The following is a 57,671-nucleotide window of genomic DNA, read 5'->3' as shown; positions in this document are numbered from 1 at the left end:
TTGCCATGGCCGAAATGATCAAATCCGGCACAACGGCATTTGCCGATATGTATGTGCATATGAACGAAATTGCTGCTGCTGCCTTGGAAACAGGGATGCGCGCCTCCTTAACACGGGGACTTGTATTTTTGCAAAATGACGGCGGCAAACGGTTAACTGAAGCGCTTGACCTCATTGACCGCTGGCATGGCCAGGCGGATGGACGAATTACAACGATGTTCGGCCCCCATGCCCCCTATACATGCCCGCCAGAACCACTTGCAGAAATCATAAAGCTCGCCGCCGAAAAAGATCTGCCTATCCATATCCATCTAGCGGAAACGGTAGAGGAAGTCACCAAGATCAAAGCCAAATACAACTGCTCGCCAGCCGCTTATTTACACAATCTCGGGCTATTTGCCGAGGCCCATACTTTACTGGCCCATGGCGTGCATCTAACACATGACGACATTCAGCTGCTTAGTGGAATGGAAGGTGGCGTTTCCCACAATCCGGTCAGCAATTTAAAGCTCGGCTGCGGCATTGCCCCAGTGGCAGCACTTATCGATGCTGGCATTACGGTTGGACTCGGTACGGACGGATCAGGAAGTGCTTCCACAGTCGACATGTTTGAAGGGATTAAAGCAGCGGCCTGGATGCAAAAAATAGCAGCCGGCGACCCGTCCGTTTTCCCAGCCCATCAGGTGCTGGAGATGGCAACAGTTGAAAGCGCCAAGCTGCTGCGCATCGATTATGATACAGGAACGCTCGAGGCTGGCAAAAAAGCCGATCTCATTTTAGTCGATATGAATAAGCCCCACCTGCAGCCTGTCCATCAAGTAGAGTCGCTGCTCGCTTACGCCGTGAATGGCAGCGATGTCGATACGACCATCGTCAACGGCAAGCTCCTGATGCAAGGCCGCGAGCTGCTGACGATAGACGAGGAGGTACTGCTTTACGAGGCGGGCATTCGAGCACGGAGAATCGTAGACGGTATATAGAACGGCAAGCATGCGGCAGCGCGGCTGCTTTTTTCGCAGTCCGGCGCTTGCCTGTTGTCACGGAATGGCCGATTTATTTTTCAACTATGGCTTTGTTTGGCTTGGCTTGTTTTAAGTTGTTTTGGGTTACAGCGTTTTCTTCGCCTTTTGTCCCTTATCCCCTTAGCTCAGAAAAGCCGCTTGAACGGCACAATCCGGCAACATGCCTGATCACACCGCCCAAACAGCTCTCCAAGCTCTCCCAGTTCTCCAAGCACAAAAGGCTTTCCATCCCATTGCTGTTGCAGTTGCGATTCGAATGCTGTGACTACAGCAAGTTCTCATTTATGCAAAAATCGTATAATGGTCATTTCCATAATCGAATACCTTTGAGTGATCAAAATTTACCAACTGACTATAAGCTGAATCTTCGATTTACCGATGTTATTCCCCATTCACCCAATCAAACTTCGGAAGCTTTCAAAAATAGCACAGCTTCAGCTTCCATGTCGATTAAGTTGCTCTCGTGCACCGTTCCTTTTCTTTTGCTGGCGGTGCCTCAATCCAGTTTTCCTTCCAACGGCTTTGCTTCTTCCCTAGCTTTTTTTGTTTTTTTGCTTAATTGCTTTGTTACTTCAGTACTTCTGTACTTCTGTACTTCTGTACTTCTGTAGTTTTTCACTTCTCTTTACACTACTATTTTATAAAATGTCTTGGACTGACTCCGATCTCAATGTTTCTGAGCTAAGGGGATAATACCTCAAGCTTTAAAAAATAGGAACAGTCTGCCCAAGCCTGATACTTATAGCTACACGAAGAGATGCTAGATTTACTAGAAAAACTGAAGTCCGGTTAAATAGATGCGCCTGTTCCTCTTTTTGCGTTTCTGAGCTGAGGGGATAATAACCCTAGCTCTACGAAATAGGAGCGGCTTGTCCATGGACTGCGCTTAGCGCTGCGCCTGAAGCCACTTGAGCTGCTGCATTTGGATTAAACAGGCCGGTTGGCACACGGTTGTCTGGCTGTTGTTCAGGAACGGGGGTCGTTACCGGCTCTGTCTGAGGTTCTGTTTCAGGCTCTGTTTCCGATCCTGTTTCCGATCCTGTTTCCGGCTCCGTTTGCGGAGCTAGCTCCTGTTCAGGGGCAGTCACTGCTTCTTCCAAAGCAGCCTCCTCAGCGAGCAAGGCATTGGCCGTGCCTACTTCCGTAAACGAGGCCTGTGGCAGAGTCGTGTACATGCTTGGTGCAGGAGGCGTGCTCATGCCATTTCCAAGGAAATAGCTCGTATGCGGCGGCTGGTTGTAGGCTACATTTTGCCACGCAACACCTAAACGGTATACGGCATCATGCATCAGCGTGTAGAGACGATATGTCGTAACATCTGTGGTTGTATATAAGCGCAGCTTAGTGCTGTCCTCCGTACGCCACAACACTTCCTCGCGCCAATCGCCAATCAGATCTGCCTGCAAGCTAGGATTCCCTTTTGTCGTATTGTTGGAGTAAGTTCCCGTTGCCGTTAGCAGGCGGCTGACTGCACCGGTATTGTAATTCCATTTTTCAATTTTGCCGACGCCAACTCCAGCGCTTCCCGACCATACATGGTCAAGCAGCTCGCGCAGCAGGTCGCCATCCCACCAGATGCCGAAATTTTGCGAGGATGGAGGCGTGCTGGAAATGAGCTGCCCCGTAATCGTCCTCAGCCCTACACCACTGCCAGCCCAAACCTCAGCTCCAGGATAACGAGGATCGATGTCGGCCGCCATGCCTCGTCCCGTATCCGCGCCCGTATGGACACCCCACAAAATTTGACCAGTAGCCGCATCATGGACTTGGGCTCCATAAGGCTTGCTCGTATCCTCGTTTACCTTAAATACCTCAAGACCAGCACGGTTCGGGTTCAAATCGCTGACATGCATCGCATCGCCATGCCCCATATTTGTGTTATATAGCTTCTGGCCATTATCATCAACGGTCATTGCGCCAAATACAATTTCATCCTTGCCGTCATTATCAACATCCGCCACGCTCAAACTATGATTACCCTGTCCCGCATAAGCAGAATTGCCAGAACTGTTCGTATCAAACGTCCAGCGGCTCGTCAGCGAGCCATTCCGGAAGTCAAAAGCAGCAATGACGGTTCTCGTGTAATAGCCGCGCGACATGACAATGCTTGGCCTAACACCATCCAAATAAGCAACGCCAGCTAGAAAGCGATCGACACGGTTGCCATAACTATCACCCCAGCTCGATACGGTGCCTCTGGCCGGCACATAGTTCGTTGTCGCAAGCGCAGCCCCCGTCTGGCCTGAAAAAACAGTCAAATATTCCGGACCTGACAGCACATAGCCCGAAGAATTGCGGTAATCGGCAGTAGAGCTGCCTATTACCTGTCCTGTTCCATCCACGGTGCCGTCCGCTGTTTTGATGACCACCTCGCCTTTGCCGTCGCCGTTAAAGTCATAGACGAGAAATTGCGAATAATGGGCACCTGCGCGAATATTTTTGCCCATATTAATGCGCCACAGCTTTTGTCCGTTCATTTTGTAAGCATCAAAAATAACATTGCCGGTATACCCCGATTGGGAGTTATCCTTGGCGTTGGACGGGTCCCACTTGAGGACGATCTCGTATTCGCCATCTCCGTCAAGGTCGGCTACGCTTGCATCATTTGCACTATAGGTGTAGCTTTCGCCGCTCGGTGTTGTCCCGCCAGCAGGCTTGTCCAGCGGAATATCTTTATAGTTGTTCGCCCATACGGTTGCCGTATTGGAGGCTGGTCGTTCAACGCCATTAATTACGGCGCGGACATAATAGGTAGAAGAGTTGCTGCCGCCAGCATCCAGAAGATTCGTGCTTGTCGTAATGACACTGCTGTTTACCTTCGTCCCGTTGCGATAAACGTTGAAGCCTGTATTAGCCGCCTCGCCGCCGAGCAGCCGCCAGCTGACAAATACGCCTCCACTTACTTTTACAGCGACGACTCCCCTCGTTAAAGCTTCCATCTGCCTTGGGGCGGCAGCACTGACCTTTGGTTCCACAACAAAAGCGGGAATCACCAGCAAAGAAGCAACCATGAGCATTACGGTTTTGCGAATGACATTTTTAACGTTCATCTCTTCTTATTCAGCTCCTTAATAAATCATACGTTTTTATGAATCAAAACCATAATTTGGAATCGCTTTCATTGTCGATGATAGACTGTGTTCCGACATTTTACTACTTAAAAAACAGAGTTCTTTGTTAAAAAAACCGAGATTCATGCGATTAATTAGCTAGATTCAGATCGCTTTTGACTCACATATCCGCCCCAGACGTGAATATATTGAATAACAAGGTGAAACGGCTATCGCCGTCCTTTGGCGGCAAGGCGCGTTTCACTCCGAGAAATATAAGCCAAATGATAAGTGTGAAACTTATAAATTCTTATATTTCAACGAAAAATTAGATCCCCTGGCCCTGATCCAGATCTTATTGATGAAAGATGGGAGTGTGACGCTCGTGACAGAACCGTTATTTATCGTGTCACAGGAGGATTGGACCCTGCATCGCAAAGGTTACGAAGATCAAGCCCGGCACCAGGAAAAAGTAAGAGAAGCTGTTCGGCAAAATCTTCCCGATATTGTGACCGATGAAAGCATTGTATTATCCGATGGCAAGCAGACGGTGAAAATACCGATTAAAAGCATTGATGAATCCCATTTCGTCTACAACTACAACAAGAAGCAGCATGTTGGACAAGGCGATGGCGATTCACAGGTAGGGGATGTGCTCGGCGTTGATCCTGGGGCCGCCAAAGGTCCGGGCAAAGGACAGGGTGCGGGCGATCAGCCGGGCGAGGACTATGTGGAGGCAGAAATCAGCATTGACCAGTTGGAGGATATGCTCTTCGAGGAGCTGGAGCTTCCTAATCTGGAGCAAAAGCAGAAGGATGTAATGGAAACTACCGAGGTCGTCTTTCACGATATTCGCAAAAAAGGCATTATGTCCAACATCGACAAAAAACGGACGCTCATTCAAAATTTGAAGCGCAATGCCAATGAAGGACGCTCAGGCATTGGCGGCATCTCGCCGGATGATTTGCGTTTTAAAACGTGGAATGAAATCGTAAAGCCCCAATCCAATGCCGTCGTATTGGCGCTCATGGACACTTCAGGCTCCATGGGCTCTTTTGAAAAATATTGTGCCAGAAGCTTCTTCTTCTGGATGACTCGCTTTCTGCGCCGGAAATATCAGCATGTTGAGATGGTATTCGTGGCGCATCATACCGAAGCGAAGGAAGTAACCGAAGAGGAATTTTTCACTCGCGGCGAGAGCGGCGGCACCATCTGCTCCTCTGCCTATCAGAAGGCGCTTGATATTATCGACAGCCGTTATCCGTCGGCCAATTGGAACATTTATCCCTTTCATTTTTCCGATGGCGATAATTTGACCTCCGATAACGAAAAATGCGTGAAGCTCATCGACAAGCTGCTGGAACGGGCCAATCTGTTCGGCTACGGCGAGGTAAATCAATATAATCGCAGCAGTACCTTAATGTCGGCATATAAAAACATAAGCAATAAAAAATTTATGTATTCGATTATTAAGGATAAAGGCGAAGTATATAAGGCGCTTAAAGCCTTCTTCTCCAAGCCCGCAAGCGGCGCCTAAAAGCATGCATTAGACTTCGTCCAGCAGTCAGCTGGCACAAGCGAAGTCGCTGCTCAAGCACATTACATCAAACGTAAAAAGCTTCCTCTTCGGGCGTTCCCGAAGAAGAAGCTTTTTTTGCATGAGTTTCCAGAGCGTATCACAAGAGCATAGGCTGCCCGGTTGTTTTGCTAATCCCGCTCGGTTAAAATACCGCGCTGCTGCAAGCAGCGGATAACGGCCTCAGCCGCAGTATCCGCGTTTCCTTTGCCCGAAAACAGCTCCAGGTCTGGAGCGAGCGGCGCCTCGTAAAGAGCAGATATGCCCGTGAACAGCGGAATTTCTCCCCGCCGCGCCTTGCTGTAAAGCCCCTTCGGATCACGCTGCTCGCATATCGCAAGCGGACAATTTACATACACCTCCACATAGGGCAGTGGAGCTGCAATCGCTCGCGCCAGTGCTCGATCCGCCTCTAGCGGCGAGACGAGCGCCGCTATGGCAATGCTTCCATTGCTAGCAAACAGCCCCGCCACCTCCGCGGTGCGGCGCACATTTTCGCGGCGATCCTCTGCGCTAAAGCCAAGATCGCGGTTTAGCCCATGCCGCAAATTATCGCCATCCAGTACCGCCGTTCGCACGCCGTTAGCTTGAAGCTGTCTATGAAGCGAAGCAGCGATAGATGACTTTCCTGATGCAGGTAGCCCTGTTAACCATACAATGCTGCCGGAATAGGACACTTGGCCAGACTGCTGCAATCCGCCAAGCTCATATGATTGCCACTGCACATTCGGGGATTTTTGATCCATCTGGCACTCCCCCTACTTTAGGCGCTCATTTAGAAAAAGCACCGTCAGCCGAAGCGCTTCCTCCAAATTCGCCGTTGTGAAGGCAAAGGGATGCTTTGCCCCAAAGGTGTGGTCCGCTCCTGTTAGTGTAACGAACGTATGCTGCGGGGCAGCCTCACGCATTTGTTCATAGCCTGATACCAGTCGCTCCGAATCTTGATCCCCCTGTATCAGCAGTGCTGGAACTGCTAGGGTGCCCAGCACTTGTTTAATATTAAACGCCGCTGCATGGCGCTCCAGGTCTTCAAAAAATACAGGCGATATCGGCATTTGCTGCTTTGTGCGCATGTTGGGCACATAACCGACGCCGCGGCTCAGCACCTCCTGCCGAAACGCCTCTGTAAAAAGATTCACATCAGCTATGCCATTCCATGTTACAACTGCCTGAAGCTGCGGATGTCTCGCAGCGGCCAAAATACTATTTCCGCCCCCACGGCTATGTCCAAGCAGGGCAATCCGGTTCGTATCCAGCTCCTCAGCAAAAGGAAGCTTCGCTTCCAGCAGCTGCGTGATGATTGTATCAAGATCCAGCTGTTCACGGGAATATGTGTTAACCGCAAATTTTTCCAGCTCGTCAAAGTCTGTTTCCCCTACGCCATTGCAGCTGAAATTAAAGGAAATGACAGCGAAACCTTGACTTGCAAGCTGCTCGCAGGCATAGGGTATAAATCCCCAATCTTTAAACCCTTTGAAGCCATGGGCAACGATAACAACCGGCTTCTTCCCCGGTTCGCCTGACACTCGAACGTCCCCTCGCAGCGTCAGGTTTGATTCCAAATCAATGGTAAAAGGCTTGCTATTTACGGCTTCCACCTACAAACTCCCCCGTTTCTCCAAATAGATTCGTCCTGCTTTCTATTATAAGTGAAATAACGGGGGAATGAATAGCTGGGCTGCCTAGAAGCTAGCTTGCTAGTTCAAGAAACCTTCCAATGCAATCGTCGGCTGGCCGTTTGCCTGCCAAGCGCCTTTGTTATAGCCGCCATTGTAGCCTGGAGGCGCCTCCGGCTCCCAATAAAAGACTCCTAACCCCTTGCCGCCAGAAATATTGCGTACCTTCGTTTTAATCGCAGCAACGAAGCTCTTCGTAGCAGCTGGCTGGTTATATTCAAGCCCAATTTCAGAAATGATAACCGGCTTGCCATACCGGGCAATCATATTATTGGCATTGCTGATCGTTTGATCGACCTTGGCCGACCAATCCGAAGCCGATGGATACAGCGACATCCCGATAATATCAAAGGTAGCGCCATTGCTGATCAGCCCCCCGATATTCCAAACGAATAAAGCATTATCATTGCCGCCTGCCAGATGAACGATCGTCTTCGTACCGGAAGAGATTGATTTTACCGCATTGTTCCCGGTATTGACCAGCCATGCGTAGTTCTTCATACTGACAGTCGCTTTGCCATCATTCCACAGCATGCCGTTATTCGTTTCATTGCCGATCTGCACCCAATCCGGCGTCACGCCCTTCGCCTGCATCGCCGTCATAACCGCCCTCGTATGGTTCCAGACCGCATCCATCAGCTGCTGGAACGTGTAATTATTCCAAGCAGCAGGCTTTGTCTGTTGCCCTGGATCGGCCCATGAGTCGCTGTAATGCAGCGTCAGCATAATGCTCATGCCTGCATTTTTCGCCCGCTGTGCCAGAGCTGCGGCCCGGTTCATATCCAAGTAACCGTTCGCATAATTGCTCGAAGGATTTACGAATACGCGAATTCGGACCGAATTAATTTGATAGTCATTTTTCAAAATTTGAATGATATCCTTGGTCGTGCCGTTTTTGTCCTTCCAGGTATAGCCTTGCGCCTCAAGACCGGGAACCCAGCTGATGTCCGTTCCTTTCGCAAAGGCAGGAGCCGCCTCGGCCTGCTGAAGCGGCATCTGTACCGTAATAAGGGCGACAATCATCATAGCGAAAACGAGCAGCTTAAGTCTTTTTTTCATTTTCAACATTCCCTCTTCCCTAAATAGTTTGCCGGATTTGTCCCCGACTGGCGTACACCCAAGATTGTATCCGCTTACATGAATGTGTTTCAACAACCGTTCCCTAGCAGGATAGGCTTTCAAGCCTATGATGAAGAAGCATCAGCAGCGTTGGCAAAGGGGGACTGCCGATTCCTTCACCATATCTTTTCTGTCGTTAACTATGGGATACGCTTCTGATTATAAATTCACCGCAAGCAGAAAAACAGGATACAATGTGAATATAATGGATGATTTTACAACATTTCCTCCTTTCTTCAATCATGTTCACCCTGCGCAAGCCTGATGCGTTTCACTACCAAAATGTATTATAATAGAGCCATTCATGCCAAACTGGCGAGCAGGAGGAAACGAATTGACAAGTAGCGAGCTTAAACATATGCACTCCCTGCTGCCCAAATGGGTAGAAACATCCCGCCAGCAGGCTCTTCATGGCAAAGTGGCCTCCTACATACCTGAGCTAGCAAAATCCCCCAAGGACGCCTTGGGCATTCATATTATCAATGCAGAAGGTCAAGTAGCATCTGCAGGAGATTGCGGCATATCCTTTACTATGCAAAGCATTTCCAAAGTTTTCACGCTCATCCTGGCGTTAATGGATAATGGCGAGGAGGCGGTTTTCGCCAAGGTTGGCATGGAGCCAACCGGGGACAGCTTCAACTCCATGCTCAAGCTGGAGCTTGTGCAGCCCGGCATTCCCTTTAATCCGCTGATCAATGCTGGAGCGATTGCCATTTCGTCGCTGATTGCCGGAAGCAGCCGGGAGGAGAAATCGGCTCGTGTACTCGATTTTTTCCGCAATCTCTCAGGTAATATTACGCTGGATTATGATAACGAGGTATATCTGTCAGAAGCCAAAACGGCAAATCTGAATCGCTCGATGGCTTATTTTCTGAAGGATAAGCAGGTGCTGCAGGGCGAAGTCGAGGAAGTGCTCGACGTGTATTTCCGGCACTGCTCAATCAGCGTCACCTGCGCGGATTTGGCTCGCATGGCGCTCGTTATGGCGCATAACGGAACCGACCCCGTCACTGGAACCGAGCTGATACCACGGCGTTACGTGCAAATCGCCAAAACGTTTATGATTACTTGCGGCATGTACAATGCCTCGGGCGAATTCGCAATTCAAGTGGGATTGCCGGCCAAAAGCGGCGTATCCGGCGGCATTCTCGCGATCGTTCCAGGTCGCTACGGCATCGGCGTCGTCGGGCCATCCCTGCACCGCAAGGGCAACAGCATTGCAGGCGTTCATTTGCTCGAAACGTTGTCGCGAACATTTGACCTAAGCTTATTTTAACGAAGAAGGTGCCTATTATGAATCCATCTGTTGAGCTTGGCATTTCCTTTCATTCCTCCGGGCAGGAGATTGAGATGCTCAAGGTAACGCCGATTGACGATCAGCGCTACCGCATTGAAGAAAATCCATTATTTACGGAAATGGTATCATTCGGTGATATTGTCAAGCTGGAGCAGCAAGGCAACATTTATTTTTATAAAGAGACGGTTCGCAAATCCCGCTTAAGAAGATATTCGTGGCTGCTCAGCCAGGACGTCGCTTCTTCCGAGGAGCTTGCCGCTTTCAAAAACCGGGTCGCCGACAGCGGCGGCAACTGGGAAACGATTTTTGGGGGCATGCTCATTATCAATGTGCCGAGCCATATTGACTTTGATCCCGATGTGGAAATAAACAATATTACGATAAGTAAGGACAGATAAGGGGTATGCGCGAATGAATATTATCGATTTGCATTGCGATGCTTTGATGAAGCTGGCGGATAAGAAAGGCAGCCTTTCCTTCAACGATGCGCCTGAGCTGGATACAAACAAGCAGCGCCTGCTCGCAGGAGGAGTCAAAGTACAGGGCTTCGCCATTTTTGTCATGCCGAACTTGACTGATCAAGAAAAGTTTCAATCGGCGCTCGACCAGGTGCATTATTTTTATGAGGAAGTATTAGGGAAAAATCCGGACATCAAGCACATAAAGGAATGGAAGGATATCGGCAAGCTGGCGGAGCACGAAATTGGCGCTTTTCTCACGCTTGAAGGTGTCGATCCGGTCGGCAATGATTTGCATAAGCTGAATATATTTCACCGCCTTGGCGTGTTGTCGGTCGGCCTGACCTGGAATTTCGCCAATCTTGCTGCTGATGGGGTGCTGGAGCCTCGCGGGGCGGGACTTTCCTCCCTCGGCCGCAAAATGGTACAGTTCCACAATGAGCACCAGATTTTAACCGATGTCAGCCATTTGAATGAGCAGAGCTTCTGGGACGTCGTGGAAACGGCTGATTATTTGATTGCCAGCCACTCGAATGCAAAGTCGGTGTTCGATCATCCAAGAGGATTGTCTGATGAGCAGGCGAAAGCGCTGTTTGCCAAAAATGCGACCGTCCATGTTGTTTACTATCCCGAGTTTATTAAGCCCGAGTCGGGAGTGATTGCGACGATCCCCGATTTAATTAAGCATATTGACCATTTCTGCGCCATTGGCGGTGTAAATCAGGTTGGCCTTGGCTCCGATTTTGACGGCATCAACGCTTACGTACACGATCTCGAAAACGCCGCAAAAAGCCAAAACCTGATCAACGAGCTGCTTAAACATTACTCTGAGGAGCAGGTGCGGGGCTTTGCGCATAATAATTTCCTGCGCCGGGTTTCCTCCCTTTAATGCAAAAGACGCCGCAGCGCTGCTGTCCTTCCCTTGCGGGCAGGAGATACAAGCGCTGTGGCGTTTTCTTTTTACTTTTTTCTTTATCCCTCTAAACCTTCTACTCGCTAGTTCAGCGATTATTTACGTTTCCAGACAGAGCCGTCGGAGAAGGCTACTTTATCGATCTGAATGTTTTTCAGCTTTGACGTATTGTAATAGGAGGACAAGTCCCAAGAAAAGGTGTATTGTTCCCCACTTTCCACTCGTACATCATTGCCCCTGCCATAAAAACGGTTAGTATAAGGATATCCGCCTTTTACAGGATCGTCATAAACATCATACGTGCTGAAAGAAAGCTCGAAGGAAACAATGGCTTTATCCGTTAAATTAACCATTTTTATATTGGCTTCAGGATAATTGTAGGAATCTTTCGTAATACTATGGCCCACAATTTTAAACGGAACGTTATTATTTTGCTTAAGCTCCTCTTTCAGCTTCTTCTTGTACTCCTCTTCCTTCTGTTTGTAGAGGGCTCTCATCTGCTTTTCAATCGTGCCGCCATTGCCATAAAGCTGTTTAGCCAGCTTGTAGCTTTTGCTTACCGTTTCTTCTTCTCCCACCACTATGCTATAAACGGTTCTGCCGAAAAAGGTATAATTCGTGCCATTCGAATCAAAATTTTCGCTAGGCTTTACAGTCGCATTGTTAAAAGCGGCTTTGCCGCGCGCATTCAGCGATGCTGTAAAATCATAGGCCTGCACAGCGCCACCGGCATAATAATATTCCACATAATTAACAATGATTTTTTCCGTGCCTAAATTTTTCATAGCGGAATTCGTAATTTGCAGCGGCAGGCCCGTATAATATTTGCTTTTGCTAGGGTCTACCGTTTTAATGCTGATTTGCTGACCTTTCGTTTCCATAGAAGCGCCTAGACCATCTGTCAACAGGCGAAGTGGAACCATCGTGCGGCCATTTCTCTCTACAGCAGGCGTGCCTAAAAATACAGAAATGCCATTGACCGTAGCAATAGGCTCATTCAATATAATCGAAATCGTCATTTCGCCGCTTGAGGCGATGATTCGCTTATTGCCCTTGTCCCAGCTGAAGGCAAGGCCTAGTGCTTCAATCGTTTCTTTTGCCGATACAAGCGTTGTGCCGTTCTCACTTAAGGGTGCCTGCGCGTATGCAACTTTCTTGCCGTTCACAAAAACAGTCTGGCTCTCCGCCTTAGCGGCCGAAAGCCCCGTTGGGATTGCCAGCAGCATGACCATAGCCAGCAAAATTGTAATTACTCTCTGTTTCATATCTAATTCTCCCTCTATTTAATTTCGTGAAAAGACTATTCACTGCGCAACGAATAGACGTATTCCTTGCCTTCAATGGTAACGATAATATCAATCGGTTTCTTGTCTTTGGCCGCTTCCTTAGGAAGCTCGGCGATAAAATGGAGAACTCCCGTTTTTAGTGGCTCAATGCTCGTTATATTCGTATAGGTAAAGTTGCCTCCACCCGACTCTTCAATGGTTGAAAAGCTTTTATACTCATATTTGCTATCATATTTCACTTGTACGGAGGCAAAATCATCTGCACTTTTGGAGGAGCTGAGCAAGCTTTTGAATTTAAGGACGACATCCAAATAAATATTTTCGGCATCCTTCACCTCGTAATACGTGTAGAAACTGTCCGGCTTCGGAGGAACGACTTTGGACGTGAATTCTGTCTTCGTGAGCGTCACCTCTGCGAAGTCAGCAATAACGAGCGCTTTTTTCAATTCTAGTACATTGCCAGTGTCGGCGGACGGCTCCGGTTGTGGCGCTGAAGAAGCCTCGCTTGTGGCAGCGGTCTCCGGAGCTTCGGCAAGCTGTGCTTTTAACTTCTCATTTTCAGCACTCAACTGGCTCACTTGCTCCTTTAATTGACTGACCTCTGTGGAAAAATCCTGGGTTTGACTGGCGCAGCCAGCCATGACGAGCATTGCGGCAGCTGCAAAAATAGCTTTTTTCATAATGGTAAATCCCCCCTATCATCTTTAGCTATTAAAATTTCTACATAAAGTGCTAAAATCCTCTATAATCATTCCATTTCACTGAAAATTCATCAATTATTTTTTCGATTTCTGTCATAATTTATCGAACTTCAATCATTAACTGCTCCAATTATGATTTCAAACCGCCATAACAAATTTACCAAAATAACGGACAGAGGCATTTTCAAACAAATAAAAAACGTTGCTTCCGCAAAGGGAAACAACGTTAAAGCATTACGTCATCATTCAATATGCTTAGCGATTTACAAAATCAAATCAGCGAACAGGCCAAACAGCAATAAGTACGCACAAACCGAAAGAGCAATATAAGACCACAGCTTTTCCTTGGTCACCTGGCTGGCCACCGACGCGCCGACCAAGGAAATGCCAAGTGTAGACAGCAGAGCCGCCGCCATTACAAAGAAACCCAGCTTGAAGCTAATGAGCGAAACGACGCCCGCGATTAAAAATCCAGCGCCAGAAGCGAGCTGCATCGCTCCAATCGACGTAATAAAAGCTCTGATTGTTAGACGCTGCGTCGCTCTCCACAAGCTTATTCCCCACAATGAACCGAGGAAGGCAATCGTCGAAATTAGCGACAGCAGCAAGATTTTGCCGAATAGCGCTGCACTCATGCTGCTTCCCTCACGCAATAGATCGGACACCCCATAGCCGAAAAATAATGGGATGGCGCTGCCCGTAAGCAGCCCAAACAATAAGAAGCCTATGATCGCACTAACGATGCCGATTATACCGTAGTTTAAATCTTTAGCCGGGTTTAAATTCAGCCCCTCCAACGGGTTTTTCAGCAGCTTCAGCAAAATTTGCATATCAATTTGCTTAAATGAGCCGGACACATTTTGCAGCAGCTTGTTTGCAACCTCTGCCGCGCCACTTTTCGCTCCTGCACTCGCGCCAGTCCCGGCACCAGCGCCTGCACCAGCTGCGCCTGCCATCCCGGCCGCTTCATTCCTTGATGACGCCGCCGCACCCGCTGTCTCTGCATCAGCTGCTGCATCGTATTCGCTATTGTCATTGCCGTATTCGCCATATTCCCCATACTCGCCGTATCGGTCCCGTTGTTCCGGCTCTTCACCCAAAATAGCGTGCTCCTGCAAAGCCGATTGCTCCCGCGTCGCCTCAAGCAAGCGCGCATCTCCCCCCTGGCGCGCTAGATCCTCCAGCCGTGCCGCTTCCGCACGCCGCAAAATCTCTTCCTGCCTCGCCGCCTCTGAACGCCTCGCTGCCTCGGCCTGCCTTGCCGCTTCCGCTTGGCGGGCTGCCTCGGCCCGCTGCGCCGCTTCCTCCCGCGCAGCTTGGGCTGCTGCTTGCGCTGCCGCCTGTGACTGCTGCGAATCCCGCGGCTGGCGGAACACATGCACCGGCTGACTGGCTTGCTCACTCTTTTCTAAATCGAACGGCCGTCCATTTTCCGAATGCTGCCCTTGCTGCTTTTTATCATCCTGATCTTCCATTTCTGCATCCTCCTCCTGATGTCAAAAACCGCCCTAAGCACTGGCAGCCTTATTGTGCTAGTCCATATCCCGATAATTCGCCTCATCAGCAATGCTCTGGATATCATCCGAGCTGATGCTGATGTAGCGATAACCGTCGGCCTGCTGCCGGCGAAGCGCACGCTCCTTAAAGTAGCGCGGACTGCCTTCCCCCGCATCCTCATCATACACGAGCAAAATGCCATCGGTTTTGCGAAACAGCAGCTCATCCCTCGCTTGCAGCTGCCAAATGCCATCATAGGGTTTGTCACTGACCGACGCATAATAATCGACGCCCTTCAGCACCTGCTCGTAATATTCCTTCTTGTCATCCTTCCACTTCTCTTCCGGATTGCTGTACGCCGTAATAATAGAAAGCCTGAGCTGCGGATACTGCGGCTTAAGCGCAATGACTGCTTCGCAAGCCCACAGATCAACACCATATTGGCCGGGCGTAATGACCCACTGCAAGCCATCATCAATGAGCGGCAGCAGCTTATTCGTAATCGCCTGCTTAATATAGGCAATACCCTCATGCTTTTGATTAAAAATGTTCAACTCATGCGCGCGGTAGCCCGACACTAGCAAATTGTTCATGCCTTCGGCACATTTCTAAAGGTTCGTTCATAATCCTCGAACCTGATTTTACGTATTATTTTACGATCAGCGGTACGCGCAATGATTCCTTCTGATTTTCCGGCTGCATCCATTCCTACACGCGTGGCCGCAAAATCACTGAGAAAACGGCTCGTCTCCTCCAGACCGACTGGAAATACCGCTCCATCCAGCTCAGCCAGCAGCGGCGCAGCATCGAGATTCCAGCGCTCGATAAACGCCGCCTTTTCCGCCTCTTGATAAAATGACTGGCCGCCATGATCACGCCATTTGGCAATTTGGTCAATGGGCAGTGCCAGCAGATGCTGAAGCTCTTCATGCGACAGCGAAAACAGATCAAACACCTGGTAGCCTTGGCTCGCGCTGGACGTATAATTTTTAGCCGCCTTTGTTTTCCCACCGTAGCTTTCCTGATAAATAACCGTCAGGCCGAGCTTTCCATCCGCCAAGCTGGCCTGCATCCGCTCCGCAATCGGAGTTAGCAAGGTCGCCATATTGCCATAAGGATTACCGATTCGGTCACCCTTGGCAAAAAGCAGCTCCTCCCGTGAGCCAATGAAATAGTCCGTTCCGGCTTCACTATGCAGCAAAATAATACGCGTATTTTCTCCGTCTACTTTTTCAAAAACATAAACGGGCTTATCCGAATGGAAGGCCTCGCCTTCAGTTAATATGTCGTTTAAACGGCCGCGCTCCCCAAGCTGGTGATAGGTGAGGATACTTGGATATTTCGTTAAGGAATTCAGTTTCGCAAAATCCATTATTCATCTCCTGCATCATAATAAGTCTGTTATCCCATCATAATACCATCGTTTCCCGCTCTTGGTTAGTCCGAAGGCAAGACTTTCCAACCGAAATGCCGCCTGACCACTTTTAAAATAGAACGAAGCAAAGGAGCGTTTGCCAACCTGCACTGCAGCGGCGAACGCTCCGTTGCTTGGTGGGCCTGCTCTCCTCCGGCTTAAGCTTGATCGTTATGCGCCGCAAGAAGCCAGCCTCCACGCTTTGTGAAGGCTGGCTTCTTTATGAACGATGCGGCTTTATGCGGCTATAGTCAAACTTATTTCCCTCTCGTGATGGGATGCTCTAAGTCGGCATGTCCCATTAAGCTTTCCAACTGCTTGCCATCGACCAGCAGATCAATCGTTTCAACCTCAATGAATTGAAATAACGTCCATGTTAATGCATCCAAAGCGAGTATTTCACTGCCAGATCCCTGGCGCGCCGTGTCAGGCATATGAATGTCGAGCGTGAGTGCTCCGTTTTTAAAATGGACGGATTTCAGCTCGATCTCTTTCGACCAGAGCGGTGTCAGCTCGGCATTGTCGCTTTGCTGCAAAGCTTTAAAGGCTGCCGTATATTTCTGAGCAGGTGTGGAAAAAGAAATCTGCACACCCGCTTTATTCAGCTTTTCCCCCTGCGGGTCTGAGAAAAAAACTTCAATGGTCCGCGTCTTCACTTCCGCAGTCGGTACCGGAGCCTCGGCCGTTTGCTGCGGCTCCTCGACTGTGGCAGCTGTGACCGTCTTGGATTGTATAGCTTCTAAAGAAACCTCTTGCGCCGGATGGGCTGATGACTTGTCCGCGCAGCCTGCAGTCGTCATAACGATTAACAGGAGCGCTGCAATAGCAATCTTTGTGTTCATTCAAACTCCACCTCCCTCGGGAATTGAAAGAAACAAGCTGTACTATTTAATACCCAAATATTCTTTAATTCCCTCAACGATGCCGATTGCCATACGCATTTCCACCGTTTCATTCGTTATAACCGCCAAATCCGACGCGTTGCTCATAAAGCCTGTCTCGAGCAAAACCGCTGGCATGGTTGTCTCTCGTATGACGTGATAGTTGCCGTATTTCACTCCGCGATCTTTCAGACCAGTCGCTTCCACCAAATAGCGATGAATCGTCTTAGCTAATGGTATGCTCGAATCCCGCGCATAATACGTCTCTGTGCCTGAAGCTGTAGATGTCGTGTAGCCGTTGGCATGCAGGGAGACGAATAAATCGGCATTCAGTGCATTTGCCAACTTCGCACGATTCGAAAGGCTGAGTGTCGTATCATCGTTTCGTGTCATCACTACATTAATGGCAGACACCTGCTTCAGCAGCTGCTCGACTTTCAAGGAAAGCGTCAGATTGATTATTTTTTCCTGCAGTCCTGTCAGCGCCACCTTGCCCGGCTCCACTCCGCCGTGGCCCGGATCAATAACCACGATTTTTTTGCCGTCCGAGCTGATGGGCGGCACAATCGGCGCACCGCCTACGTCGCCGTCCACATTAAGATCAACGACATATAGGCCAGAATCATCGCTGACAAGCTGATAGGAGGTCGCCTGTCTCAAATCCAAAACGATGCGAATAGCCGATGGCTCGCGGGTAAACAAAGAATAACGCACCTTAGTAACATCTGAGCTGTCCGTAATCACAAGCTCGCCCATCTGGCTGCCATTCAAAGCTTGTCCATCGCCAAACGACGGCGCAAAAGCCGAATTTGGCAAATCGATGACAAGGCGATCCGGCGCCTTCATCGCGAAAATTTTCGGCCCTACTTTGCCGCTTGTCGTGACGATCAGGCGGTTGTCATTAAAGCTGATAGCGCTAACGGTTGACACGCCACTCGGGCTAGCTCCATCAATAATGGTGCCTCCCGTTTCGGAAGGTGGCGGAGTAACTGGGGCCGTTCCCCCCTCATCGATGACCACCTCTGGAATCGGGCTCGTTAAAGTGACCGTCTTCGCCTTGTTGTTCCAGCCTACCTTGAGGTTCATCTGCTCGCCTATGAAGCGCAGGGGAACGAGTGTCGTTCCTTTTTTAATTACAGGAGGAGCATCTATATCTACGGTTTCCGTATTGACCTTTGCCGCTTTCTGGCCTACTGTCATTTCAATGTGCATGCCTTCTTTGCTAATCGTGACGGTCTGGGTCTGCTTATTCCAGAGCACATCGTACCCCAAGCTTTCCGATACGACCCGAATCGGGACCATCACTTTTTTGTCAATAATTTCGGCTTTCGTGTTCTCAGGCTGAACAAGCTCCGTTCCGTCCAAAATCACCTTCGTATCCACTGCTGCAAAGCTTTTTTCTGGAAGCGCCAACAAAAAAATAAATAATACCATCAAAAAACCAAGCTTCTTCATCATACTCTCCTGCAATTGTGACTTTTTTTGAATCATTGTTACCTCTCAACCCCAAATCATTTTCAATAATTTCCCACAAGAAATTAGACGAGTTTATATGGGAAAAGTTGCATACAGAATAAAAAAGGCGCCCTTCGAGGGGCACATGCCACTTCGAAAGACGCCTCAGCTATTTTTTCATTTCTTTGTTAGGCTACAACGTGCCTACAGACTAATTAAACGTTATTCATATACCCTGACTTATTAAGAAAAATCGCTATCTGTTTGTGTCCACACGCTTCATAGGGATTGCGACGGCAAGTTGGATAGAGACGGCGACGGTGTGGCATGTGTTTCAATCCACGCACTCCATACGGAGTGCGACCTTTATTAGGCACTACTACTCGTGCTGCTGGATTGTTTCAATCCACGCACTCCATACGGAGTGCGACAGCGAAAATACATACAATTGATATCATCATGGCATCAATTCACGATCTTTTCAAGAAAAATAATACTAAGCGGATATGATTAAAACCTTGACATTTTAGAGAATTACTCAAAATCGACACGTATCGACATTTTCTGAGGTGCGAATCCCCTAGGAATTTCATGGGAGCTTCACATTCGCACCAAAAAACGGCTGCGATTACCTCAGCGCATATTATAATTCTTTTTCACCTAAGATTTACCCGCTTCAATCGGAAAATCATAAATCCGGCAGCATTCCGCCGGAATCGCCTCCGCCAGCCAAACCTCATTGCCTGCATAATAAAAAATAACGCCATGCTCTGCAGCAAGCTGCGTATCCACTTCCAACATCACCAGCTTGCCTTTGCGGCTGCCCGCGAGGGCTGCAAAATCCAGCCCTTCCGACAGATGGCAATACTGGCGGCCCATCGCTTGAATGCCTTCGCGCAAAATCGCCGCCACTACCGCTTCGTTTGTGCCGTGATACAGAATCTCCGGCGGCACCGCTGCCGGATAACTGACCTTTTGCACGCTATGCCCATAACGGGCGCGAATGCGCCCGTCTGCAAGCTCAAAGCGCTGTTTAGATGAGCGCTCCACAACATAAAGGATATGCGCTTCCGTTATGCTGCTCCAATCCGGCTGCCGGTTAATGGCAGCCAGCAGCTCGCTTAGCAAGCAGGAGCCATCCGCTTCATCGAGCAGGATGCCAAACTTTTCTGGCGCATGCCGCAAAATTTTGGTCATCATCTTGCTGAGGCTTTTTTCCCGTTTATCCGTCAACATCGCTTAAGCCCCCTTAATCGTAGCCAGCGGCTTGCATTTGGCCACAACCTCGGCCAGTCCAGCACCAACGACACTCTCAATAATTTGATCAACATCCTTGTACGCCTGTGGCGACTCATCGACCATCGACTCCAGCGAGCGCTGGTTGAGAACAATTTCATCCTCCAGCCCTACACGCATCGATGCGGCAAACTCTTCAACTGTAATGAGTCGTTTGCTCGCACTCCGCGAGCGGATGCGTCCAGCTCCATGGCAGATGGAGTGATAATTGTCGCGGCCTCCCGGCTTGCCCACCATAATGTAGGAGGAGGAGCCCATCGAGCCGGGAATAAGCGCCGGATGCCCGGTTTCCCTGTATGGTTCTGGGTTATCCGGGTGCTGCGCAGGGAGCGCTCTTGTCGCCCCTTTGCGATGAACAAAATACGAATGCCCATCATGCTCTTCCTCCCATGCATAATTGTGCATGAGATCATACAGCGTAGACATCTCAAATTTGCTGCCAAAAACATCCTTGCCCGCTTCACGAATCGCATAAGCGATCAAATGGCGGTTGACGACCGCATAATTGAGAGCGGAATACATAAGCTCAACGTAATCTTTGCCAAGCTCGTGCGCAAGCGGCGCGAACACCAGCTTTGGATCGGCGGTGCCAAGCCCTTCGGCTTTCATCATTTTAGTCATATTGCTGCTGCAATATTGGCTCACCGAGCCGCCCCATGCGCGCGAGCCGGAATGAATCATAATGACGACCTGACCATCCTTCAAGCCCCAGGCTTCCGCGATTTCGCGGTTTTCCTCAGGAATTTCAATCGCCTGAATTTCAGCAAAATGATTGCCGCCGCCGAGCGTTCCCAGCTGCCTATGCGAGCGATGCCATACCCGTTCTGGGAACAAGCCCAGCGCACCGCCCTCCACATAAAATTTGCTGCTTTCCACATGCGTCAGCGAAGTCGCTTTGCGCGGTGTATAGGCGTCCGGAATATATTTTTTCGGCAAGCCATGCAATCCTTTTTTCACAACATGCTCTAATCGAATATCTGAAAAATGGCCCCGCCCATGCTCTTCCATCGGCAAATATTTCTCAATCGCCTTCACCAGCTTGCGGCGCAGCTTCACATCCTTCAATTCATCCTTGTGCAAATTGGTCAAATGAACCCGCATGCCGCAGCCAATATCGCTGCCGACAATCGAAGGCGAGACGTAGCCGTCCTCCATATTCCATACCGCGGTCGTTCCAATGCACGTACCAACGCCAACATGAACGTCAGGCGTGTAACCCATATAAACTTGATTCGGTATTTGCAAATTGTTGTTTGCCAGCTCAAAAACCTTATAGTCCAGCGCCGCGAACAGCTCTGGCCCCGCATATACATGCACCTGCCCCGAAGGCAGCTTCACTTGTTGATAATAGTTTTGTAACATAATCTAAATTTCCTCGTTTCCTATGCTGCGGCTGCGCCCTGCCGCCTTACCTGTCGCCCTATTCTGCGCCCGGCCCCCATATTTCCCGGAGTGCCGAGCGAAATAGTTCATCCAGCGCTTGATCCTGCTTCTGCTCTGAAGCTGGCGCTTGCTTTGCCACTTCCTCGTAATAGGCGATGCGCCTAGCGAGAAAATCGTTTATAACGCTGATCTTTGGCTCCAAATCCAGCTCAATGCCCGCTTTCTTGCGTTCAAGCAGCGTCAGCACCTCACGCTTAAGCAACGATTCCGGCAGCAGTTCATGCACCAGTTCCTCAAAGGACAAGGGCGGTACGCCGCCACGTTCCTCAACCCATTGGCAGGCGAGCACTGGGCGCAGCACGTAGAAATATTTTTTGATTTTTACTTGGTCGCCCTGCAAATACTCACGAAAGTTTCCTTTCGCCATATGCAGGTAATGATAGATGCTGGAGCGCGGCGAGAAGCTCGCCGGAGCAGCCTCGCGAATTTGCTCCGCTATCGTCGTCTCCTCCAAATAGTTGATCGGCGATTGCAGCCATTCCAGCAGCGGCGGGTTCGATTTGCGGAATAAATTCAGCGCTTTTTTCAAATCCCAGCCGTTAATATCGAGCATGTCGCTAATTGGGCGTTCAATCACATCGCGCTGCTCAAAAATCGATAAATACCAATTCGTCTCCCGTACATAAATAAATCTTACATCGTAATCACTGTCCTTCGACGGGAAGCCCCATGCGCGGCTGCCTGACTCACAGGCATACACAATACGCACGCGTTCCTCCACTTCTATTTTGCGCAGCTCGGCTGCTATTTTAGCTTTATAATCGCTCATCCGAAGCCCTCCTTTGTTTTTTTGGCAACAAAAAAGAAGCCACGGACATTCGAGCATCGTCCATAGCTTCTTAAGTGAATAGAGCTATTGCAAGTCGGTATAGACAGCGCACAGCTGACCTATACTCCTTCGACTTACAGCAGTTGTTTCCGCTGAGGCCGACCCGCATGGACGATAGATATGAAATTGGTTTGTGGGATAATCATCATATTTACGGACATTTGTTTCGGCCTCCCTTCAAGTTATTTCATTTATCTTACTTGCGTCCCCAGCATTTGTCAACCCATTTTTAACTAATTTACGATGGATACTGCACGATACGGACGGTGAAGTTGATATTTTCATAGCTGGTTTTGGAACAGGCGGTACCATATCTGGCGTAGGGAGACTCTTGAAGGAACGCAAGCCCGCTGTGCAAATTATTGCGATCCAGCCCTACGATTCGCCAGTACTATCTGGAGGCAAGCCGGGCAGACATGCTATTCAGGGACTTGGCGCCGGATTTATTCCAAACAACTTCCACAGCCAATATGTCGATGAGATTTTCATAGTTAAAAAAGAAGATGCGTTTGCAACTGCACGACTGCTTGCACGAACCGTGGGCCTGCTGGCCGGAATCTCCTCCGGCGCTGCTGCATATGCAGCAGCACAAATTGCCAACCGACCAACCAACGTAGGCAAAACCATCGTCGTTGTGCTTCCAGACAGCGGAGAGCGTTATTTATCTACATCGCTATTCCCTTCTATCGATTAGTATGAGATTTCGCCCTTTCACTCATGCTTTGCGCTCAGCAGCGAATTAAGCTGCTCCAGCATATTGCCGCCGCTGGACAGCGAAATCGTGCCGATTTTCTCGCAAATCTTTTCCATGAATTCAAGCTCCTTGAGACGGTACAGCGTCATATTCTCATCCATCAGCTTCGCCGTGTTCAGCAAGCTGCGGGTCGAAGCCGTTTCCTCGCGGCGGGTAATGAGATTGGCTTGCGCCTTCTTCTCCGCAATGAGCACCGTGTTCATAATATCCTTAATATCGCCCGGCAAAATAATATCCTTCACGCCAGCGGACAAAAACTGGACGCCGTAATCATCACCTTTCTCATTCAAGCGTGACAGCACGAAAGCGGCAATTTCCTGCTTCATCTTCAGCAGGTCATCGAGGCGCAGCGTACCGACATACTCCCGCAAAATCAGCTGCAGCGCAATATACACCTGATCCTCAAACGATTTGATCATCAGCACTTTAAGCGGATCGGTGATTTTGTATTGGCAGACGAAGTTAAGCCGCAGCGTTACTTTGTCTTCTGTCATCATTTCTTGACCAGTCAGATCAAGCTGCTGCTGGCGGAGATCCGTTTTGCGGACGAGCACCGTCGTCGGGCCATTCCAAAAATAATATTTGCCCGGCGCCAGCTCGCGCTGCATGACATTGTTGTAAAACAGCGCCGCCGTCTCATAATTCGCTACCTCCACGCACTGGTAGTAGCCATTTAGCTTCGACATAATCGCGAGATTAATGTCCTTGCCAATCTCAGGCTGGCGGATGTCCGCATGAACAAACGTGTGCTTTTTCAGCACATTCCAGAAAATATGCTTGCCCGCCGTCAGCAGGGCACTAAACTTGCCGTCCACATAGTGCAGCACATATTCATAATCCTGCACCTCAACGATTGTCAGCTGGGCGAGCAGCTCCTGATCCTGCAGAAACAGCTCGGCATCCTTGCCTGGAATTTGAAAACGCTTCGTTACATTCAGCACGATAGCCGTTTCCTCGCGCCATGCGGACAAGCGGTATTTGCCTGGCTGCAAAAGCTTAACGTAACCGCCTTTACGGAACAGCAGCGCACGCTCGTCGTCTTGTATAATCAATGGATTTTTGATTTTAGTCGTCATATAAAGCCACCTCATTCAGGTTGGTTGATCAGTTGTGATTCTTACAATCAGGAATGCTTCCTGCGGATAAAGCGGAATCAGGCTTAAGAGCATCGCTAGGCGCAGCAATCTGTGCGGTGCTCTGCGAAGCATACAGCCGCGTTCAACTTCAACCGGCCGATCCTTCGCTCTGCCTAGCGCAAAATATACCCGCTTACCCTGCTCGGTATCCACCGATTGCATAGCCGTGCCGCAGCGCCGCCGTACAGGCCGGCATGAGCATTCCTGCTGCAAGAGTCCCCTAATTTTTTTGCTCCTTGGAAGGGAGTTGATGTGTGCTATAGCATAGCTACAGCTGCTCCAATGCTCCGTATCAAAACGGTTGGGATTCGAACCCAAGTTCTAAAGCTGGTGGGGATGAAGCTTCATGCACTTTGCAGCACACAAGCGCACAGCGTACGCCCGTACTGCTGGACCCTAATGAAATCCATGCCATGGCAAAGCCATAAGCTAGCAACCCAATCTATTATTGAAGTTATCTTAAATAGCAAAGTTAAGGAGCTGCGGGGAAATTAGCGGTACTTTATTTTCGCCACAGTCTCTAAGTGCCTTTAATCGCAGCCATCGGCTGGCATTTGGCAACGACAGCGGCAAGCGATGCGCCGACCACACTGTCGATAATTTGATCCACATCCTTGTAGGCTTGCGGGCATTCATCGAGAATGTCTTGCAGCGAGCGGTGGTTGACCAAAATCTCATCGTCGCTTCCGACGCGCAGCGATTGCTCGAATTGATCGACGGTGACCAGCTGCTTTGTCGCCCGTCTCGATCTGGCGCGGCCTGCTCCATGGCAGATGGAATAAAAGTTTTTTAAGCCCTCATCCTTGCCGACCATAATATAGGATGCCGTTCCCATCGAGCCTGGAATGAGGGCAGGATGCCCCGTCTCCTTATAAGCAGGCGTATTTAGAAAATGGTTCGGCGGCAGCGCGCGTGTCGCGCCCTTCCGGTGAACAAGCATCGGCTGCTTGCGGTGAAACTCCTTCAGCGCGTAATTATGCATGAGATCATACAGCACAGGCAGCTGCATTTCAGGGCCAAAAACATCCCTGAACGCTTGCTGGACGCCAAAAGCAATCATATGGCGGTTACTGACGGCAAAGTTCAGCGCCGAATACATCAGGTTCAAATACATTTGCCCTTCATAGCTTGCAATCGGGGCATAAACCAAATTCGGATCAGGGCTACTAATCCCCCACTGATTCATCGCTTCTTTAATCACTTTGTTGTGTTCTCGTCCAACCATTGCGCCCCATGCACGCGAACCGGAATGAATCATGACGACGACCTGGCCGTCAAACAAGCCCCATTTTTTCGCCAATTCGCTGTATTCCTCGTTGATGTCCAAATATTGAAGCTCAATAAAATGGTTCCCGTTGCCGAGCGACCCAAGCTGCCCGTGGGCACTGCGCTTAATACGCGGCGGTAAATGCTCCAATGCTTTATGATCAAAGGCGAATGCCGATTGCTCTACATGTGTCAGCCATTGCTCATTCGGCACATATTTGGCTGGCAGCCCTTTAAGCCCATGCTGCACAACGCTCATAATGTCGATATCCTCATAATTCGTATTCGTCCGCTCATGGGTTGGCACGTATTTTTCAATCGCACTAATCAGTGCTCGGCGTACCTCTTTATCTTGAATATCTCGCTTATGCAGCGGCGTTGTGTGAACCCGCATTCCGCAGCCAATATCTGAGCCGACTATCGACGGCGAGATAAAGCCGTCCTTCATATTCCACACCGCTGTTGTGCCAATGCATGTTCCTACTCCGATGTGCGCATCTGGTGTATAGCTCATATATTGATTGCGCGGGATGCGCAGATTGTTGTCCGCCATCGTATAGGCATTAGGCTCAAGCGCTGCAAATACTTCATCATTTGCATACACATGCAGCTTTCCGCTCGGAAGGCTGAGCTCGCGGTGATTGGTTCCCTTAAGCTGAATCATTTTCATTGTGTTAGTCATTGCTGTTCCTCCTTCATCCTGATCGCGTCGCTGACGCTCCGTGGCCTGCCTTATAGATCTGATTTTGCCTTAAAATCCCTCCCACGAACATGGCGAAAGTATTACGAGCAGGAAAAATATAACGAATATTCGCGCCTATGGTCTTTTTTGACAACGCTACTAATCCTCCATAGAATAAAACAATAGATAGCGAGAGTAAGCTGGAAGGCAGGGGAACACAGGTGGCTAAAGAAAGCTTCGATAAAGAGATTCAGTTTCTGCGCATGCTTGTCTTGACGAGCGGGGCCTACAATCGGCAGCAATTCGCAGATCGGCTCGGCATCTCCATTCATACATTTGACAAAACGATTAAAAAGCTTAAGGAAATTGTAAACGCCGTCTACCAGCAGCTTCCCGAGGAACAAGGCAAGGAATTTGCCGAGACGGTTCGCTATAGCTATTTCGATTCCGCCGATCATATGCTGCTTTTTCTATTCCGCGCCAAGTCGCTGAAGGAGACCGAAAGCAAGCGTATTTCGCTGCTGCTGGAAGCGCTGCAAAGCGGTCGTGCACTAACTGCCATGGAGTTGATGGACGCCTGCTGCGACAATATACCCGCTGAGCTGGCGCCACCGGATGAAAAAACGATTCGCAGTGATTTGAAATATTTGGAGGAGGTCGGCGTCATCCGCAAAGAGCCGGGGCCTCGCCCGTACCGCTACCGCTTGGCGAACGAGCTGGTGCAGGAGCTGACGGAGGATGAGCTGCTGGATTTATACGATTTTGCCGACGTCATGGCGAATACGCATGTCCCTTCCGTGCAGGGCTATATGCTTCGCGACAGCTTGAAGAAGCATTTGCTGCGCACGCAGGAGAGCGCAGCGACGCTGGATGCTTTTTTATATAAATACCACTTCTACTCCCGCCTGCTGGATGAAGCCCATTTATTTAGCCTGCTGGCGGCCATTCGCGAACGCCGCAAGGTGAAATTTCTGTATTTTTCACCGAAAAAAGAAACCAGCTACGCCTCCCGAAACACCAACCCATTGTTCGAGCGCGATACAACGGGCAAGGAGGAGGTTGCCATACCGATTAAAGTCGTATATGACCACCAGTATGGACGCTGGTATTTGCTCGGCTTCCGCTCAGGCAAAGGCATTGTGAAATACAGGATGGAAGGCATGACGCAAATTCAGGAGGGCGAAGCAGTGCCGCAGGAGCAATTTGAGCAGCATCTGGCGCAGCTGGAAGCACGCACGGCGCAAAGCTGGCTCATTGATACGGGAAGAACCGTTACGGTGCGTGCCCGTTTCTTCCATCCTGTAGGAGCACCGCAAAACTTCATTAAGGAACGCGTGTTGCTGCAGGGCCAGTGGGGACGCATTAGCGAGGAGGCTGGGGCAGATTCTTTTTTATATGAGATCGAAGTGAACGGCACATTCGAAATAAGACCTTGGCTGCGCAGCTTCGGCTCAAGCTGTGAGGTGCTGGAGCCGCTCCATTTGCGCAAAGAGATGATTGACGAATGGAAGGAGATTGCTGGATACTATGAATCCGTTTGAGAAAATTTTCAACTATCAGCTCATGTCCCGCCTTGAAGACTCCGGCACCTTTATGGTGACCGGGAATGAACGAAGCTGGCTCAAGGCGATGCTGCAGCATCCTGAAGCGGTGCAGGCTTTTGCGCCTGGAACACTCGCGAAGCTCGAAAGCCTGCTTGAGCAGGACAGCGTGATGGAGACCGCCGGTCCGCTCATTCAGAAAGCCGCCAGCAAAGAGATGCAAGTGTACCACCCGCTGCTGCGCCAGCTTAGACGCTCGATTATGCAGCGCAACCAGATCAAGCTAAGCTACATGATCAAAAACGGCAGACAGAACAATCACCAATCCGGTGTGCCCTATAAGCTGGAATATTCCATGGTAAAAAAAGAATGGTATTTGCTCTGGTACCATCAGCGCCACAGGTCGCTAATGAGCACGAAGCTGCAAACGATTCTCGCTATTGAAGATGTACCTTGCCCGCCCGAGCGTTATATACAGCTTACCGCCTCCACTCAGGCACTGCTTGCTAAACGCAGCACTACCGCCATCATTCAGGTTGTGGAAATGTATAACCCGGAGCTGTCGCGGATTTTGTATGCTTTTTCCTGCTTTGAGAAGTCTGTGTCCTACGATGACCAGCTTAATCGTTATACGATCGAGCTTACATTTCCTAACAATGAAGCCGAATATGTATTGTCGAAAATCCGCTTTCTCGGCAAGCGGATTAAAGTGACCCAAGGTGATTATTTGCAGCGCCGCATGCGGGAGGCGTCCTCCCTTGCGCTCGCAAGATATGGAGCAGCAAAGGCAGACATTGAGCCAGAATAATCGTTCGATAAGCCCGTTTTGTCCCACTCATTGCCAAGTAATGTATAGCCTTCGGGCAAAAAGAGACGTATAATGATGGAAACCCTGATTTCATCATATTTCCAAGCTTAGGAGGAACCACCCTTGAACGACTATAACAATGGGCATAACTATCAAAACCATGCGCCATTTCAGCCCCCATTCCAGCCACCAGTGCAGAAGACGAATGGTGCTGCAATTGCCGCGCTCGTTTGCGGCATTACATCCTTTATTCCATTCATTGGTATATTGCTCGGCATTGTCGCGATCGTAATGGGTATCGTTTCGCTGAATCAAATTCCCAAAACGCGCGAGCAAGGACGCGGCATGGCGATTGCCGGCCTCATTTGCGGAGCTATTAGCTTATTCCTCAGCTTGCTGCTGTTTTTACTTTTTATAATTGGCATGCTGAGCTACGAGGACAGCATGTACAACTATAGCTGGAACGAAAGCTACTACAATGCCTCCATCCAGCTTGTCAACGCATTAAACTTGTAGAGGCTGGCTCCAGCTCCACTTCCAGCTCTTCCATAATCACAAATAAGCGCCAACATACCGCGCAGCGATTGCTGCCCGCTCGTATGTTGGCGCTTTTCGTATGCGGGAGCTACACTTCCCGCATAAAATCCTCAAGGTTTTTGTCTGCCTTCGACTGGTTGCACATATGGCAAGCGCAAACGCAATTGTCCGGCGTCGTATGGCCGCCCTTGGCGCGCGGAAGCATGTGGTCGATCGTATCCCCATACTGCTTGCAAAAGAAGCAAGTATAATTATCCCGCGTTAAAATATATTTGCGAAAATCTTTATTGCTGAATAACCTGCGAATCGTCCGGCGATTCACGACAACGGCGGCATGCTCGTTAACGAGTATAACGGCCAGCTCCAGTTCAATTTCCTGATACCACTGCCTGCCCTTGTCGGTCTTGCCTCTCATCCATACCGTGCCTTGCCCGGAAGGACGCAAATAGGTTGGGTCGGTCGGCGAATGATTCGACGGCTTCGGCAGAGGGCGCTGCTTCGGCGAGCGGGCAGCGGTCTTCGCCCGCGGTGCCTTCTTCTCCGGCTTGCGTACCGCGCCTGGCCTGCTCGCCGCGCTGAACTCCTGCACCACCGCCACCGCCGCTGAATCCGTTACCAGCGGCTGGGCGCCTGCTTTCGGGGCAACTGCGCTGGCTTTCGCCGCTTCCCTGCCGCCCGTCTCCTTCGCGGCTTGCTCCGCTGCGGCGGCTACTGCCGCTGCAGCCTTCGCCCGCCTTCTCCTCCCGCCGCGTTTCCTGCGGGACTTCTTCAGGACGCCAGCCGCCGCCGCTTCCGGCCTAGACTCATCTGAGGCGCCTGCTTGTACAACTGGCGCCTCCACAACAGCTACTGGCGCGGCCTGCGAGCTCGCCCGTTCTTTCCTGCAGGAGCGGCAGGCGCCGCGCCGCGAGTCAGGACCCGAGCGCCGGCCTGTGCGGCGCAAAAAATCGCCAAGCGGCTTGTCTTCGTTACAGTACGCACACTGCTTGATCGGCGTTTGTATGATTTCTGCCATTGGTATTGTACGGGCCTAGCAAGCGTGAGCCTGCTTACCCGTTATTGTCACCTCAAATTTTTATAGATATGTTTGTTGCCTATTGATTTAAGTAGATTTACAGCTTCATCCGGTAGATAGGCTTATTTTCTAGCCCGCGAATAAATGGGGTCCATGGTTCCGTATCTGGCGTCGTATCCAGAGCATCCTCGACCATTTGCAGCTTGGCATCCATGGCATCAATATGATGCAATGCAACCGCTTCAGCTGTCTGAGGCTGAACCGGACTGCCCCATTCGCCCAAATTGTGATGGGAAAGCACCAAATGCTGCAAGCCGAGCACCTTTTCCGATTCCAGATCAATATCGCAGCGAATAGCTGCTTCCGTAATCCAGTTGGACGCGAGCGAAATATGTCCCATCAGCTTGCCAGACAGACTGTATTCGGAAACGATGCCGAGCTGGGCGACCATCTCCTCAGGCTTGGCAATATCATGCAGCACAATGCCTGCCTTGATCAAATCGGCATTCAGGAATGGACGCTGCTTGCAAATAAAAGCGCCAATTTCCAGCATCCGCACAATATGATAAGCAAGCCCGGCAAAATACGCATGATGATGCGTTTTAGCAGCCGGATAATGCATCAGTCTGTCCTCGACCTTATCCACGCAATACGTGACGATGGTCCGAATTTCCTGATCTTCAATGCTGGCGGTTACCTGCTTAATCGTATGCACGAGGTCGACTGGACGAACCGGCGCCGAGCGGATGAAATCCGTCAGAGCTACCCCGTCCTCTTCCGTAACCTTGCGCATGCGCGAAATTTTGATTTGCAGCTTCTCGCGGTAGGTGTGGGCGTTGCCTTGAATTTTTACCAGCCCCATTGGGAAAAAGGATTCCTTATCCGCACTTGATACATCCCAATATTTAGCGGATAGCTGGCCGCTGGCATCGCATAATACGATGTCAAAATAATCTTTCGGCGTTGCCCCGTTTGTCTGCTTCACTTCCAGCTCTCTGAGTAAATAAAATCCGGTAAAATCGTCTCCGCTCACCAGTTGGTTAATCAATGTCATAATGATCTGTCCCCGCTTTCCCTTTGACCAAACATCGCCTCAATTTTTTGATTTAAAACATCCAGCAGCGGAAAGCTGCCTTCATGGCCGAGACTGTCTGCAACCGCCTTGTAATACCATTCCTGCTGCTTTCTGCCGCGGTTGAAGCGTTCCCATACCTTCTCGCCCTCCCGCTCATAGGCAGCAAGCGTCGAGCCCATATTATGTAGCTTATCCGCGCAGGCTACCGTTTTGATATCGAGCGGCGCCTTTTTCAAATAATCCAATTTATATTGCTTGCGCTCTTCCCAAGACAAGGATTTGTCGGGCTCCGTACAGCCAACGACAATACGCGTCACTTCCGGGCCAAAACGTTCAAGCAGCGCTTCCTCCGTCGCCTCCGTATCTTCGAGCGTATCATGCAAAATGCCCGCAGCAACCCACTCCGCCTGGCAACCAGCCTCCATTAATATCATACCCACACCGAACGGATGTGAAATATAAGGAATATTTGACCCTTTGCGAAGTTGATTTCCATGCAGCACCGCTGCGTAATCAATCGCTTTTTGAATCAGGCTCATGAATGTACACCTCCAGGTTCGAGATCGTCCTGCCTTTATCTATAGATGCATCGTGATTTTTTATGTTGAAAAAGCCGGAGTTATTCAGATAAATTCCCTACAACTTTAGTCTAGCATCTTCCTGTATATGCAAACAAGCACGCGTTTAGGCCTGAACGGAAAAATCCATCAATAAAATAGCGTTTTCATGGCATAAACACAGCAAAAAAACCTCCAGCCCACTTCTTACAGCGGGTTGGAGGCTCATTGTGTCGTTTCTAAACGCTTCTTACTGTGCTGGCTTTACCCCTTGCTCTTCAAGAGACTGGTCACCCGTCTCAGCTTCGAGCTGCTCATTGTGCTCTTTAATGAATTGATGCGCATTGTACAGCATGGCTGTGGATTCAGCACGGTTCAAAACTTGCTGCGGATGGAATTCACCTTTCTCATCCAAGGCAGTAAGCTTGTACAGCAAAGCGCGTTGTATGGTGCCTTGATATTCAGTCGCAATGTCGCTCTCGTCTGAAATAACGACGTACATTTTGATCAACGGATATTGGCCGGTCTTTTCCAGCGCCTGTACGAGGTAATGCGTGAATTGCTCGCGCGTCATTGGCGCATTCGGATCAATATTAGCCGGAATGTCGAGCTCGTTGTAGTGCGCAATGATGAAGCTTTCCGCGTACCAGGCATTATTTTTCACATGATCAAAGATGCCTTCTGCTTCTGGAGCTTTATTAAATGAAATGGCGGCAAGGCTAATTTGCGTTGTCTTCACAATAAGCGAAATACCTTGTGCATTTGTTAAGTTTTCTTCCGGCTGGAACAGCGATTGCGATACGCCATTTACAATGCCTAGCCCTTGCAGCGTCTCAATTTGTGCCTTTTGCGGGGAGGTTGCGATATCCTTAAATGAACTTGCTGCGAAAGCCTGACCTGTCAGCGCTACCGATAGAGCCACGGCAGCAGAAATAGATGCTGTTGCGATACGTTTCTTCATTAGAATCAATCTCCTTTAGTTGTTGAACGCGTTCTAATCCTATAAACGATGCCTGTTTCAAAAAGGTTGCAGCCTCCTTTCGCTTTGAGCGGTTATCCCCTTAGCTCAGAAACAGATTGCCGCTTGCGGCATGAGCAGCACTAATCATTCAAACCGCCTACATGTCTAATGCAATTTAAAATAGGACTTTGATTAATCGAAGTACGTGTTGAAAAAAAACACGCCGTCAGGCCCTTTTCTGAGCTAAGGGGACAACTTATAAAAGAGAAAATTCTCGTTGCCCATAAAGGTGGATAATTGAAACTTTTAGCAGGCTGCTTCGTATAATTTGAAAGGGCATACATTTTTTGCTCAAAGCCCTTAACATTCGGTTTTGAATAACCGATAAATGGGAGAGACTGAGAAGATGGACTGGCGGCATTCCGATTGATCTATTTTCAAGATAGTTATGATACATAATCGTTATTTAAGTTTCCATGTCGTTCTGTACTATAATGAAGTCATATGCTAGTTCTGATTCCGTCCATAAACTTACAAAATTCAAAGACGGAGGTATCTGTCGAAAATGTCGATTGGCAATGAAACTACCCAAAACCCGTGGGAAGGCTATTATGGTCCCAACTATGGGTACATCCAAGAACAATATGAGCTTTTTAAACAAAACCCTGAAACCGTAACATCTGAATACCGCGATTTGTTTGCTCGCTTTGGCGAGCCGCCTGCTTATGCAGTTGGCCAAACTGCCGCTGCACCACAAACGGTAGGCACTGCTTCGATCGATGCGAAAACGCTTCAAAATTTGGTCGCTGCCGGCAAGCTCGTATGGAACATTCGCGCATTCGGCCATTTGGCGGCTGATATTGATCCGCTCGATATCGGACCTAAATCGAATACGAAGATGCTGAGCCCTGAAACGTATGGCATCACACAGACGGATCTGCTGGCTTTGCCTGCTGAGCTCGTATGGACGAATGCCACTTCCGATGTTGCTAATGCATGGGAAGCTATTCAGAAGCTGCTTAAAGCGTACACAGGCACGCTTGCTTTCGAATTCAGCCATGTGCATGATGAAGCGGAGCGTGCTTGGCTCAAGAAGCGTGTTGAACGCCAGCTGCCTTCTGCTGCACTCAACAAGGAAGAACGCAAGAAGCTGCTCGTCAAGCTATTCGAAGCAGAGCAATTTGAAGATTTTCTGCAGCGCACCTTTGTTGGTCAAAAACGGTTTTCCGTTGAAGGCAACGACGTGCTTGTCGCCATTGTTGATGAATTGGTTCACGAGCTGTCGAATGACGGTGTGAGCCAAATTGCGATGGGGATGGCACACCGTGGGCGCCTTAATATTTTGGCGCATGTGCTGGGCAAGCCCTATACCAAAATTTTCTCCGAGTTCTACAACTCGCCGAACAAGAAGCTTATCCCGTCCGAGGGCTCCATCGGCATCAACTATGGCTGGACTGGTGATGTAAAATACCACTTGGGCGCCAATCGTTCATTCAAGACTGGCGAAACGGTTGAAACCCGCATTACGCTTGCGAACAACCCGAGCCATCTTGAATTCGTCAACCCGGTTGTCGGCGGCTTCGCTCGTGCAGCACAGGATGATCGCAGCAAGCCTGGCTATCCGGTAACCAATCTGGATTCAGCTGCCTCCATCATTATGCATGGTGACGCAGCATTCCCTGGTGAAGGCATTGTAGCGGAGACATTGAATATCGCTCAGCTGAAAGGCTATACAAGCGGTGGTACGCTTCATGTTATCGTCAACAACCGCATTGGCTTTACAACAGAAAGCCATGATTCCCGTTCGACGCAATACGCAAGCGATGTAGCCAAAGGCTATGAAATTCCAATCGTGCACGTAAACGCTGATGATCCGGAAGCTTGTATTTTTGCAGCGCGGATGGCCAGCGAATATCGTACTCTTTTCAAGAAGGATTTCTTGGTTGACCTAATTGGCTACCGTAAATATGGACACAATGAGACGGATGATCCGGAAACGACTCAACCTCTTATCTATAAAAAAGTACGGGCTCATGCAACGGTAAGCAAGATCTACTCCGATAGATTGATTGCTGCTGGCGCTATTACAGAGGCTGAAGTAGCAGAGCTTAAGCAAGGTGTCGTAGACCGCCTGAAATCAGCTTATGACGAAGTGAAAGCTCGTGATGGCCAAGAGCCTGTTCATCAGACACAAGGACTGCAAGGAGAAAAGGATAACACGACTTCCGTTTCCCCTGTATCCATTGAAACGCTGCAATCGATTAATGCTGAGCTGCTTCGTTTCCCTGACAGCTTCACTGTATATCCGAAGCTGCAGAAGATTTTGGAGCGCCGCACGAATGCATTGAACGAAGGCGAGAAGCTTGATTGGGGCCATGCGGAAACGCTTGCCTTCGCAACTATTCTTGCTGACGGCAAGCCGATCCGGCTTAGCGGCCAAGATGTCGAGCGCGCAACATTTGCTCATCGCAATCTCGTGCTGCATGATGCAGTAACAGGCGATACCTTCTGCCCGCTTCACCAATTGCCGCATGCGAAAGCATCGTTCGCCATTCATAACAGCCCGCTTTCCGAAGCTGCTGTGCTAGGGTTTGAATATGGCTATAACGTACACGCGCCGGAAACGATGGTCATCTGGGAAGCGCAATACGGCGATTTCACCAACGTCGCTCAAGTGCTTATTGACCAGTTCATTTCCGCAGGCCGTTCGAAATGGTCGCAGAAATCCAGCATCGTCATGCTGCTTCCGCATGGATATGAAGGCCAAGGGCCTGAGCATTCCAGCGCACGTCTGGAGCGTTTCCTCCAGCTGTCAGGCGAGGAAAACTGGACGGTTGCCAACTTGACGAGCGCTGCGCAGTATTTTCATATTTTGCGCCGCCAAGCTTCCATTACGGAAAGCGAAGCCGCACGTCCTTTGATTATTATGGCTCCTAAGAGCTTGATTCGTAACCCGCGCGTCGCTTCCAACGCTTCCGAGCTTAGCAATGGCTCGTTCAAGCTGGTCGTTGAGCAGCCGAACCTCGGCAGCAGGCCAGAGCGCGTAGAGCGCCTGATTTTGTGCACAGGTAAAATGGCAATCGACCTTGAAGATGCCATTGAGAAGGAACAAGAGAAGGACCTCGATTGGCTGCACATTATTCGTGTCGAGCAGCTTTATCCGTTCCCTGAGAAGGAAATTGCTGAAATTATCGCCCGCTTCCCTCAACTGAAGGAAATTGTGTGGGTTCAAGAAGAGCCGAAAAACATGGGCTCATGGCATTATGCCGATCCGCGCATCCGCGCGATTGCGCCTGATGGTACAAGCGTAAGCTACATTGGACGCCCAGAGCGTTCCAGCACAGCGAGCGGCTTCCAGCAAGTACACGCTTTTGAGCAGCAGCATATTATTTTGCAAACATTGAAACATAGTCCGTCGTTGACATACAACTCAGGGAGGTAGCTACTGTGCAACAAATTATAGTACCCGCAATGGGAGAATCGATTACGGAAGGCACGATTTCCAAGTGGATTGTTAAGGTTGGAGATTCGGTTAAGCAAGGCGATGTGCTTCTGGAGCTTGAAACAGATAAAGTCAACATCGAGATCAGCGCCGAGCAGGATGGCACGATTCAAGAGATTACACGCAGCGAAGGCGATACCGTTCAAATCGGCGAAGCTATCGGCTCCATTGCTGCAGGTGGAGCAGCTCCATCCGCTCCTGCAGCTGAGCCAGCGAAGGCTGCACCAGCTGTTGAAGCAGCAGCTCCGGCGCAAGCAGCACCTATCGCGTCTCCTGTAGCAGAAGCAGACAGCAAAGGCGGTCAAGTTGCCGCTTCCCCTGCTGCAAGAAAGCTCGCAAGAGAAAAAGGCATTGACCTGACGCAGGTTCAATCCCGCGATCCGCTTAGCCGCGTTAGCTCCGATGATGTTCGCTCGCATGGCACACAGCCGGCAGCGCCGCAAGCACCGGCTGCTCCTGCCGCTAAAGCGCCAGCTGCGCCTAAATTCCAATCGGCTAAGCCTTACGAGCGCAAAAAAATGTCGCGTCGCCGCGCAACGATTGCAAATCGTCTGGTTGAAGCTCAAAGAACAGCAGCAATGCTGACAACGTTCAACGAAGTCGATATGACCGCTATTATGGATATCCGTAAACGCCGGAAACAATCGTTCCTTGACAAGCATGAGGTTGGTCTTGGTTTTATGTCCTTCTTCACGAAAGCTGTCGTTGGCGCTCTGAAAGAGTTCCCGCTGCTAAACGCTGAAATTGAAGGCGAAGATATTATTGTAAAGCAGTTCTACGATATCGGTATTGCCGTATCGGCTAAGGAAGGTCTTGTGGTTCCGGTTGTTCGTGATGCGGACCGCCTGAGCTTCGCTGAAATCGAGCGTTCAATCGTTGACCTTGCTGGCAAAGCCCGTACGAACTCGCTCGGATTGTCTGACCTGCAAGGCGGTACATTCACAATTACAAATGGTGGTACGTTCGGCTCGCTGCTGTCCACGCCAATCATTAACGCACCACAAGTTGGTATTCTGGGCATGCACAAAATTCAGCTTCGTCCAGTTGCGATCGACGCTGAGCGCTCCGAGAACCGTCCAATGATGTACATCGCCCTTTCCTACGATCACCGCATCGTAGATGGCGCTGAAGCGGTACGCTTCCTCGTTAAAGTGAAAGCAATGCTTGAAGATCCAGAAACGCTTCTGCTTGAAGGTTAATAAGCATAAGTGGTGAACAAATAGATTATGACACGTATAACCCCCATGACCATAATGGTCATGGGGGTTATTTTTACTTACAAAAAATAACTAATGAATACGCATTCATTCATCATTCTTCTCATTTAAGCCTGAATTCGAATGAGAAGTTTCTCATTTATTTTTAACAATTGGTATCAAAACACCATTAAATCTAGTTTTATGGTCTCAGAGGAAATTACTCTCAATTTTAATTGTGGTATTGTATAGCTAAGAACATATAAATAGACAAGCTATCAACCCAGAGAAGAGAGGGCATTCACATCATGAAAAAACTTCGTTTTGGTAAACTGGCTGCATCCCTTGCACTTACCGCATCGCTTACTTTATCTGCTGTTCCTTTTACACAAGCACCAGCAGCTTATGCGGCATCCGCCTCCACCCAATCCAAGATCGTTTCGGTGGCAAAAGGCTTTATGGGAACACCTTATCAATTCAGCGCTCCCACTAGTTCGACTCGCGTTTTTGACTGCTCTTCCTTCACCAAATATGTTTTTGCCAAGGTTGGCGTTTCTTTGCCGAGAAGCTCGAAGGATCAATCAAAAGTCGGCTCATTCGTATCTCGAAGCAATTTGAAGGTTGGCGATCTCGTTTTCTTCTATTCCCCTATTCATCACGTCGGCATTTATATCGGCAATAATCAAATTATTCATACATACGGTGCCCCTGGAGTGACCGTTACGAGTTTGAGCTCCAGCTGGTGGAGCAAAAATTACGCAACGGCACGTCGCGTGCTTTAGCACCAATTTGCTCTAACTCACACAAACGCCTCTACTAATAAAAGCCGTATCGCAATCGTCAGAGTCCCCCCAACCTGACTGCGATACGGCTTTTATTCATGTGCTTATTCCTCGTAATAAACCCGGAACATGATATCCTGATTGTAATTGCCGAAGCCTTTGCCATACAGTGTAAGGCCGCCTACATGCGCAGCATCCTTATCTACCGCAATGCGCAGCGTCCAGTGATTGCGATCCAGTGTAATCTGCTGCACGCTAGTGTCGCTTACCTGCTGCCCATCCACAAAGGTGCCATCCTCCTGCACGCGAATCACTTTGAGCAAGCCATATTGATTCAGGTTGCTATGCCACCAGGAAGGAGAAAACTTGCCGCGGGTACCCCCGTAATCACCAGGGCTTGTCCACTTGCCAATGGTCGTTCCATTTAGGCTGAAGCTGATATCAGACAGCCAGTTCGGATTGTAGCCTGGAGCCTCGGAGCCCAGCTCCAGCACAAGCTCGAATGCGCTCGGGCGCTGCCCCGGCAGCAAATAATTAGGGATTTTATATTCGACGTATCCTCGGCCAAACCATAAAATGCCCGCATTCATCCGCTCCGGCTCTAGAAAAAAGCGCGGGTCATCGAATTGGCCAATGGCCTTCTCCACCGTCGCGATGCCGCAGGTCGGATGCACTTCATATTCGGTGTAATGTCCAATCGGCACCGTGCTCTCATGCATTTTTTTCACTTCGCGTGTGTGATGGGGCAGCTCGATTTCAATATGCTGCTCGGCGAGCGTGCATATTTTATGCGTGCCGCCCTGCTTGCGCACCATCTTCGTCTCAATGAGATTCGCCTTCTCCAGCTTGCGGATATGCATGGTCACAATCGCGCTACTGAGTCCCAGTGCCTCTGCAAGCTCTTTGACATTCATCGAGCTTACTGCCAGCAAATCTATAATATGAAGCCGCACATGGCTCGACAGCGCCTCATAGAGCGGCAGCCAAGCTATATCTGTATTGGCTTTAATCAACTTGTTCACCCTCCTCTCCCTTATCATCGCATAAAATGAAACGAGAGGGAACAACCGCCTACTTAGCCCTCTCACCCGAGCTAAGCTTGCGATTGTTCCCCTCTAAAATTTACAGTTTAATTCGAATGACATTCCATGACGCTTTATTCAACACAGCTTGGATTTGCCCTTTATCCGTCAATGCGGCGCTGCCATTCGTGTGCGGCGTAACGCAGTTAGGCGCATCTGCTGTATTGGAAGCAGACAAATCCTCATTTTCCAAAACAATATGCTCCAAAATTCGTCCTTGACCGAAGCTGCGCAGGTCGATATCGAATGCAATACTTTCTTCCAGATGGCGATTCACGGCAAACACAGTAATCTCTTGCTTCTCTTCATTATGCACCGCTACAGCTTCAATATAAGGCACATCTGTAAAATCTTTAGTGTCATGCTTAGGCGAGCTCATGAGCGGTACAAGCACCTCGCCTCTTCCGAACAAGCTTGCGTGCATATACGGATAATAGATCGTCTGTTTCCAGGCTGCTCCGCCATTTGTCGTCATAATTGGTGCGATGACGTTTACGAGCTGAGCAATACAAGCCATCTTCACCCGATCAGCACGCTTGAGCAGGCTGATCAGCATGCAGCCGACAACCAGCGCATCCTCCTGTGTATAAATATCTTCCAGCTGCGGAGGAGCAATTTGCCAAGGATCAAGTTTTTTATCCGTTTCATTAGAATGGAACCACACGTTCCACTCATCGAAGGAAAGGTTGATTTTCTTCTTGCTGCGCTTCTTCGCCTGTACGAAGTCGGCTGTCGAAATGACCGTATTAATGAAGGAATCCATTCCCACGGATTGCGCCAGGAAATTTGCTGTATCCTTCTCGAGGTTGCCGTAATACTGATGCAGGGAAATATAATCTACTTCATTATAAGCTAAATCCAGCACCGTTGCTTCCCAATCCGGGAAGGTCGGCATGCCGATTCCTGAGCTACCACAGGCGACCAGTTCAATCGTTGGATCGACCCAACGCATGACCTTTGCAGTCTCGCTGGCGATACGTCCATACTCGACGGCTGTTTTAGCACCTATCTGCCAAGGGCCATCCATTTCATTGCCGAGGCACCAGGTTTTGACGTTGTGCGGGTCCTTGTAGCCGTGCTGCACACGCAAATCACTCCAATACGTTCCTGACGGATGATTGGAATATTCGAGCAGGTTGCGTGCCTCATCAGGGCCCCTCGTCCCCAAATTCACCGCCATCATCGCGTCCGTATTCGCTTTGCGGCACCAGTCCATAAATTCATTAAAGCCAATCCAGTTCGGCTCAATCGTGCGCCAGGCAAGCTCCAGACGTCTTGGACGCTGATCAAGCGGACCTACGCCATCCTCCCAGTTGTAGCCTGAAACAAAGTTTCCTCCGGGATATCGCACAATCGGCACATCCAGACCTTTTACAAGCTCCAGCACATCGGAGCGAAAACCCTGTTCATCCGCCTGCGGATGATCTTTTTCATAAATACCGCCATATACCGCCCGGCCCAAATGCTCGATAAACGAGCCATAAATTCTTTTATCGACTTCACCTACTACAAAATCCTTATCAACGATCAGCTTTGCTTGTTTTGACATGTTCAGCTCACCTCATAAGATTAATATTTTTGTTAACCAGATAATAAAACTACAATGTATATATTCATTAAACACTATGCAGCAGCAGAACGCAAGCACGAATTAATAACGCTTCCAATCCTTTTCTCCATATAAAAAAAGACGGTTGAGGAGCTGCTTCAGCAGCCTCCTTCAACCGTCTTTTTCCGCTATATGCTTTCTGATCTGCTTACTCGATTCGCTATTCAGGAGCAGCAGAAGCCCGTTCGAGCTGAAGCTCGCATATCGTGCCTTGATTCATTTTGTCGTATAATAAGGCAAACCTAACCGCTTAACCTGGACTCGACTCATGCCGCAGCCCGTATCGCGGACGAGAATTTGAATTTCATTTCGCACCAGTTCGGTCTGCACCGTCATCTTGCCACCTTCAGGCATAGCCTCAATGCCGTTTTTTATGATATTGAGCATACACTGCTGAAATTTCTTAACCTCTCCATAAATAATAAGCAGCCTCCGTTTCATAGTAGAGGCCAGCGATCTTAGGGTAAAAACAATAAACATGAGTGCAGCCGTCATAATATACAACAGCCCGTGAATGATTGATTCTAAAGTAAGATGAAGCACAATTTTATCCTCATACTCTCTCTCATTTAATAATTTCTTATCATTGCCAATGGCCGACTGTTTCCATTATAAAAAAAACTCCGGCCCGCCGGCAGAACATGCTCTTCAACTTTACGTGAAGGCATGTCCCGCTGGCGAAGCCGGAGACTTATTGGAGGAGATGCAGCAGCAGCGATTTTTGCGCATGCATTCGATTTTCCGCCTGCTGATAAATGACCGAATGCTCCGATTCCACCAGTTCCTCTGCGATCTCAAAGCCCGGATGAATAGGCATATCATGCATAATATAAGGTGTGCAACCAGCAAGCGTGCTGCTGTTCAATTGATAAGGAAGCATCACCTTGATGCGGCGCCGCTTCTCCTCCTGATAAAATTCCTCTTTATAAAACTCCATATCGATCCATGTATCCGTATATACAAATTGAGATCGCGCGACTGCATCCTGCAAGCTGTTAAGCTGTTCCACCCAGCCGCTTTGGAGCGCTTTTTCCATCAGCAGTTGATCCCACGATGCTTCATTAATGATCGGTGTAACAAGCAGCAGCTTGATGCCGAGCAGCATGCAGCCCTCTACCAGCGAATTGGCCACATTGTTATGAATGCCCACATAGGTTAGCGTTACATCGGAAAACGTTCCCGCCACCTCATAGATCGTCATCAGATCAGCCAGAGCCTGGCAAGGATGGTATTTATCACAGCAGCCATTGATGACTGGGACGGTCGCATAACGCGCCAGCTCCAGCAAATCGGCATGATTTTTGAGTCGTGCCATCATGATGTCGCTGTTTCGGGAGACATATCGCGATTCGTATTGAATTGGCGAAATACTGAAATTGCTGCTGTTCCAATCCATCGGGACGGCATAGCCGCCAAGCTGATTAATACCAGATTGAAATGATAAATTCGTCCTAGTCGAGCTTTTTTGAAAAAGCATCAGCAGCCCCCTGTTATCAGCAGCCTTGCTGTAGATTTGCGGGTTGCGCTTAATCTCAATCGCCTGTTCAATGATACTCAGAAGCTGCTCCTTCGTCGTATGTTCAAAAGATAAAAAATGCTGCAAGCTTAACACTCCCTTTATGAATAAATATTCATTAATTTGAATTATTATTCATAATAGCGAGTTTGCCTGCATTTGTCCAGCCATAGTCCAGCTTTAAAAGCCCGGATATTTAACAACGGGCCATTTTTCCTTGCGCAGCTTGGATACAAACGCTTCATCTACGTTGAGATTGCTTTTTACAAGCTCTGCTGGAGTAAGAGCCATCCACTGGTTAAGGGAAACGTCTGCGAAGCGGTCGCTTTTGAACATTTCCAGAAACCATAAAGTTGTATTTCCGGTATTTTGCACATAATGACCGCTGGCAAAGGGCACATAACCGACATCGCCTGCCCGCACATCATACGTCCGCGCGTTTCCGTTGCCGGTAAATACAGTCATTCGGCCCTGACCCGATAAATAATATTGCCACTCGTCGTTATTAGGATGCCAATGCAGCTCGCGCATAGCGCCGGGCTTAATCTCAACAAGTGCTGCTGCAATCGCCTTAGATGCTGGAAAATTGGAGGAATCAACGATTCTCACACTGCCTCCAGGCGTAATGATAGGGGTCTGCTTCAACAGCTCAAACTTAAACGACTGCGGGATGGTTCTGTATGGCGATTCTACCCTCTGGCTCTCAATGGAGCCGGGAACCGTGCTTTTGTATATATAAACCTGATTATCTGGAATATGGTCGAAATCACTCTCAGGCACGCCAAAATTAGCCGACAGCACCTCCTTCGGCGTATGGGCAAACCAATCGGAAATCGAAAGCGTGTTCAGATCTGAGAAATTCCCATCGTCAAACACAAGCAAAAATTCACAGCCTCCCTCCAGTCCTTGAATCGAATGCGGAATGCCCGGCGGAAAATACCACAAGTCACCCGGTCCAATATCAGCTATGAAGTTCCTTCCATTCTGATCCACCGCTGTAATCCTTGCATTTCCAAGCAGCATGTAGGACCATTCTGCCTGTTGATGCCAATGCAGTTCCCTTACCCCGCCCGGAATTAGCGACATATTGACGCCTGCCAGCGTTGTCGCAATCGGCAGCTCGCGTGCCGTCACCTCGCGGGACCAGCCCCCTTGATTCAACTGCATATGGGCATCTGAAAATGAAAATTTCATATTGGGAACGAGGCCCGCATCCGTTATAGGCGGAACTAGCATATCCGGATTTTCCAAGTCCCTCATCACATCGCGCGGCCCCAAATCCGGGCCGCCTGCTCCATCGCTGCGAATCGGTTGGGGAATATGGGGATATCCTTGCCTCGTATTTTCAGATTCGCTCATAAATAACCCGCCTCCTGTACATGGGTAGACTGCACCCAGCAGTCACTATCTGCCAATATATGCTTGGAGGCTGTGAATATGAGCGTTACAATACAAACGCAAAAAAACCAGCCGAGAGCAGCATCAGCCGGTTTGAACTATAAATTACTCCATATGAAACAGCATGTTCATAGGTACTTGTAAATCTTTAAATACGCTGGACTGAATCACTTCCTGCTCCGTAAATATATGACGCACCTGATAGCTGCCATCCTGTAACGCATAAACATGGACCGTCTGGTTTCCCGGATCGACAATCCAATATTCCTGCACCCCATATTTTTGATAGAGATTGAACTTTTCATTAAAGTCTTTCAATGCGGTTGAAGGTGACAGCACCTCAATGATTAAAGCTGGCGCACCATTACAACCCTTCTTTGAAATTTGGTCCTTGGAACAAACGATTGAAAGGTCCGGCTGCACGATATGATCAGGTGATTGAAAATCCCCGCTTTCACTGAAAAACACATCGAAGGGCGCCATAAATACATAGCAGTTCCGATTCTGAAAAAACGTACGAAGGGCAAAATAAAGCTCCCCTACAATATATTGATGCAGCGAGGCCCACGCCGGAGACATATTAAAGGCTTTCCCATCAATAAGTTCCCATGATCCATCCCATGTTAGCCAATCCTTGTAGGTATGCGTTTTTTTCTCAGCATGCTCCCAGTTCTAACCAAAATCCATCTTAATAAACTCTCCCCCAACACGTCATAAACTTGGCCCACTGCACATACCTATGCTATGAACGGTATTATCAAGTACGGGGGGATGGCTGATGAACCAGGATGAGATCCGCGCATTGGAGCGGTCCATCGATGAAATTACGGAAATCGCTCAAGGCTTTGGCCTCGATTTCTACCCGATGAGGTATGAGATTTGCCCAGCCGACATTATTTATACGTTTGGCGCTTATGGCATGCCGACGCGCTACAGCCACTGGAGCTTTGGGAAAACCTTCAACAAAATGAAGCTGCAGTATGATTTTGGACTTAGTAAAATTTACGAGCTCGTTATTAACTCTAACCCCTGCTATGCCTTCCTGCTGCAGGGCAATTCACTTATTCAGAACAAGCTGATCGTCGCGCACGTTCTCGCCCATTGTGATTTTTTCAAAAATAACGCCCGTTTCAGTACCTCAAACCGCAATATGGTCGAAAGCATGTCCGCTACAGCAGAACGCATTCAGCAGTATGAAATGGATTACGGCCTGGAAGCGGTCGAGAAATTTATCGATGCTGTGCTTGCCATTCAGGAGCATGTGGACTCGGCTATTATTAAGCCATACCAGCTCGATAAAACCCGCTATATTGAAATGCTGACGACGGAGCAGAACCGCTCTGTCAACACGGCGACCCCATCCGAATATGAGGATTTATGGGGACTTGACCCGAATGATGCACAGCATCAGGATCAAACGCCACCGCCAAAGCATTTCCCACCAGCGCCGGAAAAGGATTTGATCTGGTTTATCGAGGAATATTCGCCCCTGCTTACGGACTGGCAGCGCGATATTATGTCAATGATGCGCGATGAAATGCTGTATTTCTGGCCGCAACTGGAAACGAAAATTATGAACGAGGGCTGGGCGTCATACTGGCATCAGCGCATTATTCGCGAGCTGGACCTTACAAGCGAGGAAACGATTGAATTCGCCAAGCTGAATTCCTCGGTCGTCGTACCCTCCCGGCACACGCTGAATCCGTATTATTTAGGACTGAAAATTTTCGAGGATATTGAGAAGCGTTGGGATAAGCCGACAGTAGAGGAGCAGCGGCGCTTCGGGCGCGTGCCGGGCAAGGGCCGGGAAAAAATGTTCGAGGTACGCGAGCTCGATTCAGATATTTCGTTTCTCCGCAATTATTTGACCAAGGATTTGGTCAAGGAGTTGGACCTGTATGTTTTCGAGAAGAAGGGGCCCGAGTGGAAAATAACCGATAAATCATGGGAAAACATCCGCGACCAGCTTGTTTATTCCAAAGTGAACGGCGGCTTCCCCAGCCTATTCGTTACAGATGGCGATTTCAACCGTGTAGGCGAGCTGTATCTGCTGCACAAATATGAAGGCATGGAGCTTGATCTGAAATATGTCGAGCGCACGCTGCCGCATGTCGTCCATCTCTGGGGCAAATCCGTCCATCTCGAAACCGTCGTCGAGGACAAAAAAATCGTGTTCAGCTGCGACGGCAAAAAAACGAGCCGTAAGTTTGTTTAAGGTTTGACCATACTTAATGACATTTTGGGGAATATCCCCTTAGCTCAGAAAATAATTAAAAAAATGCGGGAAGCGGCCTTGAGGCAACTTCTCGTATTTTTTCTGCTTTTTAATATGGTGTTAGGTCATGCTTCCATTAGCTATTCTCATCCAGCCAGGTATGAAAGGCACCTTTTACGGTCGCCATTCAACGGATAAACAAACGATGAGAGCCCCGCGAACAATAGCAAATGAATTTGCTAAGAAATACAATTGCGAGATTGTATTTGAATATGAAGATTCCGGTGTATCACGAAGGAAAGCGGAGCTCACGAACGCGAAGGAATCCTTTCGTTATTATAAGACGCGATTGATCGAAAATTCGACTTCGTAGTCGTTAATCACCATGACCGAAATACTCGTAATCCAGTGGAACATCAACGAGTTCGAATGATAGTAGCGAGTTGTGCCATCCCAGTTGTTATCAGCAGTACCGAAAGCTTATATGACTCCGGCGATTTCATTGTGGATTTAATTAAAGACAGCACATCCGAATTCAAGTCGATAACACCCGAAAGCGTACTTGAGATACTGCCAAGATCATCCTGAATGAAGGTAAGTGGCTAGGTGGCAAAGAGCCCTTCGGCTATTACTATGATCAAATCGATCAAGACTTTCTCGCAAAGCGAAGACGAGAAAAAGATTGCACATCGTGTTTACGAATTTTACCGCAAACACTATGAGCAACGTAATTCTGGTGAGTTAAGTCCCAAAATGTACAAAACCAGCTTCCTTCTCAGCAATCTGTTATCCTGCTCTGTTTGTGATACACTGTTGCGCTGCAAAGATCAGAGTACATTTGATAAGAAACGAAACCAGCAGTATGGTATTCGATGGTCCTGCTGTACGTCCTGCAATTACAAGGTAGGGGCTAATCAAATACATTCCGTTATAAATGCTATTGTGAGTAATCCGAAAATATAAAATCTAAAGTCCGTTAGCTCACTCGTGTACACTGAAATGCTCGCTGAACGATTAGTTAGAACGAACTCCGATATTGAGTATATGAATCAACTGCTCGAAATTGCTATGGGTCGAGCTCGGCAACGTGCTGCATTAGTACCTGACCTTGAGACACACGATAACAACACTAGATTGGTTCGTATATTGTCGATGCAACAGCAGCACATGCATAAGCGACTTAGCGATCTAAAAACCAAACTTGACCGACTGAATAAGATCGATAACTACCTAGAGCTAGTTGAGGGCAACCCTGAATCCATCACTTGCAAAATTAAATCCATAAGCCTCTTGAGCGGAGATAGCCACGATCATGATATCTTCAAGATGATCACCTATCTGGTGAAGCAAGACACGAAGCATCCATGTTTGAGCAACCATCAGTTAGCCATTTTGATATAGGACAAGTTCTCGGTTTTTGGGTAGTCCTGTCTCAAAATCTCGGTGAAACGATAGTCGTCCGATCCGAAGACTACCGCTTCACCGAGACGAATCGTCCAGAAAGTGCTTGTCCCATGGGGTTTATCCGATTCCTGTATTCACCATTATATGTAGGATTTTAGGTTAGTAAACGTTTCTCGGTTATTAGGCATTACCTATTACTTCGTTCTTCAAATTTTTGAGCACAAAAAGTGTTGATGAACCCAGCACATGGGTTCATCAACACTTTTACAAAACTAATCATGCCACTACCCAGATACAAATTCATCCGCTGCATTCTTGATAATTCTGGACCGAACTTCTTTAATATACTTTATTGACATAAGTTCTTCACGTGAGGTCTGGATAATATCCCCTACGCGAGGGTGATGAGGAAGAATTTTTTTTATTAGATGTGTTGCAATCGGTAACTTATTTACTGACTCGTCCAACAAACTACTTATAATCGACGTGTTTTCGACTCTTCTTCCGCACTCAGAACAAAACTTAGCATTAGGAGGTAAATCCCTGTTGCAACCTGCACATTTATCAGATAAACTCTTCAGTTGTTGAAGGTAACCCTCAATTGAAGAATCATTTGAGCTAAATTCTCGATAGTCAGTTAAACTAATGCTTCCTAGAGACTCACTGATATTAGAAGAGGAGAAGGCTTTTTCTGTAGTAAGTAAAGCTAAATGCACCATATATCTAAGTCCGGTTTTTCTATCAGCGATTTTTACAGTTCCCTTGTTGTTTAATACACCAGAATAACATAAGATGTCCAGTGCAAGCTTTAAATTAGGAGAGATGTCCCTTGGAAATGTAAAGAATGCAGACTGATATTTATTTTTTCTTTCACGCAAGTTCTTCTCTCTAATTTCAGGCACTATATACGATCGTAATAATTCAATTCCGATTTTAATATGATTAGAATACTTCGGTAGGCGTTTTGTAAGGCTATTATGATAAGGTAATAATTCCTGATCAATAAACTCTTGGGTCGATAATAACAAAGCACGTTCCGTAAAGCCTTTATCCAAACTTCTCACTAACAAGTGTAAGAACGCTCTTGGATTTCCCGTTGACAAGTCGATACATTGATCTAAGACTTCGCCTCTTTGATATATTTTTTTTCTAAGTTGACTTTGTTGAGGCAACCGCTTGTCCAAAAGATCTCTAAAGAGTTTTCTGTTATTTTTCCGTCCTGATTCACCTGTTTCGTATCTATCCATTTGTAAAACATATGCGTCGTGACCAACTTCAAAATTTCTACCGTATGATGTGACGCTTGGATATACTGCGGCTTTAACAGCAATAGGTCCACCATGTATCAATTTAAAAATTTCAAAAAATATTTCTTGCTGAGCAGGAATAAATGTATGGGCGGCTTCATCAAACAAGAAGATTAATTTTTGAATATTAAACTCACCTAATACGTCCCTGATTATTTCGTTTACAAAACTAACGTCGTTAACCCTATCCAAGAAGTTACTACCGATATCGTTTATTAATTTATCCTTGTCCGAAGCAATTGCCAATTTTTGCAGTTGGTGGATTTTTTCTTGCAGCATTGTTTTAGTCCCTTGTGCCGACTTAATACCAAATATCCGGTAATACGGGTCTGTACTGCCTTCATGACCAATCAAATTTAATTGGGTTAACTTGTCATGAAGAGCCTGGAGAACTTTAGCTCCGACCCAGACTTGAAATGCATCTCTTTCCTCTGCTTTTACGCCCTCCAGTAATGTACTTGTCTTAAAGGACACATATACAGCTAGTTTACGACTTGCTGCAAATTCATTATCTAATTCGATTTCTGCTTGCTTCAATAACATAGACTTTCCAACACCACGTGCCCCCATTAACAGGTGTGCTCCACTTTGCTTTAAGGTGTCTACTATTTTTCTTTCAAAATCCCCGAGGACAGTTAAATGATTAATTTGGTCATACACCAGGTCCTCCATTCGTGCAGCTTGAAGTAAGTCAGAATCCCTTACTGTAGTGTCCATTCCTTCACCTACTATTCATTGTTATCAGCGCCGGCAACTGAGTGTAAAGCTCAGGAAAATATTCGTTGAGTCTTTTTTTCCATAATTCAAGGACTATATCTTCAACCTCTTCTGCCATTTGGAGGAAAGCACGCCAATCCTCCTCTTGGTGCGAATAGCGTTTTGGTAAATTCGACTCGAATGTGGTTATTTTACCATGCACAGTATTACTTAAAATCCTGTAAAGCCTCTTTGCATCCTTAAATTGCAAAATATCTTCATTATTATAATCAGTGTTGACTGATTTAATATAAGATCTATATCCATCCTTCGAGAAATGCTCTAACATATCATTAAAGTTTAAATCGTTATCGTGATTTTTCCAACCCCAAAAAAAATGCGGCATATCCCAAAGGAAGACAACCGCTATCCCTAGTTCGAGTACACGCCTAAGCTGGATTTTGGCTGGGTTCTCCAAAGAACAAGCAGCAAAATAAGTGCCAATCGATACATCTGAAAAAAGCTCATCAAAAACCGCAATTATTTCCTTTTGATGAGTGTCAAGAGATCGATCTTGACGAATAATTTGACCCAATATCGCAAACGATCTGGACTTTAGTTCTACGCGTGTTAGAAGTTCAGTCTCACTGTCCAACGATTTTGTAAAGTTTGCTTTAAATTTTTTATGTAACTCTTGGTACATGATCAAGCTCTTTTTCGAGTCCAAACTGCACACCCCACTTCATAATACCTTAGTATCAGATTATACCAAATATACGATTTTTATTCTTGTTTTAATTTTTAGATAGTAGTATATAGTGATGCACCTTAGCGTAACGAAGGCTGGACGTCCTACTGGCATCAGCGCATTATTCGCGAGCTTGACCTGACGAGCGAGGAAACGATTGAATTTGCCAAGCTGAACTCCTCCGTCGTGTACCCTCACGGCACACGCTGAATCCTTATTATTTGGGGCTGAAAATTTTCGAGGATATTGAGAAGCGTTGGGATAAGCCGACGGTAGAGGAGCAGCGGCGCTTCGGGCGCGTACCGGGCAAGGGCCGAGAAAAAATGTTCGAGGTACGCGAGCTCGATTCAGACATTTCATTTCTCCGCAATTATTTAACCATAGATTTGGTCAAGGATCTGGACATGTATATTTTCGAGAAGAAAGGGCCCGAGTGGAAAATAACCGATAAATCGTGGGAAAACATCCGCGACCAGCTTGTTTATTCCAAAGTGAACGGCGGCTTCCCCAGCCTATTCGTGACAGAGGGCGTTTTCAACCGTGTAGGTGAGCTGTACTTGCTGAATAAATATGAAGGCATGGAGCTTGATCTGAAATATGTCGAGCGTACGCTGCCGCATGTCGTCTATCTCTGGGGCAAATCCGTCCATCTCGAAACCGTCGTCGAGGACAAAAAAATCGTTTTCAGCTGCGACGGCAAAAAAACGAGCCGTAAGTTTGTTTAAGGTTTGACCATACTTAATGACGTTTTGGGGCAGAGCATCCCCTTGCTCAGAAAATAATTAAAAAATGCGGGATGCGGCCTTGGGGCAACTTCTCGCATTTTGTTGCACGTTATAAGCGCAATCCCCTTGCCGCCCCCCTCTCGCCTCACCTCATCTCTCCTCTCCTTATCTCCAAACCTGCTCCCTTTTGTTGTGCTTTTGGAGGTTATCCCTTCAGCTCATAACATGTGCAGCCTCCTGCATCGTCAATAAAAGAATCGTTGGAAGCATATCCGCTATAGCAGAACTCATACAGCAATATGGAATGAATTACGGTCTGGATGTGGTCGAATCTTTTTATACAACATTAAATTGAAGAATACAAGCTTCACTTAATTAATCAGTTCTCCGTTCATGGTTATTTTGAAATTTACTTAATACAGTTATGAACAAGAGTGCGTTTATTCCCAGGAGAATAAACAAGTATAAAGATGGAATTTTGGTTATTACCAAAACCACTGTTCCTGAAAAAATCAGACCTAAATTCTCTTTTCTGTACTTTTTGTAATCATCATTTTTATACTTAAGCAACCTATAAATAATTAGTATGTCGATAAACACAACGACTAATACTGCAAAAACATAAATCATAACACAAAATCCTCTCCAAAATGGAATAAGGACTTGATAGCTATGAAAATTTCACAACTGTCAAATCCTAACATTAATATTTTAGCGTATTACATGTTATTAACATAACCATAAGCTTGCCCAATATGATTTTCCATACTATTAAATTGATCAATTGCGATACCAGCAGCTGCCGAAGCTGCTGCACCACCAGCAATAGCACCAATGACGGTCGACCACGTAACAATTGCTGCTCCTAAAGCAACTGCTAACGAGGCTAGAGCAGCTTGATAGGCTGTGTAATCATTTGAAAACATATCAATATTAGAGCGTGCTGCCTCAAAGAATAGAACTGTAGGAGCAACCGTTTTAGTTACATGAGATCCTGAAGCCTTCAGATTATCAGGATCAGCGGCAAAATCAACATCGCTGTACGTCGCAAAAGTAAATTTCTTGTAATCGCTAGTACTATAATAGTGGGAATATGCAGCTACACCGCCTGTAGCATTCAATGCTGCAATTCCACCACTAATGGCGTTGCTATTTGCTTCACCTGTTTCCAACAACTCACCGTCAACATAAATTTCTTTGTTTTTTGTTAACCGATAGTTCTTTGTTTCAGTACCATTCGCAAACTCAGTTTGGACTCTTTAATGCTACTATATTTTGGTTTTAATGTATAATCGTCAGTTTTTGTTACAGTAAAAAGAGTATCTTGGACTTCTTTACTAAGTGTAATAGTAGTATTAGTGGAAACAGTGCCGAGAAACTCATTGTTAGCTGTGTAAAGATTTCTTGAAGTTTGAGTTGATTGAGTGTTAGATTTCTCAGCAGCGAAACCAGTAGCAGCAAGGGACGTTGTGACTAAGCCAACAGCAAGAACCATAGAAAAACTCTTTTTGAATCCATTCATACCTAGTTTAATTCATACCGATTTCAATTTGCATTGACGCCATAAACAACCGCTTCGTGTAATAATCAAGTCCAAGCAAATACTCTGGTTGAAACCCCCGCTGAATGTAGTGGCGAAGGAAGTAGAAATCCTCTTCACCACTCTTGATTAGTTTTATAGCGTTTCGTCCACTCGTTTGACCGATCTACCGCCGTAACCGCTCAATTTCATCAATTCGGCTGCGATCGCTTTAATCTCGCCTAGCTTAAACAGCATATTGACGATATCCGTTGGCTCCGTGCAAGCAAAGGCGGCCTGCAATTCCTTGTCTCGTAAATTGGGTTCACTTACGCCGTAAAGCACCGCATATTCATCCGATCCACTGTCTTTGCTCATCGCTTCCCCAAGAATTTCATTAGGAAATTGCGTAATCACGATCTCTCCCGCCAGAGATTCGACCTGCAGCGTAACCGCATCTTGTCCCTGACCTTTGATTGTCTCTTTCCGCTGCAAAAGCTCTGCTACCGTAAGTTTACCCATGGTTGTTATCCTCCGTTTGTTTATGAAATTGTGGATACGAAATCGTAATCACTAAAAGCGAACGGTACATCTTCGGAAAGAAACTCCGTATTCGCATCAATTTTAGCAAGCGTCAGTTCGTCGACGGTGTGATGCTAGACTTTACATTGGACACGGAAAACCGAGAGTGCGACAATAAAAGCATTTAAACTCGAGGTGTCCATAATGACGAGAAAATACGACAAGGAATGCAAACTTCAAACCGTAAGGCTGATCCAGAAAGAAGGCAAAACGGTGGCGCAGGTAGCCCGGGACGCGGCCTTGAGGCAACTTCTCACATTTTTTTGCACGTTATAAGCGCAATCCGCTTGCCTGCTCGCCTTCTCGCCTCGCCTTATCCTAAACCAGTTCCCTTTTGTTCTGCTTTTGGAGGTTATCCCCTTAGCTCAGAACGCACTTCGCCACCTCCATTAAGGGTAAGCGAACCTTGTCTTCAGATTGGTCATCAACCTTACAAATTCCTGACCCACGTTTCTGAGCTAAGGGGATAACAAGCCAAAGAGAAGACACCCCCTCTAGCTCCAAACCTATCTCATTAAATGCAACAAAATTCTAACGCAGCAGATTGGGAGGCCACTCTGTAAGCCCGGAAAAATCGTTCTATTAGACTGCACCGTTGGCTAGAAGTTGACTCCGCATCTCATTTCGCTTACACTTTAATGTAGATTATAGCTTCCTAAATTTTAAGAGAAAGGAGTGTCCGTTCATGAAGAAAAAATCGTTGCTTTTCATATCCTTCGGCTACGGATACTCGACTGCTGTTTTTTTCTAAAAGCCAATTCATGAGTGAAGTGCGCCCAAATGACTGGTTAAAAATGGCAGAAATCTTAAAATGAGAGGCGAAGATGAATGAATAATTTAGGAATCACCAGAAAAAATCCAGCAGGCATGCCTAGTCCAGTAGGAAATTACAGCCATATTACAAAAATCCCAAGAAATTCAGAGCTGTATGTGACTTCCGGTCAAATCGGAACGGACCAAAACGGCAACATTCCAAACACTTTGAATGAACAAATCGACAATACGTTTGCTAACATCAACTTTTTACTGAAATCCGAACAATTAACCTCCGATCATATTATTAAGGTGAACATATGGGCCACCGAAAAAATAGATTGGGATTATCTCTACGAAAAATGGGCGGAACTATTCGGCATTCATTATCCATCTATGACGATTGGTTATCTTTCGGAATTAGGACTGCCCGAAATAAAAATAGAAATTGAAATATGGGCGGCTAAAGCTTAAACAGGCTGATACAGCAGCAGCAGCAGACTATGGCTATACTTAGTCTGCTGCTGCTTTTTTATATGATTAGTGTTATTCCGCTTTCACCCGCAACGACTTCAGGTAGGCTTTATTTTGCAGCACTCTCGGATCATCTGGTCGGAAAGCTCGGGCAGCCTCATTATGCCGATAGGCCAGCTCGTAATCACCTAAACGATCGTAGCAGACGCATAGCTGAAGATGCGGCAGCCAGGTTGAGCAGGCCATATTGACAAAGCCCAGCCGTTTGTCGGACTGCCCACGCTCAATTGCAAGGTTATACCAGAAACCAGCCGTCTCGAAATCTTTTTGCTGCAAAAAATAATACCCTAGCCGGCAGCAAAATTCCGCCCGCGGACTGCCATATTGAAACGATCTTAATATCGATTCAAGCTCCCGCTCTGTATCTCCAAGCTGATTATAGCAATCCGCCAGCTTGCCGCATGTCGCCGCATTATCCTCCACCCAGCCTTCGCCCGTCGAAAGAAATTTTTCATAATACAAAATCGCTTGTTCATATTTTTCGTGGTCGCGAAGCTCATTCGCATAATAATAAAGATCACGAGGGGTAAATGTCTCGCCGCGCTCCAGACGTTTTTCATAAATCATTAAATTACGGTCATGGTCATGATGAAGACTGTTATGGATAACGGCAATATCGCTGCTTTCAATGTTTCCCCACACCTCTAAATACTCATGCACCGTGCCAATCCATCGGTAGTTGTTCGCCCTTTTGACAAGTCGGTTGCGGCTAATGCTGGATGCCAGATTGCCATATTCATCGAAGGCTAAATGATAGTTCATTCGGACGGAGTCGACCTCTTGGCTCAGTTCTGCCTTTAGATTAGCAAGTTTTACACGATCATTTTCAAGCAGGATATCATCCGCATCGAGCCAAAAAATATAGTCCTTCTCAGCCTTGCTGAACGCATAGTTTCTAACAGCAGCAAAATCATCCGTCCATTCCCTATCAAAAATCAGCTCCGTATAATTGCTGGCGATGAATTTCGTACGGTCAGTCGAGCCCGTATCTACAATAATAATTTCATCAACTAAATCGTGGATGGAAGATAAGCAGCGGCCGAGGGTGTCTTCTTCATTTTTGACAATCATACAAAGGCTAATGGAAATCATTTTGCTCACCTCGATATTATAATTCGGACTAGTAACAGCCTTCCTACGTTAGGTCAATTCGTGTATGGACCAAACGATACCATTAGTTGCACCACTGCCTAAGTTCAAGGACAGAGTAAGCCCATTTGCTGCGTAAAATAGACCGATTACATCGCCAGCATTAAGCGTCACGTCTCCAGCTAAAGTGACCGTCCCACTGCCTAGAATCGCTCTTAAGGTTAAGACAAGAGCAATGTTGACATTGAGAACCGGGAACAGCCCAGTGATCAGGGCCGTGGCAATAGGCGAGGTCCGCTGGACAACAAAAGCCGGATTAACGGCTGCTCCAAGGGTAATTGAAAGAACAGCCGTAGTTGCATAGTTGATGGTGGCCTTAATTGCATACCTACCTGTTACAGGCACTGTGTAATTGCCTGTAACCGCATTAAAATTGGGATCGCTAAAATAGGGACTAGCCGTTGACCAATTCATTAGCTGCGCACTGGCAGAAGTCGTAAGTGTTGCAAGAAACGCTGAAAACCCTTGCGTAGCAAAGTTAGGCCCTGTTGCTCCTGTTGCTCCTGTCGCTCCTGTCGCTCCTGTTGCACCGGTCGTTCCTGTTACGCCTGTTGCACCGGTTGCTCCCGTTGGACCTGTCGCTCCTGTTATTCCCGTAGCTCCTGTTAGACCAGTCGTACCTGTAATTCCCGTTGCACCCGTTTCGCCAGTCGCCCCGGTTACCCCAGTTGCGCCTGTTATTCCTGTCACTCCCGTGGCTCCGGTTATTCCTGTCGCACCTGTTATTCCTGTCGCTCCTGATACTCCCGTCGCTCCTGTGTTCCCAGTTGCCCCTGTCTCGCCTGTTGACCCGGTTGCTCCCGTCGAACCCGTTGCTCCTGTCTCGCCTGTTGACCCGGTTGCTCCCGTCGCTCCTGTGTTTCCCGTTGCTCCTGTCTCGCCTGTTGCTCCGGTTACTCCCGTTGGGCCTGTCGCTCCCGTGTTTCCCGTGTTTCCCGTGTTTCCCGTGTTTCCCGTGTTTCCCGTTGCTCCTGTATCGCCTGTTGACCCGGTTACTCCCGTTGGGCCTGTCGCTCCTGTGTTTCCCGTTGCTCCTGTCTCACCTGTTGACCCGGTTGCTCCCGTTGGGCCTGTCACTCCTGTGTTTCCCGTTGCTCCTGTCTCGCCTGTTGACCCGGTTGCTCCCGTCGGGCCCGTCGCTCCTGTGTTTCCCGTTGCTCCTGTCTCGCCTGTTGACCCGGTTGCTCCCGTCGAACCCGTTGGGCCCGTTGCTCCTGTGTTCCCAGTTGCTCCAGTGTCGCCTGTTGAACCGGTTGCTCCCGTTAGGCCCGTCACTCCTGTGTTTCCCGTTGCTCCTGTCTCACCTGTTGAACCGGTTCCTCCCGTTGGGCCTGTCGCTCCTGTGCTTCCCGTTGCTCCTGTCTCACCTGTTGAACCGGTTGCTCCCGTTGGGCCCGTCACTCCTGTGTTTCCCGTTGCTCCTGTCTCGCCTGTTGACCCAGTTACTCCCGTTGAACCCGTCGCTCCCGTGTTTCCCGTTGCTCCTGTCTCGCCTGTTGAACCGGTTGCTCCCGTCGGACCCGTCGCTCCTGTGTTCCCAGTTGCCCCTGTCTCGCCTGTTGACCCTGTTAGACCCGTCGTGCTGCCAGTCGGCCCAGTAACTCCAGTTGCCCCTGTTGCTCCTGTCGGTCCAGTAACTCCTGCAACGCCTTCCCCACCTGTAGCTCCCGTCGCTCCGGCAGCTCCAGTCATCCCGAGCGGGCCATCTGCTCCCTTCATTCCTTCAAAGCCCTGCTCTCCCTGCACACCTTGAGGCCCACGCTTGCCATCAGCACCCCTTGGACCCGGAGGGCCAGTCGGCCCTACAACAGGAACAGGGCAGCATTCCGGCTCCGGAAATCTATGTTTATGAGCGGTCTTTCGTTTACAAGGACGTTTTTTCTTATGCTCGCATCTAGCTTTTTTTCTCGGCTTACGTTTTGGGTTATCGCATGAGGATATTTTGCTCATTCGCTTCTTATAGGAACCCAACAAGAACATCCCCCTTAAACTAATAGTCTATATTAGGTCATATGTTTTTCAGACCTTGGACTATCACAATAAGTCACAAAATATTCCCCCCTTGCCCCTCCACATGCACCCCCACCTTCTATCTGTTAAAATAAAATAAACTACCCCTTCTGGCAAAGGAGCTGAACGCCTTGTATTTACGGAGTGCAGAGCTGCTCAAGGAGCGTATTCCCAATTACAGCACTTATCCCTTTTCCATACCTGTCATCCGGTCAATGAGCAAGCTTCATTTTCATACCCATATCACCTTCTTTGTAGGCGAAAATGGTTCCGGAAAGTCCACCTTTTTAGAGGCTATGGCCTATCAATGCAGCTTTAACACCGCTGGCGGCGGGCGCAACAACAGCTACGACGTCGATGCCTCTGAATCCGCACTTGGTCCCTATATCCGGCTTTCCTGGATGCCCAAGCTCACGAACGGCTTTTTCCTGCGCGCAGAAACGTTCTATCAATTCGCCTCTTATCTTGATACAATGCCCGAGAGCCTGCCCTATTACGGGGGCAAATCGCTGCATGAGCAGTCGCATGGCGAAGCTTTTCTATCGTTGTTTAAGCACCGTTTTGGCAAAAAAGCGATCTATCTGCTCGACGAGCCCGAGGCCGCGCTATCTCCTGCCCGCCAGCTCGCGCTGCTTCGCGTCATTAAAGATTTGGAGCACGATGCCCAATTCATCATTGCGACTCACTCGCCGATCCTGC

At 48.2% G+C, this 57,671-nt stretch carries 46 protein-coding genes and 5 pseudogenes (2 of these 51 only partly in view); 17 read left to right on the top strand and 34 right to left on the bottom strand.

Translation table 11 applies throughout. The features are described 5' to 3' along the window. On the top strand, positions 1 to 980 hold the 3' portion of the coding sequence (locus MHB80_RS08005) for an amidohydrolase (protein WP_341281657.1). 319 nt of this gene lie to the left of the window's left edge; 980 of the gene's 1,299 nt are visible here — the last part of the coding sequence; its start codon lies beyond the left edge, outside the window; its stop codon occupies positions 978 to 980. A 47-nt stretch (positions 981 to 1,027) separates the two neighbouring features. Next, a complete protein-coding gene (locus MHB80_RS08000; protein ID WP_341281656.1) occupies positions 1,028 to 1,633 on the top strand; it encodes a hypothetical protein in 606 nt (201 codons plus the stop codon). 555 nt (positions 1,634 to 2,188) lie between these two features. Here the strand turns inward: MHB80_RS08000 and MHB80_RS07995 are convergent. Continuing rightward, positions 2,189 to 4,033, bottom strand: a pseudogene (locus MHB80_RS07995) (rhamnogalacturonan lyase); the annotation flags it as partial. Between the two features lie 424 nt (positions 4,034 to 4,457). Here MHB80_RS07995 and yhbH point away from each other — a divergent pair. Further along, positions 4,458 to 5,609: a sporulation protein YhbH gene (gene yhbH / locus MHB80_RS07990; RefSeq protein ID WP_341281655.1), complete on the top strand. Its 1,152-nt coding sequence runs from the start codon at positions 4,458 to 4,460 to the stop codon at positions 5,607 to 5,609. A 170-nt stretch (positions 5,610 to 5,779) separates the two neighbouring features. Here the strand turns inward: yhbH and cysC are convergent, their stop codons facing one another. The 3 genes from cysC to MHB80_RS07975 form a co-directional block, all read right to left on the bottom strand. Continuing rightward, on the bottom strand, positions 5,780 to 6,394 hold the full coding sequence (gene cysC / locus MHB80_RS07985; protein WP_341281654.1) for an adenylyl-sulfate kinase: 615 nt from the start codon (positions 6,392 to 6,394) through the stop codon (positions 5,780 to 5,782). Positions 6,395 to 6,406: 12 nt separating this feature from the next. Continuing rightward, positions 6,407 to 7,246 (bottom strand): alpha/beta fold hydrolase, encoded by an 840-nt coding sequence (locus tag MHB80_RS07980; RefSeq protein WP_341281653.1) that lies wholly within the window; start codon positions 7,244 to 7,246, stop codon positions 6,407 to 6,409. Positions 7,247 to 7,345: 99 nt separating this feature from the next. Further along, positions 7,346 to 8,383: a glycosyl hydrolase 53 family protein gene (locus MHB80_RS07975; protein WP_341281652.1), complete on the bottom strand. Its 1,038-nt coding sequence runs from the start codon at positions 8,381 to 8,383 to the stop codon at positions 7,346 to 7,348. Between the two features lie 418 nt (positions 8,384 to 8,801). Here MHB80_RS07975 and glsA point away from each other — a divergent pair, with 418 nt between their 5' ends. Genes glsA through MHB80_RS07960 form a run of 3 tightly spaced genes read left to right on the top strand, consistent with a single transcriptional unit; the run spans position 8,802 to position 11,087 of the window. Next, positions 8,802 to 9,719 carry a glutaminase A gene (gene glsA / locus MHB80_RS07970; protein ID WP_341282899.1) on the top strand — a complete coding sequence of 306 codons (918 nt, stop codon included), beginning with the start codon at positions 8,802 to 8,804 and terminating at the stop codon, positions 9,717 to 9,719. Positions 9,720 to 9,736: 17 nt separating this feature from the next. Then, on the top strand, positions 9,737 to 10,138 hold the full coding sequence (locus MHB80_RS07965) for a DUF4265 domain-containing protein (RefSeq protein ID WP_341281651.1): 402 nt from the start codon (positions 9,737 to 9,739) through the stop codon (positions 10,136 to 10,138). Positions 10,139 to 10,151: 13 nt separating this feature from the next. Next, positions 10,152 to 11,087 carry a dipeptidase gene (locus tag MHB80_RS07960; RefSeq protein WP_341281650.1) on the top strand — a complete coding sequence of 312 codons (936 nt, stop codon included), beginning with the start codon at positions 10,152 to 10,154 and terminating at the stop codon, positions 11,085 to 11,087. Positions 11,088 to 11,206: 119 nt separating this feature from the next. Here MHB80_RS07960 and MHB80_RS07955 read toward each other — a convergent pair whose 3' ends face one another. The 10 genes from MHB80_RS07955 to MHB80_RS07910 all read right to left on the bottom strand — a co-directional run bounded on the left by MHB80_RS07955 (position 11,207) and on the right by MHB80_RS07910 (position 21,853). Beyond that, a complete protein-coding gene (locus MHB80_RS07955; protein ID WP_341281649.1) occupies positions 11,207 to 12,376 on the bottom strand; it encodes a stalk domain-containing protein in 1,170 nt (389 codons plus the stop codon). A 35-nt stretch (positions 12,377 to 12,411) separates the two neighbouring features. Further along, the gene (locus MHB80_RS07950) at positions 12,412 to 13,077 is read right to left on the bottom strand and encodes a hypothetical protein (protein WP_341281648.1); all 666 of its coding nucleotides are present in this window, start codon (positions 13,075 to 13,077) and stop codon (positions 12,412 to 12,414) included. A 284-nt stretch (positions 13,078 to 13,361) separates the two neighbouring features. After that, entirely contained in the window at positions 13,362 to 14,573 is a 1,212-nt protein-coding gene (locus MHB80_RS07945; RefSeq protein ID WP_341281647.1) for a hypothetical protein, read from the bottom strand. A 57-nt stretch (positions 14,574 to 14,630) separates the two neighbouring features. Further along, positions 14,631 to 15,188 (bottom strand): DUF1273 domain-containing protein, encoded by a 558-nt coding sequence (locus MHB80_RS07940; RefSeq protein ID WP_046228720.1) that lies wholly within the window; start codon positions 15,186 to 15,188, stop codon positions 14,631 to 14,633. Then, the gene (locus MHB80_RS07935; protein WP_341281646.1) at positions 15,185 to 15,967 is read right to left on the bottom strand and encodes an RNA ligase family protein; all 783 of its coding nucleotides are present in this window, start codon (positions 15,965 to 15,967) and stop codon (positions 15,185 to 15,187) included. Before MHB80_RS07935 ends, MHB80_RS07940 begins: the two co-directional genes overlap by 4 nt. Positions 15,968 to 16,266: 299 nt before the next feature. Then, positions 16,267 to 16,851, bottom strand: coding sequence for a GerMN domain-containing protein (locus tag MHB80_RS07930; RefSeq protein ID WP_341281645.1), 585 nt, complete (start codon positions 16,849 to 16,851; stop codon positions 16,267 to 16,269). Between the two features lie 42 nt (positions 16,852 to 16,893). Beyond that, the gene (locus tag MHB80_RS07925) at positions 16,894 to 18,381 is read right to left on the bottom strand and encodes an N-acetylmuramoyl-L-alanine amidase family protein (RefSeq protein ID WP_341281644.1); all 1,488 of its coding nucleotides are present in this window, start codon (positions 18,379 to 18,381) and stop codon (positions 16,894 to 16,896) included. 624 nt (positions 18,382 to 19,005) lie between these two features. Beyond that, the gene (locus tag MHB80_RS07920) at positions 19,006 to 19,581 is read right to left on the bottom strand and encodes an RNA 2'-phosphotransferase (protein WP_341281643.1); all 576 of its coding nucleotides are present in this window, start codon (positions 19,579 to 19,581) and stop codon (positions 19,006 to 19,008) included. 3 nt (positions 19,582 to 19,584) lie between these two features. Further along, positions 19,585 to 21,003 (bottom strand): RtcB family protein, encoded by a 1,419-nt coding sequence (locus tag MHB80_RS07915; protein WP_341281642.1) that lies wholly within the window; start codon positions 21,001 to 21,003, stop codon positions 19,585 to 19,587. Positions 21,004 to 21,061: 58 nt separating this feature from the next. Continuing rightward, positions 21,062 to 21,853, bottom strand: a complete 792-nt coding sequence (locus tag MHB80_RS07910; protein ID WP_341281641.1) for a nucleotidyltransferase domain-containing protein — start codon at positions 21,851 to 21,853, stop codon at positions 21,062 to 21,064. Between the two features lie 316 nt (positions 21,854 to 22,169). Between MHB80_RS07910 and MHB80_RS07905 the strand changes: the two are divergent. Further along, positions 22,170 to 22,607, top strand: a pseudogene (locus tag MHB80_RS07905) (pyridoxal-phosphate dependent enzyme); the annotation flags it as partial. Positions 22,608 to 22,624: 17 nt separating this feature from the next. Here the strand turns inward: MHB80_RS07905 and MHB80_RS07900 are convergent. The 3 genes from MHB80_RS07900 to MHB80_RS07890 form a co-directional block, all read right to left on the bottom strand. Continuing rightward, positions 22,625 to 23,731, bottom strand: coding sequence for a slipin family protein (locus MHB80_RS07900; RefSeq protein ID WP_341282898.1), 1,107 nt, complete (start codon positions 23,729 to 23,731; stop codon positions 22,625 to 22,627). 27 nt (positions 23,732 to 23,758) lie between these two features. Then, positions 23,759 to 24,016, bottom strand: coding sequence for a hypothetical protein (locus tag MHB80_RS07895; protein WP_341281640.1), 258 nt, complete (start codon positions 24,014 to 24,016; stop codon positions 23,759 to 23,761). Between the two features lie 307 nt (positions 24,017 to 24,323). Further along, on the bottom strand, positions 24,324 to 25,739 hold the full coding sequence (locus MHB80_RS07890; protein ID WP_341282897.1) for an RtcB family protein: 1,416 nt from the start codon (positions 25,737 to 25,739) through the stop codon (positions 24,324 to 24,326). A 233-nt stretch (positions 25,740 to 25,972) separates the two neighbouring features. Between MHB80_RS07890 and MHB80_RS07885 the strand changes: the two genes are divergently transcribed. The 3 genes from MHB80_RS07885 (at position 25,973) to MHB80_RS07875 (ending at position 28,616) form a co-directional block, all read left to right on the top strand. Next, positions 25,973 to 27,292 carry a WYL domain-containing protein gene (locus MHB80_RS07885; RefSeq protein ID WP_341281639.1) on the top strand — a complete coding sequence of 440 codons (1,320 nt, stop codon included), beginning with the start codon at positions 25,973 to 25,975 and terminating at the stop codon, positions 27,290 to 27,292. Further along, on the top strand, positions 27,279 to 28,100 hold the full coding sequence (locus tag MHB80_RS07880) for a WYL domain-containing protein (RefSeq protein WP_341281638.1): 822 nt from the start codon (positions 27,279 to 27,281) through the stop codon (positions 28,098 to 28,100). The genes MHB80_RS07885 and MHB80_RS07880 overlap by 14 nt, the downstream gene beginning before the upstream one ends. A 123-nt stretch (positions 28,101 to 28,223) precedes the next feature. After that, positions 28,224 to 28,616, top strand: coding sequence for a DUF4190 domain-containing protein (locus MHB80_RS07875; RefSeq protein WP_341281637.1), 393 nt, complete (start codon positions 28,224 to 28,226; stop codon positions 28,614 to 28,616). Positions 28,617 to 28,725: 109 nt separating this feature from the next. Here the strand turns inward: MHB80_RS07875 and MHB80_RS07870 are convergent, their stop codons facing one another. The 4 genes from MHB80_RS07870 to MHB80_RS07855 all read right to left on the bottom strand — a co-directional run bounded on the left by MHB80_RS07870 (position 28,726) and on the right by MHB80_RS07855 (position 32,245). Then, positions 28,726 to 29,652, bottom strand: a complete 927-nt coding sequence (locus MHB80_RS07870; RefSeq protein ID WP_341281636.1) for an HNH endonuclease — start codon at positions 29,650 to 29,652, stop codon at positions 28,726 to 28,728. Between the two features lie 97 nt (positions 29,653 to 29,749). Then, on the bottom strand, positions 29,750 to 30,706 hold the full coding sequence (locus tag MHB80_RS07865) for an HD domain-containing protein (protein WP_341281635.1): 957 nt from the start codon (positions 30,704 to 30,706) through the stop codon (positions 29,750 to 29,752). Beyond that, positions 30,703 to 31,266: an HD domain-containing protein gene (locus MHB80_RS07860; RefSeq protein ID WP_341281634.1), complete on the bottom strand. Its 564-nt coding sequence runs from the start codon at positions 31,264 to 31,266 to the stop codon at positions 30,703 to 30,705. Before MHB80_RS07860 ends, MHB80_RS07865 begins: the two co-directional genes overlap by 4 nt. A gap of 268 nt (positions 31,267 to 31,534) precedes the next feature. Beyond that, positions 31,535 to 32,245 carry an S-layer homology domain-containing protein gene (locus tag MHB80_RS07855; protein WP_341281633.1) on the bottom strand — a complete coding sequence of 237 codons (711 nt, stop codon included), beginning with the start codon at positions 32,243 to 32,245 and terminating at the stop codon, positions 31,535 to 31,537. A 565-nt stretch (positions 32,246 to 32,810) separates the two neighbouring features. Here MHB80_RS07855 and MHB80_RS07850 point away from each other — a divergent pair. The 3 genes from MHB80_RS07850 to MHB80_RS07840 all read left to right on the top strand — a co-directional run bounded on the left by MHB80_RS07850 (position 32,811) and on the right by MHB80_RS07840 (position 37,725). After that, positions 32,811 to 35,687, top strand: coding sequence for a 2-oxoglutarate dehydrogenase E1 component (locus tag MHB80_RS07850; protein ID WP_341281632.1), 2,877 nt, complete (start codon positions 32,811 to 32,813; stop codon positions 35,685 to 35,687). Positions 35,688 to 35,692: 5 nt separating this feature from the next. Continuing rightward, the gene (odhB, locus tag MHB80_RS07845) at positions 35,693 to 36,946 is read left to right on the top strand and encodes a 2-oxoglutarate dehydrogenase complex dihydrolipoyllysine-residue succinyltransferase (protein WP_341281631.1); all 1,254 of its coding nucleotides are present in this window, start codon (positions 35,693 to 35,695) and stop codon (positions 36,944 to 36,946) included. A gap of 305 nt (positions 36,947 to 37,251) precedes the next feature. Further along, positions 37,252 to 37,725, top strand: coding sequence for a C40 family peptidase (locus tag MHB80_RS07840; RefSeq protein ID WP_341281630.1), 474 nt, complete (start codon positions 37,252 to 37,254; stop codon positions 37,723 to 37,725). Between the two features lie 104 nt (positions 37,726 to 37,829). Here the strand turns inward: MHB80_RS07840 and MHB80_RS07835 are convergent, their stop codons facing one another. From MHB80_RS07835 to MHB80_RS07810, 6 genes and pseudogenes are all read right to left on the bottom strand, one after another. Beyond that, complete coding sequence (locus MHB80_RS07835; RefSeq protein WP_341281629.1) at positions 37,830 to 38,738, bottom strand: ArsR family transcriptional regulator; 909 nt, start codon at positions 38,736 to 38,738, stop codon at positions 37,830 to 37,832. Positions 38,739 to 38,847: 109 nt separating this feature from the next. Continuing rightward, positions 38,848 to 40,356, bottom strand: a complete 1,509-nt coding sequence (locus MHB80_RS07830) for an alpha-N-arabinofuranosidase (protein ID WP_341281628.1) — start codon at positions 40,354 to 40,356, stop codon at positions 38,848 to 38,850. 276 nt (positions 40,357 to 40,632) lie between these two features. Then, positions 40,633 to 40,959 (bottom strand): ATP-binding protein, encoded by a 327-nt coding sequence (locus tag MHB80_RS07825; protein WP_341281627.1) that lies wholly within the window; start codon positions 40,957 to 40,959, stop codon positions 40,633 to 40,635. Positions 40,960 to 41,107: 148 nt separating this feature from the next. Further along, complete coding sequence (locus MHB80_RS07820) at positions 41,108 to 42,019, bottom strand: ornithine carbamoyltransferase (RefSeq protein ID WP_341281626.1); 912 nt, start codon at positions 42,017 to 42,019, stop codon at positions 41,108 to 41,110. Between the two features lie 93 nt (positions 42,020 to 42,112). After that, positions 42,113 to 43,291, bottom strand: a complete 1,179-nt coding sequence (locus MHB80_RS07815) for an oxalate decarboxylase family bicupin (protein ID WP_341281625.1) — start codon at positions 43,289 to 43,291, stop codon at positions 42,113 to 42,115. A gap of 144 nt (positions 43,292 to 43,435) precedes the next feature. Continuing rightward, a pseudogene (locus MHB80_RS07810) lies at positions 43,436 to 43,981 on the bottom strand (Uma2 family endonuclease); the annotation flags it as partial. A 127-nt stretch (positions 43,982 to 44,108) separates the two neighbouring features. On the opposite strand from MHB80_RS07810, the gene MHB80_RS07805 reads away from it, so the two are divergent. Further along, positions 44,109 to 45,545, top strand: coding sequence for a SpoVR family protein (locus tag MHB80_RS07805; RefSeq protein ID WP_341281624.1), 1,437 nt, complete (start codon positions 44,109 to 44,111; stop codon positions 45,543 to 45,545). Positions 45,546 to 47,233: 1,688 nt separating this feature from the next. Here MHB80_RS07805 and MHB80_RS07800 read toward each other — a convergent pair. After that, positions 47,234 to 48,973 (bottom strand): hypothetical protein, encoded by a 1,740-nt coding sequence (locus MHB80_RS07800; RefSeq protein WP_341281623.1) that lies wholly within the window; start codon positions 48,971 to 48,973, stop codon positions 47,234 to 47,236. Positions 48,974 to 48,977: 4 nt separating this feature from the next. Then, positions 48,978 to 49,655 (bottom strand): hypothetical protein, encoded by a 678-nt coding sequence (locus MHB80_RS07795; RefSeq protein ID WP_341281622.1) that lies wholly within the window; start codon positions 49,653 to 49,655, stop codon positions 48,978 to 48,980. A gap of 132 nt (positions 49,656 to 49,787) precedes the next feature. Here MHB80_RS07795 and MHB80_RS07790 point away from each other — a divergent pair. Next, positions 49,788 to 50,425, top strand: a pseudogene (locus MHB80_RS07790) (SpoVR family protein); the annotation flags it as partial. A gap of 719 nt (positions 50,426 to 51,144) precedes the next feature. On the opposite strand, the gene MHB80_RS07785 reads toward MHB80_RS07790, so the two are convergent. The 3 genes from MHB80_RS07785 to MHB80_RS07775 all read right to left on the bottom strand — a co-directional run bounded on the left by MHB80_RS07785 (position 51,145) and on the right by MHB80_RS07775 (position 52,466). Then, positions 51,145 to 51,597, bottom strand: a complete 453-nt coding sequence (locus MHB80_RS07785) for a hypothetical protein (RefSeq protein WP_341281621.1) — start codon at positions 51,595 to 51,597, stop codon at positions 51,145 to 51,147. A gap of 35 nt (positions 51,598 to 51,632) precedes the next feature. After that, complete coding sequence (locus MHB80_RS07780) at positions 51,633 to 51,947, bottom strand: hypothetical protein (RefSeq protein ID WP_341281620.1); 315 nt, start codon at positions 51,945 to 51,947, stop codon at positions 51,633 to 51,635. 153 nt (positions 51,948 to 52,100) lie between these two features. Continuing rightward, positions 52,101 to 52,466 carry a hypothetical protein gene (locus MHB80_RS07775; protein WP_341281619.1) on the bottom strand — a complete coding sequence of 122 codons (366 nt, stop codon included), beginning with the start codon at positions 52,464 to 52,466 and terminating at the stop codon, positions 52,101 to 52,103. A gap of 888 nt (positions 52,467 to 53,354) precedes the next feature. On the opposite strand from MHB80_RS07775, the gene MHB80_RS07770 reads away from it, so the two are divergent. Beyond that, complete coding sequence (locus MHB80_RS07770; protein ID WP_341281618.1) at positions 53,355 to 53,753, top strand: RidA family protein; 399 nt, start codon at positions 53,355 to 53,357, stop codon at positions 53,751 to 53,753. A 72-nt stretch (positions 53,754 to 53,825) separates the two neighbouring features. On the opposite strand, the gene MHB80_RS07765 is transcribed toward MHB80_RS07770, so the two are convergent. Both MHB80_RS07765 and MHB80_RS07760 read right to left on the bottom strand, forming a co-directional pair. Further along, entirely contained in the window at positions 53,826 to 54,905 is a 1,080-nt protein-coding gene (locus MHB80_RS07765) for a glycosyltransferase family 2 protein (protein ID WP_341281617.1), read from the bottom strand. A 48-nt stretch (positions 54,906 to 54,953) separates the two neighbouring features. Beyond that, positions 54,954 to 56,675, bottom strand: a pseudogene (locus tag MHB80_RS07760) (collagen-like protein); the annotation flags it as partial. A 428-nt stretch (positions 56,676 to 57,103) separates the two neighbouring features. On the opposite strand from MHB80_RS07760, the gene MHB80_RS07755 reads away from it, so the two are divergent. Continuing rightward, positions 57,104 to 57,671 carry the 5' portion of an AAA family ATPase gene (locus MHB80_RS07755; RefSeq protein ID WP_341281616.1) on the top strand. Its footprint extends 146 nt past the window's final position, so 568 of the gene's 714 nt are visible here — the first part of the coding sequence; it begins with the start codon at positions 57,104 to 57,106; the stop codon falls past the right edge of the window.

It is taken from the genome of Paenibacillus sp. FSL H8-0537 (assembly GCF_038051995.1).
Classification (GTDB): domain Bacteria; phylum Bacillota; class Bacilli; order Paenibacillales; family Paenibacillaceae; genus Pristimantibacillus.
The sequence above is the reverse complement of the archived record's forward strand: the minus strand, read 5'-3'. Positions and strand labels throughout refer to the sequence as shown.

Excerpts from the sequence above, each read along its gene's own strand:
- cysC (WP_341281654.1), bottom strand. The coding sequence starts at position 6,394 with ATGGATCAAAAATCCCCGAATGTGCAGTGGCAATCATATGAGCTTGGC.
- MHB80_RS07975 (WP_341281652.1), bottom strand. The coding sequence starts at position 8,383 with ATGAAAAAAAGACTTAAGCTGCTCGTTTTCGCTATGATGATTGTCGCC.
- glsA (WP_341282899.1), top strand. The coding sequence starts at position 8,802 with ATGCACTCCCTGCTGCCCAAATGGGTAGAAACATCCCGCCAGCAGGCT.
- MHB80_RS07965 (WP_341281651.1), top strand. The coding sequence starts at position 9,737 with ATGAATCCATCTGTTGAGCTTGGCATTTCCTTTCATTCCTCCGGGCAG.
- MHB80_RS07960 (WP_341281650.1), top strand. The coding sequence starts at position 10,152 with ATGAATATTATCGATTTGCATTGCGATGCTTTGATGAAGCTGGCGGAT.
- MHB80_RS07955 (WP_341281649.1), bottom strand. The coding sequence starts at position 12,376 with ATGAAACAGAGAGTAATTACAATTTTGCTGGCTATGGTCATGCTGCTG.
- MHB80_RS07950 (WP_341281648.1), bottom strand. The coding sequence starts at position 13,077 with ATGAAAAAAGCTATTTTTGCAGCTGCCGCAATGCTCGTCATGGCTGGC.
- MHB80_RS07945 (WP_341281647.1), bottom strand. The coding sequence starts at position 14,573 with ATGGAAGATCAGGATGATAAAAAGCAGCAAGGGCAGCATTCGGAAAAT.
- MHB80_RS07940 (WP_046228720.1), bottom strand. The coding sequence starts at position 15,188 with ATGAACAATTTGCTAGTGTCGGGCTACCGCGCGCATGAGTTGAACATT.
- MHB80_RS07935 (WP_341281646.1), bottom strand. The coding sequence starts at position 15,967 with ATGGATTTTGCGAAACTGAATTCCTTAACGAAATATCCAAGTATCCTC.
- MHB80_RS07930 (WP_341281645.1), bottom strand. The coding sequence starts at position 16,851 with ATGAACACAAAGATTGCTATTGCAGCGCTCCTGTTAATCGTTATGACG.
- MHB80_RS07925 (WP_341281644.1), bottom strand. The coding sequence starts at position 18,381 with ATGATTCAAAAAAAGTCACAATTGCAGGAGAGTATGATGAAGAAGCTT.
- MHB80_RS07920 (WP_341281643.1), bottom strand. The coding sequence starts at position 19,581 with ATGTTGACGGATAAACGGGAAAAAAGCCTCAGCAAGATGATGACCAAA.
- MHB80_RS07915 (WP_341281642.1), bottom strand. The coding sequence starts at position 21,003 with ATGTTACAAAACTATTATCAACAAGTGAAGCTGCCTTCGGGGCAGGTG.
- MHB80_RS07910 (WP_341281641.1), bottom strand. The coding sequence starts at position 21,853 with ATGAGCGATTATAAAGCTAAAATAGCAGCCGAGCTGCGCAAAATAGAA.
- MHB80_RS07890 (WP_341282897.1), bottom strand. The coding sequence starts at position 25,739 with ATGAAAATGATTCAGCTTAAGGGAACCAATCACCGCGAGCTCAGCCTT.
- MHB80_RS07880 (WP_341281638.1), top strand. The coding sequence starts at position 27,279 with ATGAATCCGTTTGAGAAAATTTTCAACTATCAGCTCATGTCCCGCCTT.
- MHB80_RS07870 (WP_341281636.1), bottom strand. The coding sequence starts at position 29,652 with ATGGCAGAAATCATACAAACGCCGATCAAGCAGTGTGCGTACTGTAAC.
- MHB80_RS07865 (WP_341281635.1), bottom strand. The coding sequence starts at position 30,706 with ATGACATTGATTAACCAACTGGTGAGCGGAGACGATTTTACCGGATTT.
- MHB80_RS07860 (WP_341281634.1), bottom strand. The coding sequence starts at position 31,266 with ATGAGCCTGATTCAAAAAGCGATTGATTACGCAGCGGTGCTGCATGGA.
- MHB80_RS07855 (WP_341281633.1), bottom strand. The coding sequence starts at position 32,245 with ATGAAGAAACGTATCGCAACAGCATCTATTTCTGCTGCCGTGGCTCTA.
- MHB80_RS07850 (WP_341281632.1), top strand. The coding sequence starts at position 32,811 with ATGTCGATTGGCAATGAAACTACCCAAAACCCGTGGGAAGGCTATTAT.
- MHB80_RS07840 (WP_341281630.1), top strand. The coding sequence starts at position 37,252 with ATGAAAAAACTTCGTTTTGGTAAACTGGCTGCATCCCTTGCACTTACC.
- MHB80_RS07830 (WP_341281628.1), bottom strand. The coding sequence starts at position 40,356 with ATGTCAAAACAAGCAAAGCTGATCGTTGATAAGGATTTTGTAGTAGGT.
- MHB80_RS07815 (WP_341281625.1), bottom strand. The coding sequence starts at position 43,291 with ATGAGCGAATCTGAAAATACGAGGCAAGGATATCCCCATATTCCCCAA.
- MHB80_RS07805 (WP_341281624.1), top strand. The coding sequence starts at position 44,109 with ATGAACCAGGATGAGATCCGCGCATTGGAGCGGTCCATCGATGAAATT.
- MHB80_RS07800 (WP_341281623.1), bottom strand. The coding sequence starts at position 48,973 with ATGGACACTACAGTAAGGGATTCTGACTTACTTCAAGCTGCACGAATG.
- MHB80_RS07795 (WP_341281622.1), bottom strand. The coding sequence starts at position 49,655 with ATGTACCAAGAGTTACATAAAAAATTTAAAGCAAACTTTACAAAATCG.
- MHB80_RS07780 (WP_341281620.1), bottom strand. The coding sequence starts at position 51,947 with ATGAATGGATTCAAAAAGAGTTTTTCTATGGTTCTTGCTGTTGGCTTA.
- MHB80_RS07775 (WP_341281619.1), bottom strand. The coding sequence starts at position 52,466 with ATGGGTAAACTTACGGTAGCAGAGCTTTTGCAGCGGAAAGAGACAATC.
- MHB80_RS07770 (WP_341281618.1), top strand. The coding sequence starts at position 53,355 with ATGAATAATTTAGGAATCACCAGAAAAAATCCAGCAGGCATGCCTAGT.
- MHB80_RS07765 (WP_341281617.1), bottom strand. The coding sequence starts at position 54,905 with ATGATTTCCATTAGCCTTTGTATGATTGTCAAAAATGAAGAAGACACC.